The sequence below is a fragment of the Amycolatopsis minnesotensis genome, assembly GCF_039529815.1.
In the GTDB taxonomy this organism is placed as follows: Bacteria; Actinomycetota; Actinomycetes; order Mycobacteriales; family Pseudonocardiaceae; genus Amycolatopsis; species Amycolatopsis minnesotensis.
Genome location: NZ_BAAANN010000003.1, coordinates 170,662 through 224,891, shown reverse-complemented (window position 1 = coordinate 224,891; position 54,230 = coordinate 170,662). Strand labels below are relative to the sequence as shown.

Here is a 54,230-nt window from a genome sequence, read left to right as displayed (position 1 = left end):
TTCGCGCTCGTGCACCAGTGCCACCAGGTCGGCGTTGGTGAACAGGTACTTCAGCTCACCGTGCACGTAGCGGTAGTTGACGTTGACGGCGATCGCCCGCAGCTTGTACGCCGCGAACATCGCCTCCAGGGTTTCGATCGAGTTGCGCGAGTACACGCCAACGTGGGAGCCGGCCCGCACCCCCTGCGCGGCGAGGTGGTGCGCCAGCCGGTTGGCCCGCTCGTCGAGTTCGGCGAACGTGACGCCGCGATCGCCGCAGACGACCGCGATCCGGTCCGGCACGGCGTCGACGGCGTGCTCGAGGAGATCCGCGATGTTGAGTGCCACTCAGCCAAAGTAGAACATGTTATCGTTGTGGGCAATAGCGTTCACCGACCCTGGAGGTTCGCCCGATGGCGGAACCGCACGCGCTGGTCCGGCAGGACGGGCACACGCTCGTCGTCACGATGAACCGGCCCGAGGCCCGCAACGCGCTCACCGGCGAAATGCTCTCGATCATGGTCGAGGCGTGGGACCGCGTCGATGCGGACCCGGAGATCCGCGCCTGCGTGCTGACCGGCGCGGGCGGCGCGTTCTGCGCGGGCGCCGATCTGAAGTCGATGTCCCGCAACGCACCGGACAAAGCCTTCGAACGCGGCACGTTCGACCCGAGCCGCATCGAAGGTCTGCTGAAAGGGCGGCGGCTGACGAAACCGCTCATCGCCGCCGTCGAGGGGCCCGCGATCGCGGGCGGCACCGAGATCCTGCAGGGCACCGATATCAGGGTCGCGGGTGAGAGCGCCAAGTTCGGTGTCTCCGAGGCGCGCTGGGGCCTGTTCCCGATGGGCGGGTCCGCGGTGCGCCTGCCCCGGCAGATCCCGTACACCCTCGCCGCCGACCTCCTGCTGACCGGGCGGCACCTCGGGGCGGCCGAAGCCCGCGAAATCGGGCTCATCGGCCACGTCGTGCCGGACGGCACCGCACTGGACAAGGCGATGGAACTCGCCGGTCTCGTCGCGGCGAACGGGCCCTTGGCGGTGCAGGCGATCCTGCGCACGATGCGGGACACCGAAGGGATGCACGAGGAGGAAGCGTTCAAAGTGGACGCCCAGTACGGAATCGCGGTGTTCGCGAGCGAAGACGCGAAAGAGGGGCCGCGCGCGTTCACCGCGAAGCGGCGCCCGGAGTTCCGCGGGATCTGAACCTCCCTGGCACTGGCGGCGGAAGCCGCACGCCTGCCGCCGCCAGTACCTGCCGTGCCGCGGCCTCAGCCGAGGGTGAGGGTCACGTCGTGGGCCGCGTTCAGGTCCGGCGCGCCCGCCTTTTCCGCGTCGAGCGCCACCCCGACCGCGGCGGAGTCACCGGTGGTGAACTCCGTGGCGTCGTTGTCGTTCTCCACCGAGATGTCCGCGGTGTGGCTGGTGCCGTCGCAGGTGGCCGCCGTGTCGTCGCTCCCGCCGAAGGCCGACGCGGCGACATCGTTGACGTAGGCGTAGATCGTGCCGGTGTACCCGGAATCGCAGGCGTAGGTGACGACCACGTCGACCGAGTCGTCGTCCTCGCCCTCGTCGGACACGGCGGCGCTGACGATGGTCAGCGTCGCCGCCTGGGACGACGCGGCGACGGCGGGGGTGGCGGCGAGCAGGGCGAGCGCGGACGCGCTCACCGCGGCGGCCGCGGCGATCCCGGTCCTGGCACGGGCAGATTTCATGGCGATCACTCCTTGTCCCGTTCTCACGGGGTTTCGTGGACGGGCATGGCCCGGCGCACGGCAGCGGGTCGCGCTGTGCCGTGGGCGGCGTGGGGCCGTGGCCCGTGTGGGGGTGGTTCCGCCCGGCGTCGCGATCGCCGGGCGCGGCCGATTCCGCGCGGGAACCGCAGGCAAGCGGCCGGTCGTCCTCCGGTGCACCCGGCCGGTGGCACCGTTGCCACCGCGAGGCCGCCAGAGAAGCATCCAGCCTCACCGGCCCGCCCGACACCGCCGTTGCGACACCACGGGTTCCGCTGCGTGGCTCATACCTGGACAACACTTTTGCGCCGGGACCACTACAACACCTGTCGGCGCGACCGACGTCAGAGCGGACCGCCGCCGTTGTGCCTGAGCGCGGTCACGGTGCGCGCCGGCGGATGCATGCTCCACAGCCGCCCGCCGCGCCGCACGTCTTCGGCGCCGGCCTCCCGCAACGCCCCCGCGTAGGCCTCGGTGCCCTGGAAGTCGAGGATCACCAGCCTGCCCCCTGGCGCGAGCACGCGGTGCAGCTCGCGGATGGCGCCTTCGCGTTCCCCCGCGGGCAGGTTGTGCACGACGAGGCTCGCCAGCACGATGTCGAACCCGCCGTCCGGGAACGGGAGAGCCCGCACGTCACCGTCGACGACCTCGACCCGGTCCTCGACACCGGCGGCGGCCAGGTTCGCCCCCAGCGCCGCCCGCGAGTTGCCCGCCTGGTCCTTCGCGCGCCAGACGTCGGCGCCGACCACCCGTCCCATCGGCACCCGCCGCGCCACTTCGACGAGCACGGGCCCGGTTCCCGGACCGACTTCGAGCACCCGCTCGGTCCCCTTCAGCCGCAACGCGTCGAGCAGGCGCCGCCACTCGCGCCGCTTGCCGATCAGGCTCCCCAGCACGCCCCAGCCGAACTGCACCCACGAGGCAGCGGCCCACCCGGCCAGCACGATCACCACGACCGTCCACACCGGACCGTTCGCGGTCACGGCGGTCACTACCGCCGCGACCGTGCACACAACTCCCAGCGCCCCGAACGTCGCGAACACACCCGGCGCGTCGATCCCGTATCGCTCTCGCATCTTTACATCGTAAAGCCATCTGCTTTACGATGTAAAGATGCGGGGTGAGCTGAGCAGGGACGGCATCGTGCGCGCGGCGCTGCGCCTGGTGACCGAGGACGGGCTGGCCAGGCTGACGATGCGGCGGCTCGGCGCCGAGCTGGGCGTCGAAGGAATGGCCGTCTACCACCACTTCCGGAACAAGGACGAGTTGCTGCAGGCGCTCGCCGAGGCCGTGTTCGAGGATCCTCCCCCGCCGTCGGGCGACTGGCGCGCGGACTTCCGCGCGCTGAGCCACGCGGGCCGCGCCGCGCTGAACCGGTACCCCGAGGTTTTCCCGCTGCTCCTTTCCCGTCCGCTGACCGGGAAACCCGCGCTACGCCACCGGGAAGCCCAGTACGCGGTGCTGCACGCCGCCGGCCTGCGCGACGAACGCCTGCTCGACGCGAGCCGCACCTGGGGCTCGTACCTGCTCGGCTACGCGGTGGTCGAGCACGAGGCGCGCACCGGGACGCGATCCGGCCGGGACTGGAGCCCGCCTCCCGCGGCGGAGTTCCCGCTCATCAGCGCACTCGACCGGTTCCAGGCCACGCGCACCTTCGACGAACAGTTCGACATCGGCCTCGGCCACGTCCTCGCCGCGATCGAACAGCTCGCTCGCGGCTAGATCGCGGCGCGGCCCGCCCAGTAGGGATCGCGCAGCTTTCGCTTGTACAGCTTGCCGTTCGGGTCGCGGGGCAGCTCGTCGACGTAGTCGATGCTCTTGGGCAGCTTGAACTTGGCGAGCCTGCCCTTCGCGTATTCGAGGAGTTCCCCGGTCAGCTCGGCTCCCGCGACGGCGTCCGGCGCGGGCTGCACGACGGCCTTGATCTCCTCGCCCCAGTCGTCGTGGGGCACCCCGAACACGGCGACGTCGGCGACCTTCGGGTGCATCACCAGTTCGCCCTCGATCTCGGCGGGGTAGATGTTCACCCCGCCGGAGATGATCAGGTCCGCCTTGCGGTCGTGCAGGAACAGGTACCCGTCCTCGTCGAGGTGCCCGACGTCGCCGAGGGTGAACAGGTCGCCGACGCGCGCCTTTTCCGTCTTCGCGCGGTCCTTGTGGTACTCGAACGTGGACCCGCCCATCTTCAGGTAGACGGTGCCGATCTGGCCCGCGGGCGCCTCGGCCCCCTCGTCGTCGAGGACCTTGACCGTCGAGCCGGGCCACGGCCTGCCCACCGAACCCGGTTTGCGGAGCCATTCCGCGCCGGTGATCGTGGTGCCGCCGCCTTCGGTCGCCGCGTAGTACTCGGTGACGACCGGGCCCCACCAGTCGAGCATCCGGCGCTTCACCTCCAGCGGGCACGGTGCGGCGCCGTGGATCATCGACCGCAGCGACGAGACGTCGTAGGCGTCGCGGACCTCGGGCGGGAGTGCGAGCAGGCGGCGGAACTGGGTCGGCACCATGTGGCTGTGCGTCACGCGGTACCGCTGGATGAGCCGCAGCATCTCCTCGGCGTCCCACCGGTCCATCAGCACCGCGGGGTGGCCGAGCTGGATCGAGATGGCGACGAAGTTGAGCACCGCGGTGTGGTACAGCGGCGACCCGCACAGGTGCACGTGATCGTCACCCGGCGCGAGCCCGAAGATCCCGAAGAACCAGGTCGACGCGGCGGGCACCTCGTCGGGATCGGCGCCGGTGAGCGGGCGGCGCACGCCCTTCGGGCGGCCGGTGGTGCCCGAGGTGTAGAGCATCGGCGACCCCGCGGTCCGCTCGGCCGGCCTGCCGTCACCCTCCCCCGCGCCGAGTTCCTCGATGCGCCGGAAGCCTTCGACCCGCCCGACGGCGAACCGGGCGCTCGCGGGCAGCCCGGCTTCCTCCGCCGCGGCCACGGCGACGCCGGCGAACCGCTCGTGCGCGAGGAACGCCTTCGCGCCGCTGTCGGAGAGGATGTAGGCGACCTCCGGTCCGACGAGGTGCCAGTTGACCACCACGACGTACAGGCCGGACTGGATCGCGGCGAAGTACGCGGCGAGGAGTTCGTCCCCGTTGGGCTGCAGCACGACGATCGAGTCGCCCGCTTCCAGGCCCAGCGCCCGCAGCCCGCGCGCGTAGGCGTTCGCCTTCGCGGCCAGGCCCCCGTAGCTCACCTCGGTGCCGTCCGGCGTCACCACGGCGACTCGCTCCGGGGACTCCCCCGCGATGTTCCACAGGCCGATCGTCTCGGCCCCAGCGCTGCTCACGGTAGTCGACATGCCCCCAAATCTAGAACGCGTTCCACGTCAAGACAAGGGTCCAAGGCAGACGCTTGCCGAGATATCGAGAACGTGTTTCACTTCATTCGTGACTGTCGCCGACAAACCCCTTTCCGCACCGCTGAACGTGGGATTCGACTACACCCGCTCGGTGGGGCCGGTGCTGGGCACCTTCGTCAACGGCCTGCGCGAGCGCCGGATCCACGGTGTGCGCGGCACCGACGGCAGGGTGCACGTGCCACCCGTCGAGTACGACCCGGTGACCGCGGCCCCGCTGAGCGAGTTCGTCGAAGTGGGCACCGAGGGCACCGTGCTGTCCTGGTCGTGGGTCGCCGAGCCGCTGGACGGCCAGCCGCTGGCGCGCCCGTTCGCCTGGGCACTGGTCCGGCTCGACGGCGCGGACACCGCGATGCTGCACGCCGTGGACGCGGGCGCGCCGGAGCACGTCCGCACCGGCATGCGGGTCCGGGTCCGGTGGGCGGCCGAAACCGTGGGCCACATCAGGGACATCGCCTGCTTCGTCCCGATGGGCCAGAAGACCGACGGAGCCGTCCCCGATCCCCCGCCGGTCGCGAAGCGCGAGGACGGCGACCCGGTGTCCATTGTGATCACTCCCGTGCACCTGAAGTACCAGCATTCGGTGTCACCAGGGGAAAGTCGTTACCTGCGCGCACTCGGCGAGGGCAGGATGCTCGGCCAGCGCTGCCCGTCGTGCGAGAAGGTCTACATCCCGCCGCGCGGATCGTGCCCGACCGACGGTGTGCCGACCACGGACGAGGTGGACCTGCCCGACACCGGGATCATCACCACGTTCTGCATCGTCAACGTGCCCTTCCTCGGCCAGCGGATCAAGCCGCCCTACGTCGCGGCCTACGTCCTGCTCGACGGCGCCGACATCGCGTTCCTGCACCTCGTGCTCGGCTGCGCCGCCGACGAGGTGCGGATGGGGATGCGGGTGCGCGCGTCGTGGAAGCCCCGCGAGGAATGGGGAACCACGCTGGAGAACATCGACCACTTCGAGCCGACCGGCGAGCCGGACGCGCCGTACGAGTCGTTCGCCCACCATCTCTGAAAGGGGACCGGGATGGAAGACGTAGCGATAGCCGGGTTCGCACAGGCGCCGAACGTCCGCGAGACACCGGGGACGACGAACGGCGTGGAAATGCTCGTGCCGATCTTCGCCGAGGTCTTCGCGGCCACCGGACTGTCCAAAAAGGATATCGGCTTCTGGTGCTCCGGCTCGTCGGACTACCTCGCCGGGCGCGCGTTCTCGTTCATCGCGGCGGTGGACGCGATCGGCGCCTTCCCCCCGATCCACGAGTCGCACGTGGAGATGGACGCGGCGTGGGCGCTGTACGAGGCGTGGCTGAAGATCAGGATGGGCGAGGTGGACACCGCGCTCGTGTACGGGTTCGGCAAGTCCTCCGCGGGTCAGCTGCGCCGGGTGCTCTCCCTCCAGCTCGACCCGTACGTCGTCGCTCCACTGTGGCCGGACTCGGTGAGCATCGCCGGGTTGCAGGCCAGGCTCGGGCTCGAATCAGGGCGGTGGAGCGAAAAGGACCTCGCCGAGGTCGCGGCACGGAGCCTCACCGACGCGACCAGCAACCCGCACGCGCAGCGCACCCGCGCGGTGGACGCCGCCGAGCTGCTCGGCATGCCCTGCGTCGCGGATCCGCTGCGGGCGCACGACATCGCACCGGTCACCGACGGCGCCGCGGTGATCGTGCTCGCCTCCGCCGGCCGCGCCGCCGATCTGGTCGACCGCCCCGCCATCATCCGCGGGATCGAGCACCGGGTCGACTCCCCCGTGCTCGGCGCGCGTGATCTCACGCGCTCGCCGTCGGCAGGGGCCGCCGGGCGCGCGCTCGACCTCGACGGTGTCGAAGTCGCCGAGCTGCACACGCCGTTCTCCCACCAGGAACTCATCCTGCGCGCCGAACTGGGGCTCGGCGACGACGTGCGGATCACCCCGTCCGGCGGCGCGCTCGCCGGCAATCCGATGTTCTCGGCCGGGCTGGCGCGGATCGGGGAGGCGGCGAGGCGCATCCACGACGGCAGCGCGCGCAAGGCGCTCGCGCACGCCACCAGCGGGCCCGTCCTGCAGCAGAACCTCGTCGCCGTCATGGAGGGCGTGAACTGATGGGCAAGCAGCTCGCCGCGGTGCTCGGCACCGGTCAGACCCACCACCGCGCGAAGCGGACCGACGTGTCCATGCCGGGCCTGGTGCGCGAAGCGGTCGACCGGGCGATGGCCGACGCGGGCACCGGCTGGGCCGATATCGACGCGGTGGTGCTCGGCAAGGCACCGGACCTGTTCGAGGGCGTGATGATGCCCGAGCTCTTCCTGGCCGACGCGCTGGGCGCGACCGGGAAGCCGCTGCTGCGCGTGCACACCGCCGGCTCGGTCGGCGGGTCGACCGCGCTGGTCGCGACGAGCCTCGTGCAGGCCGGCATCCACCGCAGGGTGCTGACCGTGGCGTTCGAAAAGCAGTCGGAGTCCAACGCGATGTGGGGGCTGTCGATCCTGCCGCCGTTCCAGATGCCGGTCGGGGCCGGCGCGGGCGGCTACTTCGCCCCGCACGTGCGCTCCTACATCCGGCGGACCGGGGCACCGGAGCACATCGGCGCGATCGTCGCCGCCAAGGACCGCCGCAACGGCGCGCTCAACCCCTTCGCGCACCTTCGGCAGGCCGACATCACGGTGGAATCGGTGCGGGCTTCGCAGATGCTGTGGGATCCGATCCGCTACGACGAAACGTGCCCGTCCTCGGACGGCGCCTGCGCGATGGTCCTCGGCGACGAGCGGTCCGGTGACGCGGTGCCCGGCGGCGCCGCGTGGGTGCACGCCACCGCGATGCGCACCGAGCCGACCACCTTCGCCGGGCGCGACCAGGTGAACCCGCAGGCTGGCCGCGACGCGGCGGCGGCGCTGTGGGCCGAGGCCGGGATCACCGACCCGTTGTCCGAAGTGGACACCGCGGAGATCTACGTGCCGTTCTCCTGGTTCGAGCCGATGTGGCTGGAAAACCTCGGGTTCGCCGCCGAGGGCGATGGCTGGAAGGTGACCGAGGCGGGGGAAACCGCGCTCGGCGGCCGGATGCCGGTGAACCCCTCCGGCGGCGTGCTGTCGTCGAACCCGATCGGCGCGTCGGGCATGCTCCGCTTCTCCGAGGCGGCCAAGCAGGTCATGGGCCGCGCGGGCGACTACCAGGTCGACGGCGCGCGCACCGCGCTCGGCCACGCCTACGGCGGCGGCTCGCAGTACTTCTCGATGTGGGTCGTGGGGTCCGCGAAACCGGGTTCGTGATCATCCGGCCGGTGATCGTTTCCCCCTTCACTGCCCCATCGGGAATGGTTTCCCCGTACCGCTCGGAATGGTGAATTCCCTGCGGTACAACGGAATTCCGCCGCCAGGAAGCGGTGGAAACCGAGGGGAAGGAACCACCCATGCGCACACTGCTGCGATCCGCGCTCATCACCGGAGCGGCCGCGCTCGCGATGCTCGGCGTCGGGGCCACCGCTGACGCCGCCACCGCCGCGCCCGCGAGCGGCTCGGCCGCCGCGTCCGCGCGGAGCTGGCTCATCATGGGCAACTGGACGCTCTACGGCGACTGCCAGGCCGCCGGGTACCAGGGCGTGCTCAGCGGCCAGTGGACGAACTTCACCTGCGACAACCGGTACTACCCCGGCTGGTTCACGCTGGTCGTCTACGTGCCGTGACACGAAAACGCGGTGGCGGGGAAACCCGCCACCGCGTTCCCGCATCCGTCACTCGTAGCGGACCGGGTAGTGCTTGATCCCGTTGAGCCAGCTCGAACGCAGCCGCACCGGCGGCGCCACCTCGGCGATGTCCGGCATCTCGTCGGCGATCGCGTTGAACATCAGGTCGATCTCCAGCCGGGCCAGGTTCGCGCCGATGCAGTAGTGCGAGCCGGTGCCGCCGAACCCGACGTGCGGGTTGTCCGCGCGCATGATGTCGAACCGCTCCGGGGAGTCGAACACCTCGGGGTCGAAGTTCGCGGAGCTGTAGAACATGCCGACGCGGTCGCCCTTGCGGATGTGCTGCCCGCCGAGCTCGGTGTCCGCGGTCGCGGTGCGCTGGAACGCGACCACCGGCGTGGCCCAGCGGACGATCTCGTCCGGCGCGGTCTTCGGCCGCTCGCGCCGGTAGAGCTCCCACTGGTCGGGGTGGTCGAGGAACGCCTTCATCCCGTGCGTGATCGCGTTGCGCGTGGTTTCGTTGCCTGCCACGGCGAGCAGGATGACGAAGAACCCGAACTCGTCCGAGGCCAGCGACTCACCGTCGACGTCGGCCTGCACCAGCTTCGTGACGATGTCGTCCATCGGGCACTTGCGGCGCTCCTCCGCCATGTTCCACGCGTAGCCCACCAGCTCGGCGGACGCGGCAACCGGCTCGACCTCGTACTCGGGGTCGTCGTAGGAGATCATCTGGTTGGACCAGTCGAAGATCTTCATCCGGTCTTCCTGCGGGATGCCGAGCAGCTCGGCGATCGCCTGCAGCGGCAGCTCGCACGCGACGTCGGTGACGAAGTCGCCCGTCCCCTTCTTCTTCGCCTCCGAGACGATGCGCGCCGCCCGGTCGCGCAGCGCGTCTTCGAGGCGGCCGATCGCCCTCGGCGTGAACCCCTTCGAGACGATCCGGCGCAGCTTCGTGTGCTGTGGCGCGTCCTTGTTGAGCAGCACCAGGCGGTTCGCGTCGAGCCCTTCCTCGGTCATCGACTCGTCGAACCGGATGATCGCGGTCTTCTCGTGCGAGGAGAACAGCTCGCTGTCGCGGGACACCGCCTTCACGTCCTCGAGCCGGGTGACCACCCAGTAGCCCTCGTCGCCGAACCCGGCGAGGTTGTGCGGCTGGGGGTTCCACCACACCGGCGCGGTCCGGCGCAGCGCGGCGAATTCCTCCAGCGGCATTCTGGTGGCGTAGAGATCGGGATCGGTGAAGTCGAACCCGGCGGGGATGAGCGGTGTGGCCACGGCCACCTCCTGCGATCTTCTGGCGGGCTTACAACGGTGGAGTCCTGCCTGGAACGCGTTCTACCCCTGATTAGAGCATACGGCGTTAACTCAGTAAACGGCTTTCAGTGAAACCTGTTTACTTGCTCGATCAGGATCTGGAAACTCCTGGTAGGGCACGCCCGAGTGGACGGTCACCGAATGGCGGTTGACCTCGGCGATCCTTGCAGTAAACAGAAACATGTTCTAGTTTTGGGTCACAGGGCGTACCGGGCGACCGTGGAGAAAAGGAGACGCGCGTGGGCAATCCCGTCATCGTCGAGGCGGTCCGCACCCCGATCGGCAAGCGGGGCGGCTGGCTCTCCGGCCTGCACGCCGCCGAGATCCTCGGCGCGGCCTACCGCGCGCTCCTCGACCGCGCGGCACTCGACCCGGCCGAGGTCGAGCAGGTGATCGGCGGCAGCGTCACGCAGGCGGGCGAGCAGGCAGGCAACATCAGCCGGACCGCGTGGCTGCACGCCGGGCTGCCCGAAGGCACCGGCGCCACCACGATCGACGCGCAGTGCGGCTCGGCCCAGCAGGCCACCCATCTCGTCGCGGGGCTGATCGCCGCCGGCGCGATCGACTGCGGGATCGCCTGCGGGATCGAGGCGATGAGCAGGGTCCCGCTCGGCGCGAACCGCGGCACCGGCGCGGGCGCCCCGCGGCCGGGCACCTGGGCCATCGACATGCCGAACCAGTACGGCGCCGCCGAACGGATCGCCGAACGCCGCGGGATCACCCGTGCCGACGTCGACGCGTTCGGGGTGGCCTCCCAGCGCAAGGCCGCCGCCGCGTGGGCGGACGGGCACTTCGAGCGCGAAGTGGCGCCGGTGAAGGCACCCGTGCTCGCCGAAGACGGCACCCCGACCGGCGAAACCCGGCTGGTGGCCAAGGACCAGGGCCTGCGGGAGACCACGGTGGACGGCCTGGCCCGGCTGAAGCCGGTGCTCGAAGGCGGCGTGCACACGGCGGGCACGTCCTCGCAGATCTCCGACGGCGCCGCCGCCGTGCTCGTGATGGACTCCGACCGGGCGCGCGAGCTCGGGCTGCGGCCGCGGGCGCGCATCGTCGCGCAGGCGCTCGTCGGCGCCGAGCCCTACTACCACCTCGACGGGCCGGTGCAGGCCACCGAGCGCGTGCTCGCCCGCAGCGGCCTGCGGATGGGCGATCTCGACCTGTTCGAGGTGAACGAGGCGTTCGCGTCGGTCGTGCTGTCCTGGCACCGGGTGCACGAGCCCGACCCGGACCTGGTCAACGTCAACGGCGGCGCCATCGCGCTCGGGCACCCGGTGGGCAGCACCGGAGCGCGCCTGCTCACCACCGCCCTGCACGAACTCGAACGCCGCGACGCGAGCACCGCGCTCGTCACGATGTGCGCCGGTGGCGCGCTGTCCACCGGCACCATCCTCGAACGGCTGTGATCCCAGCCCTTCCTCAGCTCTCCGTGCGCACCACTTCCCCGGTGTTCTTCCGTTCGAACCGGACCCGGGGCAGCCCTTCGCGCCACGAGTCGATCACGATCGTCTCGCCCGCCACCGAGGTGTGCACGGCCTCGGTCATCCGCAGCAGGAACACGTGGCACGGGTCCGAATTCCCTTGCAGCCGCGCCACTTCCGCCGGGTCGGTGACCTCGACCGCGACCCCGGCCACTTTCACGTCCCCGTCACCCAGCTCCGCACCCGGGTTCGCGTGCACCGCGAACCTGCCGTCCCCCCGCAGATCCCTCGCCTTCACCGCGCCGGGCATCGATCCCAGTGCCAGCTCGGCTCCGACGAAGTCCACCTCCGTGCCGCTGACCCGCGGCGAACCGTCACGCCGCAGCGTGGCCAGCACGTGCGTCTCCGCCGCGGCGAAGCACGCCCGCACCGCGCGCGCCAGATCCGGCGCCGCTGTTTCGAACTTCTCCCAGGTGACCGCCATGCCCGCAGTTTTCCACCGGGCACCGACAGTTCCGGGTCCTCAGCCCAGGATGCGCCGGACGAGTTCGGGGGTCCACTCGACGTATTCCGCCTCCGCGCCGCCCGCGTGGCGGGCGTAGAGGAAACGCCCCGTCGGTCCCGCGGTCTTGGCCGTCGTGATCGTCGCGCCGGCGGCTTCCAGGGTCGCTTCGGCCGCGTCGAGATCATCGACGAGGACGGTCGCGGACGCGTGCGCGTACTTCGCGCGCTCCCCGGCCGGGCCCGCGATCACGAGGAAGTCGCCGACGGCGCCCAGTTCGACGCCCTCGAACGCCAGGCGCAGGTGCGGCTCCTGCCCGGTCAGGTCGCGCAGGAGGGGCAGTGCCCCGTCGAGGTCGTCCGCCCACAGCCGCGCGTAGGTCTTCAGGATGGTCATCCGTGCTCCCGTGCTCTCTTCCAGTTACCCGGGAACCGTAAGGAACTATGCTGCGGGCTGGAAGAACGCACTTCCCGGTGAGAGAGGAACCCCGTGGTAACCGAGCAGCTCAGGCACACGGCCGACGACGGCGATGTGACGCGCGCCGACTCGCTCGCCCGCGAGATCTTCTCGGGCGTGGCCACCAAGTGGGCGCTGCTGATCATCAACGTGCTCGCCGACGACACCCTGCGGTTCACCGAGCTGCGGGCCGCCGTCGACGGCATCAGCCACAAGATGCTCACCCAGACGCTGCGCGGGCTCGAACGCGACGGGCTGGTGCACCGGACCGTGTACCCCACGGTGCCGCCCCGAGTCGACTACTACCTCACCGAACCGGGCCAGGAACTGCGCGCGACGGTCAACGGCATGTGCGCGTGGACGCGCAAGCACCTCCGCGCGATCGAAGCCGCGCGGCGCCGGTTCGACGGTCAGGCACCGTAAACGGGTTCGGGGGACGGCGCCTCGCCGATGAGCCCCGCCACCACCGGCCCGAGTTCGCCCGGCCTCCAGCGAGCGCCCTTGTCCACCTCTGGCCCGTGGCGCCATGCCTGGGCGAGCGAAACCCTGCCACCGTCCACTTCGAACACCCGGCCGGTGACCGCGGCGGACTCCTCGCTGCCGAGCCAGACCACCAGCGGTGACACGTTTTCCGGTGCCATCGCGTCGAATCCGCTCTCCGGTGCGGCCATGTCCTCGGCGAACGCGCCCTCGGTCATCCTGGTCCGCGCGGCGGGCGCGATGGCGTTGACCGTCACCCCGTATCGTGCGAACTCGGCCGCCGCCACCAGGGTGAGCCCGGCGATCCCCGCCTTGGCCGCCGAATAGTTCCCCTGCCCGATGCTGCCGAGCAGGCCGGCGCCGGAACTCGTGTTGACCACGCGCGCCGCCCGCGGCCTGCCTGCCTTGTGCTCGGCGCGCCAGTACGCGGCCGCGTGCCGCATCGGCGCGAAGTGCCCCTTGAGGTGCACGCGGACCACCGCGTCCCATTCGTCCTCGCTGAGGTTGACCAGCATCCGGTCGCGCAGGAAACCCGCGTTGTTCACCAGCACGTCGAGTCCCCCGAAGTGGTCGAGCGCGGTCCGCACGAGCCTGCCCGCGCCGTCCCAGTCGGCGACGTCGTCGGTGTTCGCCACCGCGCGCCCGCCCTCGGCCTCGATCTCGGCGGCCACGTCCGAGGCGGGACCGCCGGAACCGCCGTCACCGTCGATCCCGGCGCCGATGTCGTTCACCACGACCAGCGCGCCTTCGCGTGCGAACGCCAGCGCGTGCGCCCGCCCGATGCCCCGGCCCGCGCCGGTCACCACGACAACCCGTCCGTCCACGATCCCGTTCCGCATGATGGAGCGCTTCCTCCCTTCGGTCGTCACCGCTCGTCTCCCCCTTTCCACACCGCCGTGCTCTCCCGCAGGAACGCCGGCACCTCGCCGCCGCCGTGCACCGCCATCGTCGCGCCGCTGACGTAGGAAGCCAGCGGCGAAGCCAGGAACACCGCGCACGTGCCGATCTCGTCCGGTTCCGCCAGCCGTCCCAGCGGGACGGTCGAGCCGACCGCGGCGACCCCGGCCTCGTCGCCGTAGTGCAGTTCGGCCAGCTCGGTCCGCACCATGCCGACCTCGAGTGCGTTGACGCGGACCTTCGGCGCCCATTCGACGGCGAGGCTGCCGGTGAGGCTCACCAGCCCCGCTTTCGCCGCGCCGTAGGACGCCGTTCCCGGTGACGGTCTCGCACCGCTGACACTGCCCACGTTCACGATCGCGCCGCCGGAATCCTGGCGCTGCATCACGGAGTTCGCGTAGCGCGCGAGCGTGAGCGGCGCCAGGAGGTTGAGGGCGACGACCCGGTCGTGGAACCGCGGCGACGCGGTCGCGGCCTCCGCGAACGGCGCGCCGCCCGCGTTGTTCACGAGCACGTCGAGCCTGCCGTGGCGATCGGACACCTCGTCGACGAGCTTCGACACCTGGTCGGGCTCCCGGACGTCGCACGGCAGGAACTCTGCGGATTTTCCTTCCACCGCAACGAGTTCTTCCGGTTCGTTCCGCGCACAGACGACGACCGACGCCCCGGCGGCGAGGAACGCCCGCGCAATCCCGGCGCCGACGCCGCGAACTCCGCCGGTGACCAACACGACCGAGCCGCCGAGCCGGAGATCGAGAGCCACCCTCGCGCACCTCCTCGCGAACCTGTACCCGGTGCCGGGCACCCTGCTAACGTACCAAGCAAGTGCTAGGTTTGGAAGCGGAAGGGGTGCCGCATGCCGGTCACCACGAAGTACCCCGAGCCGGGGGTCGCCGTGATCACCGTCGACGAGCCACCGGTCAACGCGCTTCCGGTGCGCGGCTGGTTCGACATCGCGCACGAGGTGACCGCGGCGGGCCAGGACACCGCGTGCCACGTCGTGGTCCTGCGCGCGGAAGGCCGCGGCTTCAACGCGGGCGTGGACATCAAGGAGATCCAGCGCGACAGCGGGTACGACAAGCTCGTCGGCGCGAACCGGGGTTGCGCGGCCGCCTTTTCGGCCGTGTACGACTGCCCGGTGCCGGTGATCGCGGCGGTGCGGGGGTTCTGCCTCGGCGGCGGGATCGGGCTCGTCGGCAACGCGGACGTGGTGGTCGCCGCCGACGACGCGACCTTCGGCCTGCCGGAGGTCGACCGGGGCGCGCTCGGCGCCGCGACCCATCTCGCGCGGCTCGTCCCGCAGCACCTGATGCGCGCGCTGTACTACACGGCCAGCACGATCGACGCGCACCAGCTGCACCACCACGGCTCGGTGTACCAGGTGGTGCCGCCGGACCGGCTCGACGAGGCCGCGCTCGCGCTCGCGCACCGGATCGCGGCCAAGGACACGCGCGTGATCAGGGCGGCGAAGCACGCGATCAACGGGATCGACCCGCAGCAGGTGCACCGGAGCTACCGGTACGAACAGGGGTTCACCTTCGAGCTGAACCTCACCGGTGCCTCCGACGAGGCACGGCGGCGTTTCGTGGACGAGGGCAAGGGAGCGTGATGGCGGACAAGCGGACCACCCCGGACGAGATCGCGGCGGAGCTGCGCGACGGGATGACCGTCGGGATCGGCGGCTGGGGCTCGCGGCGCAAGCCGATGGCACTGGTCAGGGCGATCCTGCGCAGCGGCGTCCGCGACCTGACCGTGGTCTCCTACGGCGGGCCGGACGTCGGGCTGCTCGTCTCGGCAGGCCGGATCCGCAGGCTCGTGTTCGGGTTCGTCACCCTCGATTCGATCCCGTACGACCCGTGGTTCTCCCGCGCCCGCGAAGCCGGTGAGATCGCCGTGACGGAGTACGACGAAGGCGTGCTCGGCACCGGCCTTTCCGCTGCGGCGCAACGGCTTCCGTTCCTGCCGACGCGAGCGGGCCTCGGCTCGGACGTGCTGACCTTCAACCCCGGCCTGAAGACCGTGCGCTCCCCCTACGGCGACCCGGGCGACGGCGAGGAGCTGCTCGCCGTCCCCGCGCTGAACCTCGACGTCGCACTGGTGCACCTCAACCGGGCGGACGCGCGCGGCAACGCGCAGTACCTCGGTCCCGACCCGTACTTCGACGACCTGTTCGCGCTCGCCGCGGACCGGTGCTTCGTGTCGGTGGAGCGGATCGTGGAGACCGCGGAGCTGACCGGGACCGCGCCCGTGCAGAGCCTGCTGCTGAACCGGGCGAGCGTGCACGGCGTCGCGGAAACGCCGCGCGGCGCGCATTTCACCACCGCCGCACCGGACTACGGCCGGGACGAACGGTTCCAGCGCCACTACGCCGAAGCCGCCAAGGATCCCGGCGCCTGGCCGGGGTTCGTGGACCGGTTCCTCAGCGGCTCCGAAGCGGACTACCAAGCGGCCGTGAGCAAGTTCCACGAGGAGGCAGCATGAGTGTCACGCGCATGGAGATCGCGATCGCGGCGTGCGCCGACCTCTTCCGCGACGACGGGGAGATCGTGGCGAGCCCGATGGGGCTCATCCCGTCGCTGGGCGCGAAATTGGCGCGGTTGACGTTCGCCCCGGAGCTGCTGCTCTCCGACGGCGAGGCGTACCTGCTGGACGAGAACGGCGTGGTCGAGGGCTGGCAGCCGTTCCGCAAGGTGCTCGACACCGTGGTGCCGGGCGGCAAGCGGCACGTGGTGATGGGCGCGAACCAGATCGACCGGCACGGCAACCAGAACATCTCCGCGATCGGCCCCCACGAAAAGCCGCGCAAGCAGCTGCTCGGAGTGCGGGGCGGGCCGGGGAACACGGTGAACCACCGCACCAGCTACTGGGTGCCGCGCCACAGCACGAGGGTGTTCGTCGACGAGGTGGACGTGGTGTCCGGCGTCGGCCGTGCCCGCGCACTGGCCGCGGGGGCCGGCCGGTTCCACGAGGGGCACCGCGTGGTGACGAACCTCGGCGTGCTCGCCTTCGGCGACCGGCCGAGCCTGGTCTCGGTGCATCCCGGCGTCACCGTCGACGAGGTGCGCGCCGCCACCTCGTTCGAACTCGACACCGGCGGGACCGTCGAAACCCGCGTTCCCGACGACGAGGAGCTGCGCCTCATCCGGACCGTGCTCGACCCGGAATCCTTGCGGGACAAGGGATGAGGACCGCACTCACCGAGCTGACCGGCGTGGCGCACCCGATCGTGCAGACCGGGATGGGCTGGGTCGCCGGGCCCCGGCTCGTCGCCGCGACGGCCGAAGCGGGCGCACTCGGCATCCTCGCGTCGGCCACCATGACCTACGACGAACTGGCCCGCGCGATCGCGGAGACGAAGGCGCGCACGTCCCAGCCGTTCGGGGTGAACCTGCGCGCCGACGCCGACGACGCGGCGGACCGGGTCGCGCTGCTGATCCGCGAAGGCGTGCGGGTGGCCTCGTTCGCGCTGGCCCCGCGCAAGGAGATGATCGCGCGCCTGAAGGACGCCGGGGTCGTGGTGATCCCGTCGATCGGTGCCGCGCGGCACGCCGAGAAGGTCGCGGGCTGGGGCGCGGACGCCGTCATCGTGCAGGGCGGCGAAGGCGGCGGGCACACCGGCGGCGTCGCGACCACGCTGCTGCTGCCCTCGGTGCTGGACGCGGTGGACATCCCGGTGGTCGCCGCGGGCGGCTTCTTCGACGGACGCGGCCTCGCCGCCGCGCTCGCCTACGGCGCGGCCGGGATCGCGATGGGCACGCGGTTCCTGCTCACCGCGGAGAGCACCGTGCCCGACGCGGTGAAACGCGCCTACCTCGCCCGCGGGCTCACCGACACCGTGGTGACGCGGAAGGTCGACGGCATGCCGCACCGGGTGCTGCGCACCGAGCTGGTGGACTCGCTCGAACGGTCGGGTCCGGCCACCGGGCTGCTCCGCGCGGTGCGCAACGCGGTCCGGTTCCGGGCGCTGACCGGGGTTTCGTGGCGCGCGATGGTGCGCGAGGGCCTCGCGATGCGCCGCGGCGGGGAGCGGTCGCTGGCGCAGGTGGTGATGGCGGCGAACACCCCGATGCTGCTGCGCGCCGGGCTCGTCGACGGTGACACCGGCGCGGGCGTGCTCGCGTCCGGGCAGGTCGTCGGCCTGCTCGACGACCTGCCCACGGTGCGCGAAGTGGTCGAAAGCGTTGCCGGGGACGCGAACGCGATCATCCGGCGGCTTGGCGGTGCGCACGGCTGTGCTTGACTTTGCCCATGAACTCCGACGTGTCGACGGGTGCCTGCGTTGTCGAGGACGCGGAGCTGCACGTTCGCCAGGAGGGTGACGGCGCGCCGCTGCTGCTGGTCCCCGGTGGCCTCGGCGCGGCCGATTCGTACCGCGCGCTCGCGAAGCGGCTGAGCACCGACCACACCGTGCTGACCTACGACCGCCGCGGCCACTTCCGCAGCACCGACGACTCGACGGGCCCGATCCCGGTGGCGCGGCACGCCGCCGACGCCCGCGCGGTGATCGACTACTTCGGGTTCGGCGAGGTCACCGTGTTCGGCAGCAGCGCGGGCGCGGTGATCGCGCTCGACCTCGCCGCGCGCTACCCGGAAACGGTGTCCGCCCTGATCGCCCACGAACCGCCCGTGGTGGGCCTGCTGCCCGACGCCGAGGACTGGTTCGCCGACGCCGACGCGCAGGTGGAACTGGCGCGCTCCGGCGACGTGCTCGGCGCGTTCACCCGGTTCGTCAGCACCATCGCCGGAGCCGCGCTGCCGGACCTCCGCGCCGTCCGGCTGCCGAACGAAACCGAATGGGCGCGGCTGTTCGACCGCGAGATCCTGGAGTTCTACCACTACCTGCCGGACATTCCGGCGCTGCGGAAGTCCTGGGTGGACGTCACGCTCGCCGCGGGCGAGGGCAGCAGGGGCCACTTCCACTACGCCCCCGCCCGCGCGCTCGCGCTCGAACTGGGCCTGCCGTTCGCGGAGCTGCCCGGCGCGCATCTCGCGCCGCAGCGGAACCCGGCCCAGTTCTCCGACGCGCTACGCCGCCTGCTGCCCTGAAACCGCGCCGACGTCGCGAAGGTAGCCGAGCACGCCATCCGCGTCACTAGCCTCGGTGATCATCGCGACGTGGTTGTCGGGGCGGACGAGGACGAGCGCGTCCCCGTCGATCCCGTACGCGCGCCGGGCGTGGCGATCGCTGTCGATGAGATCTACCTCCACCACGCGGCCGACGACGTCTTCTCCGGCAAGTCGCCGCACCGCGGCGGCGGTTCCCGCACCGAACCCGAGAAGGGTGAAGTGCGGCCCGGCGAACACCTCGAAGAACCGGACGGCCCGGCCGTCGCGGTCGTGGCACGGGGCGTCGGGTGCGCGGTCTCCCGGTTCGAGGCAGTGCGTGCCGCGGCCCCGCGCCAGCGAGCTCCACCGGTATCCGATCCGCAGCCCCCTGCCCTCGTCGGTGACCACCTTTTCCAGTCCCACACCGGGTTTCTCCAATGCTTCCCCGACCGCGTCCAGCAGGGTGCCGGTGAAGTCGAGGGTCCACGCCGCGATCGGCAGCCGCTCCTCCTGGTAAGTGTCGAGCAGTTCGGCACCGGCGCGCCCGCCCGCCGCGAGCGCGAGCTTCCAGCCGAGGTTCCAAGCGTCCTGGATCCCGGTGTTCATGCCGAGCCCGCCCGCGATCGGGTGCACATGAGCGGCGTCGCCAGCCAGGAAGACGTTTCCGGCGCGGTACCGGTCCACCATGCGGACGTTCACCCGCCAGGTCGACGACCAGGTGAGGTTCCGCAGCCGGACGCCGGTCTCGCCGGCGCGGAGATCGAGCCGCCGCTGGAAGCCAGCCAAGGACGGCTCCAGCACAGTGCCGTCCGCGTCCCGCTCGACATCGGCCTGGATCTGCCACGACCGCGAATCGCGGAACGGCGACAGCAGCACCGCGCCCTCGCGGTCGAACCACTGGTGCCACACGCCGGGATCGAGGCCGTCGGCTTCCACGTCGCCGCAGATCATCGACTGCTCGCTCGCCGTCTTCCCCTCGAACGAGACGCCGAGGAGCTTGCGAACCGTGCTGCGGCCGCCGTCGCACCCCACCAGGTACCGGCTTTCGGCCCGGCCGCCGCCGGCGAAGGCCGCGGCCACCTTCCCGTCCGCCTGCCGGAGCCCGGTCAGTTCGGTGCCCAGTTCCACCTTCACCCCGAAGGCGGCCAGCCGGTCGCGGAGGATCTCTTCGAGCCGCCACTGCGGGAGGAACAGCATGCCGTCGTACGGCGCGTCCGCGGTCGGCCCCGGCTCGGCGAACGGGTCCAGTTCGGAGACCCGCACGCCGTCGTAGTACTTGCGGTACCGCAGATGCGTGAGGCCCACGGCGGCGACCACCTCCCCGACCCCGAGATCGGCCAGCACCTCCAGGCTGCGCGGGTTGAGCGTCTTGCCCCGCGAACCGTGCCCGTGCGCCACCGAGCGGTCGACCACCCGAACGTCCAGCCCCCGTCTCGCCAGCTCGCACGCCAGGGTCAGCCCGGTCGGGCCCGCTCCCACGATCACCACATCGCTCATCTCGTCCTCCTCGTCTCCGTGCACCCGGCCAGCAGAACACAACTCGGACACAAATACAACTGAGTTAAATATTTATCTTGGTCTCAATCATGCTAGGGTCACGGCCATGGCGGAAGGACTGCGCGAGCGCAAGAAGGAACGGACGAGGCAGGCGATCTCCGACACCGCGATCGCGATGTTCCTGGAGCGGGGCTTCGACGAGGTCGCGGTGTCCGACGTGGCCGCCGCCGCCGAGGTGTCCAAGCCCACCGTGTTCCGCTACTTCCCGGCGAAGGAGGACCTCGTGCTGCACCGGTTCGCCGACCACCGCGGTGAAACGGCACGGGTCGTCCGCGCGCGCGAAACCGGCGCGACCCCGCTGGCCGCGGTGCGGCGGCACTTCCTCGACGGGCTCGACCGGCGCGACCCGGTGACCGGGCTGTGCGATTCCGCGGACGTGCTCGCCTTCCACCGCCTGGTGTTCACCACGCCTGCCGTGACCGCGCGGCTGGCCGAGCTGGAAACCTCGAACCTCGACGAGCTCGCGGACGTCCTCCGCGAGGCCGCCGGTGACCGGGACGGCTCCCCGCGGCCGCGGCTGGTGGCCGCCCAGATCCTGGCCGTCCACCAGGTTCTGGCGCGGGAGAACTGGCGCAGGCTCACCACCGGCGGCACCGCGGACGACACCTGCGCCCAGGCCGTCGCCGACGCCGAAACCGCCTTCGCGCTGCTGGCGCGGGGCGCGGCCGAGGACGGCTACTGAGCGGCTCACCCCGGCGTGCGGTAACGCCGAACGGGCGATCGCCGACTAGCAGGTGCCGGACGGACAGCCCCCGGCCGTTCACCATGGGGAGAATCCGTGTCAGAGTCGTCGGCGTTCCCTGCCTTCCCGCCGCCACCCGTGCCGTCGCCGAACCCGCCACCGGCCGGGGCCGGCCGCGACCTGATCGGGCTGGCGGTCACCGCGCTCGTGCTCGGCATCATCTCCGCCTCCGGCAGCCCGATCCCGATCCTGAACAACGTGACCGTCGTGGCCGGGTTCATCGGGATCGTCTTCGGGGTGGCCGGGCTCTTCGGCGCGCACCGCGTGATGTCGGCGGCCGGGCTCGTGCTGGCGATCGCGGGCGTGGTGGTCGGGCTCGTGCTGCAGGCGCAGTGGAACGAGCGGGTCGACAAGCTCAAGGACGACCTCGACCGGCTGATGTCCCCGCGCGCGCCCGCGACGTCCACCTTGCCGCGGCTGTCCACGGCGCCGGGCGCGCCGGCCGTCCCGGTCACACCGAGCCTGCCCTCGATCCCGGCGACACCGAGGAACCCGGACGCGAACGAACGCGGGAACGTGCCGAAGAAGCCCGGTGAAGAGGTGACGATCGGCGCCGGGAAGTTCGTCGTGGACAAGATCGACGTCGACCCGAAGTGCGGCAAGTACATGCCGAAACGCGCGGCGGGCAAGCATTCCGTCGTGTTGCACGTCCGCGTGACGACCGGGCCCGACGCCGCGGCGAACCGCGACCTCGAGGCGGTGCTGAGCCCCTACGGGGCCAAGGTGATCGGCTCCGACGGCGTCACCGTGAACGCGATGGGCGGCTCCTGCGCCGACATCTCCGGCGTGCTCCCGCCAGGGCTCGGCGCCAACCAGCGCGCGCAGGGCACGGTCGACGTGGAAACCTCGACGCCGCACGGGGTCCTGCTCCTCGAAGGCTACAGCGGTGCCGGTGGCTGGGAGTACGCCTTCTAGCCCGGTCCGATGTAGACACCCATCGGGCGGAACCGCAGGCGCGGCTCGGCGTACTCCTCCAGCGCGTGTGCGATCCATCCGGCGGTGCGGGCGATCGCGAAGATCGCCTCGCCCGTTTCGGGCGCCATGCCGTTGGCGTGCATCAGCGCGGCCAGCGCGAGGTCGACGTTCGGGAACGCCCCGCCCCGTTTCGCCAGCTCGCGCGAGACGATCTCGACGGTGTCGAGCACCGGCGCGCCATCGAGCAGTCCGAAGAGGATCTCGGCGCGCGGGTCGCGCCGCCGGTACACGCGGTGGCCGTACCCGGGGACCCCGCCCGCGCGCAGGTGCTCCGACAGCGCGCCGATCGGATCGCGCATCGCCTCGGCCAGAAACCGGTACGCGAGCGTGCTCGCCGCGCCGTGGTAGGGCCCGTCCACGGCACCGAGTCCCGCCGACACCACCGCGTACAGGTTCGCACGGGCGCTCGCCGCCACGCGGGCGGCCACAGTGGACACCGCGAGCCCGTGGTCGGCGAGCAGCACCAGCACCGCGTCGAGCAGCTCCGGCCGCGGTGGCAACGCGGAAACCTTGGGCCACAGGCGTTCCGCGAGCGTGCCGGACGCCGTTCGGCCGGGCGCGAGGCCGGGAAGCGCGTCCACGAGGACCCCGAGCAGTGGTTCGCCCGCCGCCACCACCGCGTCGGCCGACACGTCGAACCGCAGCGGGTCCGCGGACCCGAGCGCGGCCACCGCGACCCGGAGCCGGTCGGTCAGCGACGCCGTCTCCGGCAGCGCCTCGCCCACCGCGGCCGCCAGCGCGACCTGGTCCGGCGGCGCGGGGAACGGCCGCCCGGCCAGTTCGCCCGTCCACAACAGACTCGCCACGGCCTCGAACCCGTTCGTGCCCACCAGATCCCGCACGCGATGCCCGCGATAGGCCAGCTCGTCGTCGTCGATCCTGGTGAGCCGCGTGCGGATGCGCTCGACCGATCCGGACGGCTGCTGCCCCTCGCTCCCCCGCTGGGCGAGCCGGTCGACCTCGCCCAGCGGGAACAGGCTCCCCCGCCGTCCCTTCGCGCGGACGCTCGTGAGGAGACCGCGGCTGACGTAGGTGTAGACGGTTTCCGCCTTGACGCCGAGGCGGCGGGCGACCTCGGCGGTGGTCAGGTAACGCTCGTCACCGGAGGAGGTCATGACCTGCGCTTTCCTGGTTAACATCGACTCGATCGACATTGACAATACTCGATCGATGGTTCGAGGCTGGAGCCACATTCGAGGAGGTACCGATGTCAGTCACCGTGGACGGACCGGTCGAGGTCCCACCAGGACTCCGCAACGTCGTCGTCACGACCACCGAACTGGGGGACGTGCGCGGGCGCGAAGGCTTTTACCACTACCGCCAGTACTCCGCGATCGAACTCGCGGAGACGAAGACCTTCGAGGACGTCTGGTTCTTCTTCCTCGAAGGAAGGCTGCCGGACGAGACCGAACGCGCGCGTTTCGCGGACGAGGTCGCGCCGCTGCGGCACCTGCCAGCGGAAGTGCGCGCGGCGCTGCCGGGCATCGCGCTCGCCGGGGACTCGTTCCTCCCGCTCGCGGGCCTGCGCACCGCGCTGTCGCTGCTCACCGCCGCGCGCGGGCTCCCGCCGCTGTGGGACGCCGATCCGGCCCGGCGCAAGGCGGACGCCATGCTGGTGTGCGCCGTGACGCCGACGATACTGGCCGCGCTGCACCGGCTCCGCCACGGCGAGGAACCGCTCGAACCGCGCGCCGACCTGTCGGCCGCGGCGAACTGGCTGTACCTGGTGACCGGCGAGGAACCGGACCCGGCGAAGGCGAGCGCGCTGGAGCGCTACCTGGTGGCCACGATCGACCACGGGTTCAACGCGTCGACGTTCACCGCGCGCGTGGTGGCCTCCACCGGTGCCGACGTGGTGTCCGCGGTCGCGGCCGCGATCGGCGCGTTTTCGGGGCCCCTGCACGGCGGCGCGCCCGATCGCGCGCTGGCGAGCATCGACGAGATCGGCACCCCGGACCGGATCGACGGCTGGGTCCGCGAAAAGGTGCGCTCTGGCGAGCGCATCATGGGGTTCGGGCACGCCGTCTACCGCACCGAGGACCCGCGGTCGCTGATGCTGCGCGACATCGCGCTCGGGCTCGGCGGCGATCTCGCCGAGTTCGCGGCGACCGTGGAGCGGCGCGTCGTGGAAATACTGGCCGAGGAGAAGCCCGGCCGCGAACTGCACGCGAACGTCGAGTTCTATGCGGGCGTGGTGATGGAGCGCTGCGGGATCCCGCGGAGCATGTTCACCCCGACGTTCGCGGTGAGCAGGGTGATCGGCTGGTGCGCGAACATCCTCGAACAGGCGGCGGACCCGAAGATGATCCGGCCCGCCGCGCGGTACGTCGGCCCGCCCGCGCCGGAGCCGCTTCCTCGCTGAGCCCTATGATCCGGGGCCATGAGCGGCGAATCGCGGAACCCCGTCATCGACGACTGGCTCTCCGATCAGCACGGTGCCGCCGTGCTGATGGAGACCGCCCCGCTGACCGGGCTGGCGATGGCCTCCTACCGGGCAGGCGAGGTGCCCGACGGCGTGCTCGGCGCGTGGGCACTGGAAATCGTGCGCGCGCGGCGGATCGTGAACCAGTCCGAGCCGACCTTCATCCGCCAGGCGCGCGAGCAGGGCTGGTCGTGGCAGCGGATCGCGGACCGGCTGGGACTGCCGACCGCCGAAGCGGCCGAAGCGCGCTGCGACGAACTGGATGCCGAGCTGGCCAGGACCGACCCCGCCACCGACACCCGCCCGTGGCAGGGCTGAGCGTCACAGCCGTTCGATGATCGTGACGTTGGCGGTGCCGCCGCCTTCGCACATGGTCTGCAGGCCGTACCGCCCGCCTCGGCGCTCCAGTTCGTGCAGCAGGGTCGCGAACAGTTTCGTGCCGGTGGCGCCGATCGGGTGCCCGAGCGCGATCCCGCCACCGTTGACGTTCACCCGCGCGGGATCGGCACCGGTCTCGTCCAGCCAGGCCAGCACCACGCTCGCGAACGCTTCGTTGACCTCGAACAGGTCGATGTCGCCGATCGCGAGCCCGGTGCGGCGCAACGCGTGCGCGGTCGCCGGGATCGGGCCGGTGAGCATCCACACCGGATCGGCGGCGCGCACCGAAAGGTGGTGGATCCGTGCCTTCGGGGTCAGCCCGTGCTCGGCGACGAACGATTCGGAGGCGATGAGGGTCGCGCTCGCGCCGTCGGAGATCTGGCTCGCCACGGCCGCGGTGAGCGGGGAGCCCTCGGCGAGCGGTTTCAGCGCCGCCATGCGCTCGGCACTGGTGTCCCGCCTCGGCCCCTCGTCGTGGCGGAAGTCCCCGAACGGCACGGTTTCCGCGTCGAAGCGGCCCTCGTCGATCGCCGCGATCGCGCGCTGGTGGCTCGCGAGCGCGTACTCCTCCATCTGCTGGCGCGTGAGGCCCCAGTGGTTCGCGATCATCTCGGCGGCGCGGAACTGCGAGATTTCGGCCGCGCCGTAGCGCTCCTGCCAGCCCGATGAACCGGTGAACGGGTCGTCGAAACCGTATTCGCGCCCGGCGAGCATGGCCGCGCTGATCGGGACCATGCTCATGTTCTGCACGCCACCGGCCAGCACCGCGTCCATCGTGCCGGACAGCACCGCCTGCGCGGCGAAGTGCACCGCCTGCTGGCTCGACCCGCACTGCCGGTCGACGGTCACCCCCGGCACGTGGTGCGGGAAACCCGCCGCGAGCCACGCCGTCCTGGCGATGTTCCCCGCCTGCGGGCCGAGGGTGTCGGTGCAGCCGAGGATCACGTCGTCGACCAGTGCCGGGTCCAGCCCGGCGCGAGTGACCACCTCGGCGAGCACGTGCGCGCCGAGGTCCGCGGGGTGCACCGCGCTGAGCGCGCCGCCCCGCCTGCCGACGGGCGTGCGCACCGCGTCCACCACATACGCTTCGGCCATCAAGGATCCTTCCTGACCCGCTTGCGTTTCGCCGCGATTCCCTCCAGCAGGATGCCGAGGTACTGCTCGGCCACGGCGTCCGCGGAGAGCGCGCCGTCGGGGTTGTACCAGCGCACCGCGACCCACACCGTGTCGCGGATGAACCGGTAGGTCAGCTCGACGTCGAGATCGGCGCGGAACGCGCCTTCGGCGACGCCGTCGGTCAGTATCGCGTTCCACAGCCCGCGGAACTCCGCGTTGCGCTCGGTGAGGTAGGCGAACCGCGGCAGCTGCATCAGGTGCTTCGCCTCGGTCTGGTAGATCGCCACCTCGGCGGGCCTGCGGTCGATGGCCTCGAAGGACGCCGTCACCACGGCTTCGAGCGTCTTCCTCGGGCCGAGCCCGGCGGCCATGATCTCCTGGTAGCTGCCGAACAGCTCGTCGAGGAACCCGGTGAGGAGCTCGTCCGCCATCGACTCCTTCGAGTCGAAGTGGTGGTAGAGGCTGCCGGAAAGAATGCCCGCCGCGTCCGCGATGTCCCGCACGGTCGTCGAAACGTATCCGCGTTCGGCGAACAGCTTCGCCGCCAGCGAAAGCAGTTCCGCCCGCCGTGACGAGCCCCGCCCCTTGGTGTTCACGCCTTCCTCACGCATGCTGGGAGCTTACGGAGAGCACCTCACCGGTGAGGTACGAGGCGTAGTCACTGGCGAGGAAGACCATCACGTTGGCCACCTCCCACGGTTCGGCCGCGCGGCCGGACACCTCGCGCGCGGTGAGCTCGTCGAGCAGTTCGTCGGTGGTCACCTTGGCCAGGAACGGGTGCATCGCCAGGCTCGGCGCGACCGCGTTGACCCGGATCCCGTGTTCGGCGACGTCGACCGCGGCGGACCTGGTCAACGCCATCACCCCGGCCTTCGCGGCCGCGTAGTGCGCCTGCTCGCCCTGCGCGCGCCAGCCGATCACCGAAGCGTTGTTGACCACCGCTCCCCCGCCGCCCTGGGCGATGAACCGCCGCAGCGCCGCGCGGGTGGCGCGGAAGGTGCCGGTGAGGGTCACGTCGAGCACGCGGAACCACTCCTCGTCCGTCATGTCCACAAGGGACTTGGATCCGCCGAGGCCCGCGTTGTTGACCACCACGTCGATCCGGCCGAACCGCGCCGCGGCACCGTCGAACAGCGCCTGTACCTGCCCCTCGTCGGTGACGTCGCAGCGGATCGCGTGCACGGGGCCGAGTTCGCCCAGTTCCGCGGCCTTCTCGGCGAGCCTGCGCTCGTGCCAGTCGCTGAGCACGACACTGGCGCCCTCTTCGAGCGCGCGCTTCGCGACCGCGGAACCGATCCCGGTTCCCGCCGCCGCGGTGACCACCACGACCTTGTCCCGCAACAGGTTCGCACCTTCGGGGTACTTCGGCACCGCGATCACGGACGGACCTCCCTCGGCAGGCCGAGCACCCGCTCGGCGAGCACGTTTCGCTGGATTTCGTTGGAGCCGCCGTAGATCGTGTCCGCGCGGCTGAACAGGTAGAGCCGTTGCAGGTCGTCGAGCCCGGCTTCGCCGTTGCTGGTGACCAGCGAGCGCGCCCCGCGGACCCGCATCGCCAGCTCGCCGAGCGCGCGGTGCCAGTTGGCCCAGACCAGTTTGGACACCTCCGCCACGCCGGGCGAGGAGTCCCCGAGCGTGCGCACGGCGTGCGCGCGCATCACTTCGAGCCCCATCCTGGCCCGCGCCAGCGCGTTCGCCAGCACCGGATCGCCCAGCGCGCCGTTCTCCCGCGCGAGCGCCACCAGTTCGTCCAGTTCGCGGCGGAAACCGACCTGCTGGCCCAGTGTGGCGACCCCGCGTTCGAAGGCGAGCGTGCCCATCGCGACGCGCCAGCCCTCTCCCGGTTCGCCGACCACGAGATCGCGCGCCGTGCGGGCGCCGTCGAAGAACACCTCGTTGAACTCGGCGGTGCCGGTGAGCTGCCGGATCGGGCGCACCTCGACACCGGGCTGGTCGAGCGGCACCAGCAGGTAGGACAGGCCGTGGTGGCGCTTCGACCCCGGTTCGGTCCTGGCCAGCACGAAGCACCAGTCGGCGACGTGCGCGAGCGAGGTCCACACCTTCTGCCCGCGCAGGACCCATTCCCCGCCGTCGAGCCTCGCCGTGGTGGAGACGGCCGCGAGATCGGACCCCGCGCCCGGCTCCGAATAGCCCTGGCACCACAGTTCGTCGACGCGCAGGATCGCCGGGAGGAACCGGCGCCGCTGCTCCGGCGTGCCGAACGCGATGAGCGTCGGACCGAGCAGTTCCTGGCCGAGGTGGCTCACCCGCGCCGGCGCGCGGGACCGCGCGTACTCCTCGTGGAAGATCACCTGCCGGGCGAGGCTCGCGCCGCGGCCGCCGTGCTCGACCGGCCAGCCGACGCCGTTCCAGCCGCCCTCGGCGAGCCGTCGTTCCCACGCGAGCCTGCGATCGAACTCCTCGTGCTCCCGGCCGGGGCCGCCGAGCCCGCGCACGGACGCGAACTCACCGGAGAGGTTTTCCTCGAGCCACGACCGGAACTCGGCCCGGAACTCGGTGTCGGTCACGCTGGTACCTCCGTCCGGGCTGTCGACAGCGGGCGCCGTCCTGCGTAGGCTACCCTACCAAGCACTTGCTAGGGAGATTTGATGACCGAGCAAACCACGCCCGGCGCGCTCGCCGCCGCCGCACGGCGCTTCGGCGCGCGAGAGGCGCTCGTCGACGGCACGGTCCGCCTCACCTACGAACAGCTCCTCGACCAAGTCCGCCGCTGTGCCGGCTTCTTCGCCGCGCGGGGCGTCCGGCCCGGCGACCGGGTGGCGGTGAACGCGCCCAACACCTGGCACTGGGTGGTCGCCGCGCTCGGCGCGCACTACGCGGGCGCCGCGCTGGTCCCGGTCAACACCCGGTTCACCGCCGCGGAAACGGCCGACATCCTCACCAGGAGCGGAGCGGTCGCGCTGGTCGTCACCGGCGAGTTCCTCGGCACCGACCGGCTGGCGGCGTTGCAGGGCACCGGGACCGTTCCCGGCGTCGTGCTGCGCATCCCGGTCGAGGGCGAGGAACCCCCGCGCGAAGGCGTCACCGAATGGTCCGCATTGGACGGTTTCGACGCGGCACCCGCACCGCTGGTGTCCCCGGACGACGTCAGCGACATCCTCTTCACCTCGGGCACCACCGGCCGCAGCAAGGGCGCGATGAGCAGCCACCGGCAGGCGCTCGGCGTGGCGGCGGCGTGGGCGGACCACGTGGCCCTCACCCCGGAGGACCGCTATCTGGTGGTCAACCCGTTCTTCCACAGCTTCGGCTACAAGGCGGGCATCCTCGCGGCTCTCCTGCGCGGTGCGGCGCTCGTCCCGCAGGCCACCTTCGACGTCGCCGCGGCACTGTGGATCATCGAGCGCGAGCGGATCACCGTGCTGCCCGGCGCGCCGACCGTCCACCAGTCCCTTGTGGACCATCCACGACGGAGCGAGCACGACCTGTCCAGCCTCCGCGTCGCGATCACCGGCGCGGCGACCGTGCCGGTCAGCCTCGTCGAGCGGCTGGGCGGGGAACTGGGATTCGGCACCGTGCTCACCGCGTACGGGCTCACCGAGGCCGTCGTGGTGACGATGTGCGACGCGGGCGACGACCCGCACACCGTCGCCACCACCTCGGGGCGGCCCACCGCGGGCTTCGAGGTCGAGATCGCGGACTCCGGCGAGATTCTGGTGCGCGGCCCCAACGTGATGCTCGGCTACCTCGACGATCCCGAGGCCACCGCCGCCGCGATCGACACCGAAGGCTGGCTGCACACCGGTGACGTCGGCGCCCTCGACGAGCGCGGCTACCTGCGGATCACCGACCGGATCAAGGACCTCTACATCTGCGGCGGGTTCAACGTCTACCCGGCCGAGGTGGAGCAGGTGATCTCCCGGCTCGGCGGCGTGTCCGAAGTGGCCGTCGTCGGGATGCCGGACCAGCGCCTCGGCGAGGTCGGGCTCGCGCACGTCGTGCCGTCGCCCGGTCACGAACTGGACGAGGACACCGTGCTCGGGCACTGCCGCGAGCTGCTGGCCAACTACAAGGTTCCCCGGCGCGTCCGGTTCGTCACGGAGCTGCCGAGGAACGCGTCGGGAAAGGTGCTGAAACGAGTGCTGCGGGAGCGAACCGATGGCTGATGAAGTGCGCTACGAGGTGCGGGGGCCGGTCGCGGTCGTCACGATGAACCGCCCGGACTACCGCAATGCACAGAACTCCGCGATGACCTACGCGCTCGACGCCGCGTTCACCCGCGCCGTCGACGCTGACGCGGTGAAGGTGATCGTGCTGGCCGGGGCGGGAAAGCACTTCTCGGCAGGCCACGACATCGGCTCCCCCGGCCGCGACGCCGACGTGTCGTTCGAGCGCAAGGCGGTGCTGTGGTGGGACCACGTCGGCAAGTCCGGCGGGGACCAGCGGTTCGCGCGCGAGGCCGAGGTGTACCTCGGGATGTGCCGCCGCTGGCGCGAGATCCCGAAGCCGACGATCGCGAGCGTGCAGGGCGCGTGCGTGGCGGGCGCGCTGATGCTCGCCTGGGTGTGCGATCTGATCGTCGCCTCCGACGACGCGTTCTTCTCCGATCCCGTGGTGCGCATGGGAATTCCCGGTGTCGAGTACTTCGCGCACCCGTGGGTGCTCGGGCCGAGGGCGGCGAAGGAGGTGCTGTTCACCGGCCGCCGGTTCAGCGCCGCCGAAGCGAAGGACTGGGGCATGCTCAACCGGGTCGTGCCGAGGGCGGACCTCGCCGACGAGACGTTCGCGCTGGCGGAAAGCGTCGCGGCGATGCCGTCCTTCGGGCTCGCGCTGGCGAAGAAGGCGGTCAACCAGGCCGAGGACCTGATGGGCATGCGGTCCGGAATGGACTCCGTGTTCGGGCTGCACCACTTCGCGCACGCGCACAACGCCGAGGTGTCCGGCGGGGACTCGCTCGGCGGCCAGGACGCGCGCTCGATGCGGGACGGGGCGCGGTGATGGACCTCGATCTCGACGAGCGCACGACCGGGTTCCGCGACGAAGTGCGGGCGTGGCTGGCCGAACACGTGCCGAGGACCCCGCTCGCGTCCTTCGACACCGCCGCGGGCTTCGAGGAACACCGCGCGTGGGAAGCGAAACTGGCCGATGCCCGGCTTTCGGTGGTCTCGTGGCCGGAAGAATTCGGCGGCCGGGACCGGTCGCTGCTGGAGTGGGTGCTGTTCGAGGAGGAGTACTACGCGGCGCGCGCGCCGGGGCGGGTGAGCCAGAACGGCATCTTCATGCTCGCGCCCACCCTGTTCTCGCACGGCACGGACGAGCAGCGGCACCGGATCCTGCCCGCGATGGCGCGCGGCGAGCAGATCTGGGCGCAGGCGTGGTCCGAACCGGAGGCGGGCAGCGATATCGCGGCACTGCGCTCGACCGCGCGCCGGACCGGCGGTGGCTGGCTCCTCAATGGACAGAAGACGTGGAGCTCGCGGGCGTCGTTCGCGGACCGGGCGTTCGGGCTGTTCCGCTCGGATCCCGAAGCGCGGCGGCACCACGGGCTGACCTACGTCATGGTGGACCTGCGCGCCGATGGCGTCACGGTGCGGCCGATCCCGCAGCTCGACGGTGAGCCGGGGTTCGCGGAGCTGTTCTTCGACAACGTGTTCGTGCCCGACCGCGACGTCATCGGCGAGCCCGGCGAAGGCTGGCGGGTGGCGATGACCACGGCCAACAACGAACGCGGGCTTTCCCTGCGCAGCCCCGGCCGCTTCCTGGCCGCCGCGAACGCGCTGGTGCGCGAGTGGCGGGGAGCGGGCGAACCGGCCGGGACGGCCGAGCGCGTCGCGGACGCGTGGATCGGCGCGCGGGCCTACCAGCTCTACACCTTCGGCACCGTGTCCCGCCTCGAAGCGGGTGGGAAGCTGGGGCCGGAATCCAGCGTGAACAAGCTCTTCTGGTCCCGGCTCGACGTGGACCTGCACGAAACCGCGCTGGACCTGCTCGGCCCCGAGGCCGAGGTCAGTCCCGAGTGGACGGACGGCTGGCTGTTCTCGCTCGCCGGGCCGATCTACGGCGGCACCGACCAGATCCAGCGCTCCACCGTAGCCGAACGCCTACTGGGGCTGCCGCGATGAAATTCCTCCTGTCCGAAGAGCAGGACCGGTTCGCCGCGAGCGTCGACGACCTGCTGGCGAATCGGGAAGTCGACTCGGCGACGCGGGCGTGGGCGCGCGGCGAGCACGACGAGGGCCGCAAGCTGTGGCGTGCGCTCGCCGAGATCGGCGTCACCGCGCTGGGCGTCCCCGAGCGGTACGACGGGCTCGGCGCGAGCGATCTCGATCTCGTGGTGGCCTTCGACCGGCTCGGGTACCACGCGGTGCCCGGACCGTGGACGGACACCGTCGCCGTCTTGCCCGCGCTGCTGGACGATGAACTGCTCGCGGGGGTCGCGGCGGGCGACACACTGGCTTCGGTCGCGTTCGGACCGCACGTGCCATACGCGCTGGACGCCGATATCGCGGACACCCGGGTCGCGGTGGACGGCACGGCGCTCCACATCTTCCGCCCCGCGTCTCGACTGTCCTCAGTGGACGGAGCGCGGCGGCTCTTTCGCATCGAACCCGGTGAGCGGATCGGCGAAGCGGATCCGGGGCGCGCCTTCGAACTCGGCGCGCTGACGACCGCGGCGTACCTCCTTGGCGCCGGGCAATGGCTGCTCGACGCTTCGGTCGGGCACGCGAAGCAGCGGCGCCAGTACGGCAAGCCGATCGGGGGCTTCCAAGCGGTCAAGCACCTGCTCGCCGACGTCGTCACGGGGCTCGAACTGGCCAAGCCGCTCGTGCACGCCGCCGCACTGACCCTGGCGCCGCGCGACGTGTCCGCGGCGAAGGTCGCGGCGGGGCGGGCCGCGCACCTGGCCGCGCGGACGGGGCTGCAGGTGCACGGCGCGATCGGCTACACCGGCGAGCACCCGCTCGGGCTGCGCCTGACCAAGGTCCGCGCGCTCCGTTCCGCATGGGGCACCCCGGCCTTCCACCGCGCGCGCGTGCTGGAGTCGGTGTGAACGAACTGGACGCGCTGGCCGAAACGGTCCGCGAGATCGTCGAGAAGGAGCCGGATCCGTGGCCGGTGCTGTGCGAGGTCGGCGTCGCCGCACTCGCGATCCCGGAACGGTACGGCGGCGCGGACGCGGGGTTGCCCGAACTCCAGGCCGTGGCGGCGGAACTCGGGCTCGCCGCGGTCCCGTTCCTGGGCTCGTCCGTGCTCGCGACGAGCGTCCTGCTCGAATCGGGTGACGAGGACGCGTGTGCCAGGCTGCTGCCCCCGCTCGCCGGAGGCGCGATCGGCAGTGTCGCGTGGACGGGACCGGACGGCGGCTGGACCGCCGACGTCGCCTGCCGCACTGGTGGATCCACAGTGGACGGTCACGCGCACTACGTGCTGGACGGCGACCTCGCGGACGTGCTGCTCGTACTGGCCCGCGAAGACGGCGGCATCGGGCTGTACGAAGTGGACACCGCGAACGCGCACCGCGTGCACACGCCGGGCATGGACGAAACGCGGCGGCTGGCCGAGATCCGGTTCACCGGCGCCCCGGCGAGCCGGATCGGCGCCGGCGACTTCTCCCCCGCGCTGGCACGGGCTCGCGACACCGCCTGCGCGGTGCTCGCCGCCGAACAGGCCGGTGCGGCCGCGAAAGCGCTGGCGATGACCGTCGACTACACCAAGCACCGGCACCAGTTCGGCAGGCCGATCGGGTCGTTCCAGGCGCTCAAGCACCGGATGGCGGATCTGCACGTGCTGGTCGAGACCGCGCGCTCGGCCGCGAACGCGGCGGGCGAGTCGGAGCTGCTCGCGCACGTGGCCAAGGCCTACTGCGCGGAGGCGTTCTCCGCGGTCGCGGCGGAGATGATCCAGCTGCACGGCGGGATCGCGATCACCTGGGAGCACGACGCGCACCGCTACTTCAAGCGGGCCCATTCCAGCGCCGCCCTGTTCGGCTCGCCCGACGAACACCTCGCCTGGCTGACCGGTCACCTCTGAGCGGCCGCGAGCCTGGCACCGGGATGCGGCAGCAGTTCGGGCCTGCTCGCCCGGTATTCGAAGTGCCACCACTCGTTGCGGTAGGTGCGGTACAGGCCGTACCGCGCGCCGTGCTCTTCCAGCCAGCGCGCGCCCTCGACCGGCCGCACGTCCAGCGCGATTCCCTTGACGTGCGCGGACTCGTCCGCCGGCAGCACGCGCAGGCGCGCCGCGTGCGGGGAGCCCGCCCTGCCGACCTCGTCGGCGAACATCCCGCGCTGCTCCGCGTGGTCGCGGTGTCCCGAAGTGAGGCCGATGAGCTGGCGGTCCCGCCAGAACGCGACGGCCCGTGCCGCCGTCAGCGCGTCCCGCGTGTGCGCGGTGAGACCGGTCAGGTCCTCCGCGGGGAACCGCATGCCCAGAGCCCATTGGCAGGCGAGGAACCGGGCGCGGCCCGGTGCGGCGCAGTACGCGATCGGCACGAGCACGAGGGCGAGCAACCGGGCCAAGACCGCGAAGACCCTGGCGCGAGCGGAGTCGGAAAGCGTCATGACAGCCAGCGTCGATGGCGAATGTGCGGCCACGACGCGTGTTCCGCGACGGGGCCGCCACGGCCGTGTCACAGTTCCGCACGGCCCGCTCGCCGGCGGGGACTGTGACACAACCATGACATGCCGCGGACGGGCCCGGTACGCCGCGCCGTCATGCTCGAAGCATGACTGGCACCACCCTCGCCCCCGAAAGCCCGCCGCGGCCGCAGCCACCGCGGCAGGCCCCGGCCAGGCGCGCACCGCTCGTCGCCGCGCTGGGCTTCGCCGCCGCGGCGGCCGTGGTGTGCGCCGTGTTCGTGTGGACGCGCGGCGGTCAGGCGCTCGACAGCGCTCTCCTGCCCGCGGCCGAGCACCGCGGGTACGCGCTGCGCACCTCGCTGTCCCGCCCCGCGGCGGTCGTGCTGGAGCTGTTGAGGGACAAGGCGACACTCGTGACGCTCGCGTCGCTGTTCGCCGTGGTGCTCATGGCAGGGGTGGTGACCGGGCGTGCGGCGGCAGGCGTCGCCGGGCTGCTCGTGGCGGGCTGCTCGGCGGTGCTGACCAGCGGGCTCAAGGAAGTGGTCCTGCGGCCCGATTTCGACGGGGCCGGATCCACCTCGCACAACAGCTTTCCCAGCGGGCACACCGGTGCCGCGGCCGGGTTGTTGTTCGGGCTGCTCATCGCCGTGCCGCCGCGGGCGCGGTGGTGGATCGCCGCGCCGGGCGCCGCGGGGGTTTCGGTGGTCGCCGCCGCCACGATGGCGGCCGGGTGGCACCGGCTCAGCGACGTCCTCGCGGCCGTGCTGCTGGCCTGCGCGCTGTGCTGCGTCGCGGTCGCCCTGCTGCCGGGGACCGGCCGGTCTCATGTGGACACCGGTGGCATGCCGTGGCCCGGCGCCGGGCTGGTGCCGCCGCTGGCGCTGCTGCCGGTGTTCTACTCGGCCACGACCACGCCGGGGCCGCCACCGCTGCTGGCCGTGCTGACGGTCACGGGCGTCGTCGTCGCGGGGTCGGTGCTGGCGGTCACGGCACTGCTGCGGGGCGTCGACCTTCGCCGGTCCGCCCCGCTCGCGGCATGACGGACGGGCGAAACCCGCCGGATTTTGGAATGCTTCGGGGCGTGTCCCGAGTACTCCTGATCGAAGACGACCCCGCGGTGCGCGACGGCCTCCAGCTCGCGCTCGGCAGACAGGGCCACGCGGTGGAGGCCGCGGAATCCGGCGAGCGGGGCCTGGCGCTGCTGGCGGCCACCCCCGTCGACGTGGTGGTGCTCGACCTGATGCTGCCCGGCATCGACGGGTTCGAGGTGTGCCGCCGGATCAGGGCGGGCGGCGACCTGCCGATCATCATGCTCACCGCGCGCAACGACGACATGGACGTGGTGGCCGGCCTGGAAGCGGGCGCCGACGACTACGTGGTCAAACCGGTCCGGCCGAGGGTGCTGGAGGCGAGGATCCGCGCGGTGCTGCGCCGGACCACCGCCGAGCGGCCTGCCGAGGACCACCCGGCGCTCGAACGGCACGGCGACCTCGTCATCGACCGGGACGCGCTGGTGGTGCGCAAGGGCGGTGAGCCGGTGAGCCTCGCGCCGACGGAACTGCGCCTGCTGCTCGAACTCTCCGGCACGCCGGGGCGCGTGCTGAGCAGGCGCCAGCTCCTGTCCTCGGTGTGGGACCACGACTACCTCGGCGATTCGCGGCTCGTCGACGCGTGCGTGCAGCGGCTGCGCGCGAAGGTCGAGGACGATTCGGCGGCCCCGGTCTACGTGCAGACGGTGCGCGGCTTCGGGTACCGGTTCGGACCGGTGTGAGCGCTTGCGGAAGCTGACGGAACTCCTGCGGACGCCGTGGGGCCTGCGGAACCGGCTGCTGGCCGCGTTCGCGGTGCTCGTCGTGGTCACCACGGGCGGTGTCGCGGGCGCGATGTACGTGCAGGCCCGGTCGGTGATCCTGCAGAAGGCACAGGACACCGCGGTGCTGGCGCTGGTCGACCGGGTCAAGAAGCTGCCGCCGATCGTCGGGCTGCCGCCGAGCCAGAACCAGCTCAACGCGATCTCGTCCGCGTTGTCCCAGGGGGCCGAACACGCGAGCGCGGTCTACGGCTCGCTGCGATCGTGGTCGAGCGGCGATGTCCGCGCGGCCAGCCCGGAACTGCGGGACACGGTGGCGGCCGGCTCGATCGCGTGGCAGCGCATGGCCAGTTCCGGCCGCGCGGCACTGGCGATCGGCGTCCCGGTGTTCGTCGACGGATCGTCGTACCCGTCCGGGATCGAGGTCTACACCGTGCACGAACTCGACGCGGAGCAGGACGCCATCGGCCAGCTCTCACTGCTGGCGTGGCTGACCGGCGGCGCCGCGATGGTGCTCGCGGTCGGGCTGGCGCTGTTCGCCGCGCGCGGCGTGCTGCGGCCGGTGCGCGAGCTGGGCACCGCGGCGCAGCGGCTGGGCGAAGGCGATCTCGCGACCAGGCTGGAAGTTCGCGGCACCGACGAGCTGGCCGGCGTGGCGAGCACGTTCAACGACACCGCGGGTGCGCTGGAGCGGCACGTCGAAGAACTGCGCCGGATGGAATCCGACGCGCGGCGGTTCGTCGCCGACGTCTCGCACGAGCTGCGCACGCCACTGGCCGCGATGACCGCGGTCGCCGACGTGCTCGAAGAGGACGCCGCGCACCTGCCGGGTGACGCGGGCCGCGCGGCGAGGCTGGTCAGCCAGGAGGCGCACAACCTGACGCGGCTGGTGAACGACCTGATCGAGGTCAGCAGGTTCGACTCGGGCGCGGCGGCGCTCGCGCTCGAAGAGATCGACCTCGCCGAGGCGGTGCGGGCCACCCTGCACGCCCGCGGCTGGGACGACGAGGTGGGGACCGACCTTCCCGGCGGGGTGACCGCGCGGCTCGACCCGCGGCGGCTGGACGTGATCGTGGCGAACCTGGCAGGCAACGCGCTCAAGCACGGCGAGCCGCCGGTGCTGCTCACCCTCCGCGCCGAAACGGGCGAAGTGGTGATCGAGGTCGGCGACCACGGCCCCGGACTCGGCCAGGAGGTGCTCCCGCACGTGTTCGACCGCTTCTACAAGGCCGACGTCGCCAGGGCGCGGTCGGAGGGCAGCGGGCTCGGGCTCGCCATCGCCTGGGAAAACGCCCGCCTGCACGGAGGAAGCCTCGTCGCCGGAAACCGCGCGGAGGGTGGCGCGCTGTTCACCCTTCGCCTGCCGGACCACCGGGAAGGGCCGTCATGATCCGCAGGCCGCTGGCCGCCGTGCTGCTGCTGGCCCTGTTGTGCGCGGGCTGCGGCGTCCGGGCGAGCAGGGTCATCTCCGGTGTCTCCGGCCCGACCGTGCCCGCCATCGGCGCCGCGTTCTATTTGGTGCGCGACGGAAAGCTCACGATGGTGACGCGCTCGCAGTCGTCGAACGACATCGCCACGGCACTCACCCTCCTCGCGAGCGACGTGAGCGCGGAAGAGGCAGCGCAGGGCTTCACCACCGAAGTGCCCCGCTCGGCCGCACCGATCGGGTTCGCGATGGGCGCGGGTGGCGTGGCCACGGTTTCGCTCGCGATCCCGCCGACGGCGCTTTCCGCCATGGCGACGAACCAGATCGCGTGCACCGCGCGGACGGGGGTGTCGCTGACCGGCGGTGGCGTCACCACCCGCCCGGTGTACTGCCCCGGCCGGTGAACGCGTCCGCGCCGCGCGGTAGGGCCAGCCCCCCGAACGACCCGGGTGCGCGCGGGATGGGACGGCGGGGCCCCTGCCACCAGGCTTGGCGGCGTGAGCATCGACGACGACATCGCCAAACCCGCCACCGGCAGCGACTTCGCGCGCCTGTCCCGACGGATCACCGAGGCAGGCCTGATGGCCAGGCGGCCCGGTTACTACACCGCCCGCGTCGCCATCGTCGCCGGGCTCTACCTCGGCGGTATCGCCGCCTTCTTCGCGCTCGGCGACTCGTGGGCCCAGCTCGGGCTCGCCGCGTTCTTCGCCGTCCTGTTCGGACAGGTCGCGCTGCTTTCGCACGATCTCGCGCATCGCCAGGTGTTCCGCACCCGGCGGCCGGCCGAGATCGCGGGGATGCTCGCGGGCAATCTCGGCGTCGGCATGAGCTACGGCTGGTGGATGGACAAGCACACCCGCCACCACGCCAACCCGAACCACGAGGACCTCGACCCCGACGTCGACCCGGACATCCTGGTGTGGTCCCAGAAGCAGGCGAAGGCCAGCAAGGGCCTGCCGCGGTTCATCGGCCGCTGGCAGGCGTTCCTGTTCTTCCCGCTGCTCACCCTGGAGGGCCTGAACCTGCACTTCTCGGGCGTGCGCGCGGTGGTCAAGGGGAACCTGCGCCACCGCGGCCTCGAAGCGGCACTGCTGTGCACCCACTTCGCCGCCTACCTCGCCGTGCTCTTCCTCGTGCTGCCACCGGAAAAGGCACTGCTGTTCCTGATCGTCCACCAGGGACTGTGGGGTGTCTACATGGGATCGATCTTCGCGCCGAACCACAAGGGCATGCCGATCCTCACCGGCGACGACCGGCCGGACTTCCTCCGCAAGCAGGTGCTGACCTCCCGCAACGTGCTCGGCGGCCCGGTCGTCGACGTGGCGCTCGGCGGGCTGAACTACCAGATCGAGCACCACCTGTTCCCGAGCATGCCCAGCCCGCACCTGCGCCGGGCGCAGCCGATCGTGCGCGACTACTGCGCGGAGATCGGGGTGCCGTACTGCGAAACCGGGCTCATCGACTCCTACGCGCAGGCACTGCGCAGCCTGCACCACGCGGGCGCGCCCATCAGGGAAGGCTGAGCACACCCAGTGTCGAAGGCGGCCGGGCGCCGGCCCGGCCGCCACTTCCGCTTCCCGTGCCGCCCTGATCGACGGCACCTTCGTCGACCCCGCGCCCGGCGGTCGTATGCTCACGCCCAGATCTCGAACGACATTTCCCAGACCCTGGGAGGCGGGAGGTGGGCCGGGTGGCCGACACGACGATGGTGGCGGCGCGGCTGGACCGCCTGCCGGTGACGCGGCTGCACCGCTACCTGATCGCGGTGGTCGGCGTGGCCACCTTCTTCGACCTCTACGACCTGTTCCTGGCCAGCTCGATCAGCACGGTGCTGTCCAAGGAGTTCGGCGTCAGCAGCGCCGAGCTGAAGCCGTTGCTGGCGTCGGCGTTCGTCGGCGCGTTCGTGGGCGCGCTGACGCTGGGCAGGCTCGCCGACCGCATCGGCCGCAGGCGCGCGTTCCTGGTCACCCTCGGCCTCTACTCGGTGTTCACGCTGCTCGGCGCGTTCAGCACGGACGTGTGGATGCTGGTGGCCTGCCGGTTCATCGCCGGGATCGGGATCGGCGCCGAACTCCCGCTCGCCGACGCCTACCTCGCCGACCTCCTGCCCGCGAAGTCGCGCGGCCGTGCGACCGCGTGGGCCTACACGGTGGGCTTCTGCGGCGTGCCCGTCGCGGGCTTCCTCGCGAAGGGACTCGTCGGCGAAACCCCGCTCGGCATCGACGGCTGGCGCTGGCTGTTCGTGATCGGCGCGCTCGGCGCGGCGATCGTCTGGGTGCTGCGGGCGGGACTTCCCGAGTCACCGCGCTGGCTCGCCGCGCAAGGCCGCGGCGAAGAGGCCGAAGCGGTGCTCGCGCGGCTGGAAAACGCCGCCGGGCAAGAACTTCCCGAGCCGAAGCCGGTCGACGCGCCACCGGAGCGCGCGGCCCGGTTCACCGATCTGCTCCGCCCGCCGTGGCGCCGCCGCGCCGGGATGCTCTACGTGTTCCAGGTCCTGCAGGCCTTCGGCTACTACGGGTTCGGCTCGCTGGTGCCGATCGTGCTGGCCGCCAAGGGATTCGACCTGACGCATTCGCTGACCTTCAGCGCACTGACCTTCCTCGGCTACCCGATCGGCTCGGCACTGTCCATTCCGGTCATCGAACGCGTGCAGCGCAAAACCCTCATCATCGCCAGCGCGATCGGCATGGCCGTGTTCGGCCTCGCGTTCGGGTATTCGTCCTCGGGTGCGCTCATCGCGGTGTTCGGGTTCGCCTACACCGCGGCGAGCAACGTGTTCTCGAACGCCTTCCACACCTACCAGGGCGAGCTGTTCCCGACGACGCTGCGCGCGACCGCCGCGGGCTCGGCGTACTCGCTCTCACGCCTGGCGACGGCGGCGATGCCGTACCTGCTCATCCCGGTGCTCGACCACGCGGGCGCCGGCACCATGTTCGCGGTGGTCGCGGGCGCGATGGTGCTGCTCGTCGCCAACGTGGCCGCGTTCGGGCCGCGCACCACCGGCCGCTCGGTGGAGGACATCGCGGCCGAAGCCGGTCACCGCAGCGCTTCGGCGAGCTGACGCAGCTCGTCCAGCGCCAGTTCGGCTTCGGGGGCACCGGTCATGACCCCGATGCAGACGTGATCGGCCCCGGCGTCGAACTGGCGCCGGATCCGCTCGGCCACGGCGGCGACGTCACCGGCCGCGACCATCGCGTCGACGAGGCGATCGCTGCCGCCACCGTCGAGATCGGACTCGTCGAAACCGGTCAGCTCCTTGACAAGGTTCCACCTGGACGGCACGACCTCGGCCTGCGCGATCCAGCCCGACACACCGGCGCGCGCGATTTCCTTGGCGCGCACGGGATCCGGGTGCACGGCGACCGCCTGGTGCACGGCCAGCACCGCGCCGGGGCCGGCGATTTCGCGCGCGTAGGCGGTGTGCTCGGCCGGGAGCAGGAAGGGGTGCGCGCCCCAGGTCCGCTCCGCGGCCAGCCGCAGCATCTTCGGCCCCAGCGCGGCCAGCACGCGTGGTGACGGTTCGGCCGGGCCAGGAGCGGTGAGCCGCGCGGCGTCCATCGCGTCGAGGTAGTCGCGCATGGTGGACAACGGCGGGCCCCAGTGGCGCCCGTGCGCTTCGGTGATGCGCCGCCCGCCCACGCCGAGCCCCAGCACGAACCTGCCGGGGAACGCCTCGGCGAGCGCGCGTTCCGCCTGCGCCAGCGTTTCCGGGTAGTGGCGGTAGATGTTGGCGATCCCCGGCGCGACCACGATCCGCTTCGTCGCCGAGAGCAGCAGCGCGGCCTGCGTGGTCGCGTCACGACCGGCCCCCTCGCCGAACCACACGGTGCCGTAGCCGAGTTCTTCCATCTCGGCCACGGCCTCGGCGGCCTTCGTCCACGGCTGCTGGTCGAACGCCCACGTCCACACGCCGAGCCGACCCAGTTCAGGACGCATTTTCCCTCCACAAGTCCAGGTTCTGGTTGCATTCCGGATAAACTGAGGGCCCCTCCGGTTAATATACGGAGGCCCCCTCCGATTTGGCAACCCCGGGAGTGGCATGAGCACCACGGAGAGCGGGCGCAAGCCCCGGCGCGCCGACGCGCGCCGCAACTACGAACAGCTCCTGGCCACGGCGCACGAACTGTTCGCCGAGCACGGCACCGACGCCTCGCTCGAAGAGGTCGCACGCCGGGCCGGGGTCGGCATCGGCACGCTGTACCGGCACTTCCCCACCCGCGACGCGCTGCTCGAAGCACTCGTCGGCGACCGCTTCGACAAGCTGCACGCCGAGGCCGGACGGCTGCTGGCGGCGCACCCGCCCGCCGAGGCGCTGGAGGAATGGCTACGGCGGTTCATCGCGGGCACTTCGACCTACCGCGGGCTCGTCACCACGGTCATGGCCGACGCGCACGGCACCGGGTCCGAACTGGACCACTCTTGCGCACGCCTGCAGAAAGCCGGATCGGATCTGGTGTTCCGCGCCCAGCACGCCGGCGCGATCCGCCGTGACGTCGCGGCGGGTGACGTGCTCGCGATGGCCGCCGGGATCTCGTGGGTTTCCGGCCAGGCCCCCGACGGGGACGACCGGACACGGCGCCTGCTCGACCTGCTCATGAGCGGGATCCGGCTGTGATGAGATGGGACCATGCAGCGCTGGGTCGTCCACCTCGACCTCGACGCGTTCTACGCCTCGGTCGAACAGCACACGCGCCCGACCCTGCGCGGGCGCCCGGTGCTGGTCGGCGGTTCCGGCCCGCGCGCGGTCGTCGCGGGTGCCAGCTACGAAGCCCGCGAGTACGGCGCGCGGTCGGCGATGCCGATGTCGCAGGCGCGACGGCTCGTGCCCGCGGGCGCGGTGACCCTGCCCGCCCGTTTTTCGCTCTACGAAGCCATGAGCAGGCGCGTGTTCGCGATCGTCGGCGAGTACGCGACGGTGCTCGAACGGGTTTCGCTCGACGAGGCGTTCGCCGAACCGCCCGAACTCGTCGGCGCGGCGGCTGAGGACGTCGAGGCGTTCGGCGCGCGGCTGCGGGCCAGGATCTCCGAGGAGACCGGGCTGACCGCGTCGATCGGGGCAGGCAGCGGCAAGCAGGTCGCCAAGATCGCCTCGGACTACGCGAAACCGGACGGGCTGGTCGTCGTCCGGCGCGCGGACGAGCGGGGCTTCCTCGCCGGGCTGCCGGTGCGCGCGCTGTGGGGCGTCGGCCCGATCGCGGAAGGCAAGCTGCGCACCATCGGCGTGCTGACCATCGGCCAGTTCGCCGCGCTCGACGAGCGGGAGGCCGCGTCACTGCTCGGCGGCGCGGTCGGCCGCGAGCTGCACCGGCTGGCCAACGGCCACGACGACCGCCCGGTGAGCGGGCGGGCCGAGGCGAAGCAGGTGAGCGCGGAGACCACGTTCGACATCGACATCGTGGACCTGCCGACGCTGCGCGCGGAAGCGCGGCGCGTGGCCCGTGGCGCGCACCTCAGGCTGGTCAAGTCCGGCCGCGCGGCGCGCACGGTCGGCATCAAGGTCCGGCACACCGATATGAGCACCATCAACCGGTCCGAGACCGCGACGCACGGTTCGACCGACCCGGACCGGCTCGCCGCGGTCGCCGAGCGGCTGCTGCCCGATCCGGCCGAGTTCGGCCCGGTCCGCCTCGTCGGCGTCTCCTTCAGCGGGCTCGTCGAACTACGCCAGGAGCCCCTCTTCGAACTCGAACTCCCGGAAGAACCCGTTCCCGGCGGCGAAACCGCGGTCGCCAGGCCGATGCCCGTCCGGTCCGGCTGGCGCCCCGGCGACGACGTGCGCCACCCCGGGTTCGGCACCGGCTGGGTGCAGGGGGCCGGGCACGGCAGGGTCACCGTGCGGTTCGAGACCGCGCTTTCCGGTCCCGGCAGGGCGCACACCTTCGCCCAGGACGACCCGGCGCTCACCAGGGGTGACGCGCTGGATTCGCTCGGTCCACCACCCCCCGGCGAGCCGGAGGCAGACCCTGAGTAGCCTCGGGCGCACACCGTGCCCGTGGCGAACGGAGAGCGTGGATGCGTGACGACGACAGCGTTCCGGCCGACGGCAGCACGCCGCTCTACGCCCAGATCATGGGACAGGCGACGGCCGTGCGGGTTTCCGGCGACCTGCGGGCCGCCACCCGGATCGAGTCCGCGGCCGAGCGGCTGCGCGACACCTTCGCCGACACCACGGACCTGTGCTCCGCACTCGAACTGCTGCACGAGTGCAGCGGCGACCTGCTCACCACCATGCGCCGCCACTACGTCCCCGATTTCCACGGACACACCAGCTAGCACCCAGTCCGAAGTAGACGGTCGCGCCACGCCGGTGACGGCGCGGCGGCACCGCGGGTCACGCTCGGTACGCTGACCGCGACCGAACGACCGTGACCGGACGAGGGACGCTCGATGGCCGAGGGCTCAGCACGGCCCACCGTGAGCAGGCGACGCGAGGTGAGCCACGCGAGCGCCCGCTCGCTGCTGATGACCGTGCTCGGCGAGTTCGTCCTCCCGCGCGGCGAACCGGTCTGGACCGCAACGCTGGTCACCGCGCTGGGCCTGTTCGGCGTCGAGGAGAAGTCGGCGCGCCAGGCGCTGGCACGTGCCGCCGCGGAGGGCTGGGTCACCTCCGAGCGGTTCGGCCGCCGCGTGCGGTGGTCGCTCACCCCGCCGGGACGGCGGCTGCTGACCGAAGGCGCGCAGCGGATCTACGAGTTCGGCAGCGACACCCCGGACTGGGACGGCACCTGGCTGACGCTCATCGTGTCGGTGCCGGAGCCGAGGCGCGATCTGCGGCACCGCCTGCGCACCCGGCTGACCTGGGCCGGGTTCGGCTCACCGGTCGCGGGCGTGTGGGTCAGCCCGCTCGCGAGCCGTCAGGACGAGGCCCGTCAGATCGTGCGCGAGCTGGCACTGGAGCCGCAGGCGATGTCGTTCCTGTCGCGCTACGGCGAGATCGGCGACGAGGAAGGCATGGTCGCGCGGGCGTGGGACCTCACCGACCTGGAAAGCCGGTACGAGAGCTTCCTCGACCACTTCGGCGGGCCGCGGCCGGCCGACGAAACGGTGCTGGGCGCGCAAGCCAGGCTCGTGCACGAATGGCGCCGGTTCCCGTTCCTCGACCCGAGGCTGCCGCGGCGCCTGCTCCCGGAGGGCTGGAACGGGCTCGAGGCGGCGGAGCTGTTCCACCTCAAGCACGGCGAATGGCGCCCCGGCGCCCAGCGGGAATGGGACGACCTCGTGGCCGAAGGGACCGACTGAACCGTGCACGGGCTCGACTACTACGAGCTGCTCGGGGTGCCGAAGCAGGCTTCGGCCGCCGAGATCAAGTCGGCGTACCGGTCGCTGGCCAAGACCATGCACCCCGACGCCGGGGGCACCACGGGCACCTTCCGGCTGCTCCAGGACGCCTACGAGACGCTGATCGACCCGGCGAAGCGCGCGGGCTACGACGACGAGCACCCGTCCTACGCGCCGGTGACGCTCCCGCCGAAGCCGAGGCGGCCGCAGCGCACCGGCGCCCCGTTCCGGCCGGGCCTGCCGGAGATCGACGTCGACGCGCTTTCCTGGTGGCACCGCGGCGAAGTGGCCGAGGACGGACCCGGCCACGCGCCGGCGGGCCTGGTCGCGGGCGCCGTGCTCGTGCTGCTGCTGATGCTGCTCCTGCCCGGCGGGCTCTCGGGCGCGGTGCTCGCGCTGTGGCTCGCGCTGCTGGCCGCCGCGCTGGGCACGACGGTCTGGCTGATCAGGGGGCGGCTGGCGCTGGCGAGGGCGCGGCGCGAACTCGTCGCCGAGTTCGGTGACGAGGTGGTGTTCGGCCGGTTCGGCGCGGACGCCGACCAGCAGGCCGAACGGTTCACCGCGCGGCTGCTGGAGCGCTACCTGGTGAAGGTGCCCGGCGCCAGGGTCTTCCACAGCCTCGCGTGGCCTGGCTCGGTGTTCGCCGACATCGACCACGCGGTGCTCGCCGGGCGCAGGCTCGTGCTCGTCGAATCGCGCCTGTGGCCGCCGGGGCACTACGAGATCGACGACGACGGATCGTTGTGGCGCGACGGGAACCGGTTCCGCGGTGGTGAGAGCAGGCTGCTCGGCGCGATCGAGCAGTACCGCGAGCTGCTGCCCGGTGTCGAGGTGCGCGGCGCGGTGCTGGTGTACCCGCACCGGGCGGGCGAGGTCACCACCGAGGACGACGCGCCGGACGACCTTCCCGCGCCGATGACCCCGGCCCGGTTCGCCGAGGAGATCGGGTCGTGGCTCGCCGCCGGATCGTCCACAGTGGACCCGTTCGTGTTCAGGACGGTGCTCGGCCGCGTCGTCGGCCGGTGATCACGGGGCAGGCACGCCGACCGGGTTCGGGACCGGGACGGCGGCGGGCACCAGTGCGCGCGCGAGCGGGGTCAGAACCGAGTCCAGCAAAGCGAATTCGTCGTCGGTGACGCCGCGGTACGGGATCGCGGCGAGTTCGTCCGTGCGGCGTTCGACGTGCCCGCGCAGTTTCGCCCCGGCTTCGGTCAGCCCGTCGCCGAGCAGGCCGCGCGCGGTGAGCCCGTCGGCCGCTCGCGCCCACTCCGCTTCGGTCCAGCCCCGGCTGGCCGTGATCATCGCGCGGCTGCCGTCTTCGGCGTCCCTCAGCACGTGCGCCTCGAGCCCGCCGATCCCCTCCGCGGTCAGCACGGCGACATGACCGTCGCCGCGGTGCTCGCGCAGCACCGTCGCGGCGTGCCAGAGCGCGGCGAGCGGGTCTTCCGGCATTTCGAGTGCCGCGTTGGCGGCCCCGAGCGCCCCGGTCCACGGCACGTCGGCGAGCACGCGGCGCAGCACCGGAAGCACGCCTCCGAGGCCGTCGCGCGCGCCGGGCAGGTGCGTCTCCAGTGCCGCGACCGCGCCTGCCTCGCGGGCCCGCAGCGCGGCGGCGGGACTCGCCATCTCCCACACCGAGGGCACCGACCTGGCCAGGAAACGGGGCGCGAAGTTGAAGAACGCCGCCGTGACAAGACCGAGGCCCGCCGCGCCGAGCGGTGCCGCCCGCATCGCCACGTAGCCGCGCCAGAACCCCCGCAGCCCGACTTCCTCGTGCGCGGCACGGGCCTGCGGCGTGAAGTAGGTGACGCCGTGGAGGGGTTCGAGCGCGATCCACAGCGCTCGCGCGCGTTCCGGGGTCATCCGCCCATGATGAGGCAGGTGCTCGACGCCGTCGCGAGGAGCTTGCCGCCGGCGTCCCGGATGTCGCCTTCGGCGAAGGCCACCCGCGAACCGCCCTTGACGACCCAGCCGTGCGCCCGGATCTCACCGGTGGACCCGTGGATCGCCCGCACGAAGCTGATCTTCAGCTCGACCGAGGTGTAGCCGACGCCCGCGGGCAGCGTGGAGTGCACCGCGCAGGCGACCGCCGAGTCCAGCATGGTCGCCGCGACCCCGCCGTGCACGCTGCCGATCGGGTTGTACAGCGACTCGTCCGGCGTCACCGCGAGCACCACGTCGCCTTCGGACACGCTCACCCACCGCATGCCGAGGTGGCTCGCGATGGGCGGCGCCGGGATGCGGCCCTCCAGCACCCCGGTCAGGTACTCCAGACCGGGCAGGGTCGCGCCGAGTTTCGCCGTGGGCAAGGGGTCCTGCCACGTGATGGTCTTTTCGCGCGTGCCGGCGGCGACGCTTTCGATCGTCATGGGTCCCCCCGCGAATAGGACGACTGTCTTAGTGCGTCAGCTTCGCCAGGACGGTCGTCATAGTCAAGCGGTAGACTGCCCGGCGTGACCCAGCCCACCACCCGCGACCGGATGATCTCCACGGCGATGCGGCTCTTCCGCCGCGAGGGCTACACGGCCACGTCGTGGCGGCGCCTCGTCGAAGAGGCGGGCACGCCGTGGGGTTCGGCGTACCACCACTTCCCCGGCGGCAAGGAGGAACTGGGCGTCGCGGCGATCGCGCTCGGGACGGAACTGGTGACCGGGACGATCCGGCGCGCGTTCGAGCGGCACTCCGACCCCGCCGACGCGATCCGCTGGTGGTTCGGGAAAGCCGCCGCCGCGTTGGAGCGGGAGGACTTCCGCGGCGGCTGCCCGGTCGCCACCGTCGCGCTCGAAATGGCGCACGGGTCGGACGCGCTCACCACCGCCTGCCAGGAAGCGTTCGAAGCGTGGCGGGTCGTGCTCACCGGTTTCCTCCGCGAACGCGGTTTCGAAGCCGCGCGGGCGAACCGGCTGGCGATGTCGGTGATGAACAACCTCGAAGGCGGCCTGCTGGCCTGCCGCGTGCGACGCGGCACCACGCCACTGGAACGCGCGGCCGAGGACGTCGCTGTTCTTCTCGGCGCGTGAGACGATCGCCGGGTGAGTGGCGATTCCCCTCGACGGGATCACGAGCGGCGGCTGATCGACGCGGCCAGGGTGGAGGACGCGGTGCGCGGCCTCGGCGACCGCGAAACCGTGCGGGACTGGGCCGAACGGTTCTCGGTACTCGCCGACCCGTCCCGGCTCACGCTGCTGGTGTGCATCCACTACGCCAAGGAAATCTGCGTGTCGGACCTCGCCGCCGCCGCGGAGATGACGGACACGGCCGTGTCGCAGGCGCTGCGCCTGCTGCGCGCGCACGGGCTGGTGACCACGCAGCGAACCGGCCGCGTGGTGCGCTACCGGCTCGCCGACGACACGGTGCACGAGCTGATCCACCACGTCCGCCCGCACAGTCCGCTGTAGACACTTCGTCGCCGCGTCTTTTCCCGCCGCACAACAGGAATTTGCCGCAAGAGTGGCGCCGTATAGGACGTTATACACGCCCCGGCGCGTGCTCCTCAGCGGTCCTGCGAGCCGAGCCGGGATGCTCTCGCGTGCCCCGATGGACGCCTTCGGGGACGACCACGCGGCGAGCCTCCGAAGGGGAGCAGGTCAGCTGAGCTGGACGCCCCACGGGAGTTCGAGGCGGTGACCGGCGAGCAGGCCGGTGTCGGCGAGCAGATCCCGCGTCGGCCGGTCCGCGACCACCACGCCGTCGTCGACGAGCACGCTGCGCGGGCAGAGCTGCAGCGCGTAGAGCAGATCATGCGTCACCATCAGCATGGTGCGCCCCAGCCCGAGCAGGACGTCGGCGAGTTCGCGGCGCGCCACCGGTTCCAGGTTCGCCGACGGCTCGTCCAGCACGAGCAGCAGCGGGTCGCAGGCGAGCACGGTCGCGAGCGCTACGCGGCGGCGCTGCCCCTCGGAAAGGTGCGATGGCGGCCGCCCGGCGTGCTCGGCCATGCCGACGGCGTCGAGCGCGGCACGCACCCGCTCGGCCAGTTCGCCGCCGCGCACGCCGAAGTTCGCCGGCCCGAACGCGACGTCCTCGCCGACGGTGGGCATGAAGAGCTGGTCGTCCGGATCCTGGAACACCAGCCCCACCCGGCGGCGCACCTCCCGCAGCGTGCGCGGCCCCAGCCGCAGCCCGTCGACTTCGACCGTCCCCGCCGAGGGCGTGAGCACCCCGTTGAGGTGCAACGCGAGCGTGGTCTTGCCCGCACCGTTGGGGCCGAGCACCGCGACCCGCTCCCCCGCCGCGATCTCGAGGTCGATACCGCGCAGCGCGGGCCGCGAGTCCGGGTAGGCGAAGGTCAGCCCGGACACCCGCAGCGCGGCGGGCGCGGTGCCCTGCCTGCCGACGGCTTCACCCGGCGTCACCTGAGACACAGGCCCACCCCCAGCGCGACCGCGGCGGTCACCGCGGGACTCAGCCCGGCTGCCCACGCCTTCGCCCCGGCCGGTTCGCGCGCCGGTTCGGGCATCGTCCCGGTCCATCCGCGCGCGAGCATCGCCCGGTGCACCCGCTCGCCCCGCTCGTAACTGCGCAGGAACAGCATCCCGACGCCGCGCGCGGTCGCACCCGCCTGCCACAGGAACCGCGGATCGTGGCCGCGGCACAGCCTCGCCACCCGCATGCGATGCGCCTCGGCCGCGATGACCTCGGCGTAGCGCAGCATGAGCGACGCGATCGTGGTGACCAGTTTCGGCGCGCGCAGGCGGTGAAAACCGCGCACGAGATCGCCGGAGTGGGTGGTGGCGGCCAGCGTCAGCGACACCAGGACGCCGAGCGTGCCCTTGGCGAGGATGTTCCAGCCCGCGAGCGAGCCTTCGACGGACACGGACAGCCCGAGCACGTCGACGCGCCGCCCGCCGCCGGTGAACGGCATGACCGCGGCCAGCACGACGAAGGGCAGTTCGATCAGCGCGCGCCGCGCGAACCAGCCCGGCCCGATCCCGGCCGCCCGCCACACCACGCCGAGCGCCGCGGCGTGGACGCCGAAGCCCCAGAACGCGTCACGGGGTGTCGCGACGACGCACAGCACGGCCACGCCCGCGCAGACGATCTTGACCTGCGGCGGCAGCCGGTGCACTGGTGAGGCACCCGGCCGGTAGAGCGCGGGCCCCACGGCTCAATCCGCCCGGGAACGGCGGCGCAGCAACCAGAACAGCCCGCCCGAGACGCCGAGCGTGGCCACCACGCCGAGCACGCCCGCGACGCCGGTGAGCCCGCTGTCGCCGCCGACCGCGTACCCCGCGAGCGGGCCGTTCTCCAGCGGGTGCGGTTTCGCGTGCTGCGCGGGGCACGAGCCGTCGAGGCGTTCGCCCTGCGGCGTTTCGACGGCGGTGCAGCCCTGCCGGGTGACGGAGTCGAGCCCGTCGGGGCTGGAATCGGCGAAGTACGACACGACCCCGGCCAGCACGAGCGCCACCAGTGCGGACGAGACGAAGAACCAGCGCGCCCTCACGCGGCCACCTCCGAACCCTTGCGCAGCAGGTGCACCAGATCGGGGCGCGCGGAGGCGACCGCGGCCACGGTCAGCGCGGTGAGCACGCCCTCGCCGAGCCCGATCAGGCAGTGCACCCCGACCATCGCGGCCGCGACGCCGCCGAGCGAAACCGCGCCCTGCCCGCCGATCGCGTATTCGAGCACGAAACCCAGTGACGCCACGACGGTGTTGACGAACGCCGCGGCGAACGCGACCCCGGTCAGCCCCGCACGGGACCGGCGGGCGAGCGGGCGCAGCGCCACCGCCACCAGGTACCCGGCCGCGGTGCCGATGAGCGCCATGTTCGTGATGTTCGCGCCGAGCGCGGTGATCCCGCCGTCGGCGAACAGCAGCGCCTGCAGCACGAGCACGATGCTCACGCACAGCGCGCCGACCCACGGCCCGGCGAGGATCGCCGCGAGCGCGCCGCCGAGCAGGTGCCCGCTGACCCCGGGCAGCACCGGGAAGTTGAGCATCTGGGTGGCGAACACGAAGGCGGCCACGAGACCCGCCATCGGGGCGGTCCGGTCGTCGAGGTCGCGGCGCGCGAACACCACCGCGAACGAGAGCCCGATCACCGCGACGGCGCCGAAGAGCACCGCGGTCGGCGCGTCGATCAGCCCGTCGCTCATGTGCATCGCCAGTGAGCCGGTCACCGTGGCCCCCTCCCGAAAACAGGTCGTTCGAGGCTAGGCCGGGCGGGGACGCGGCCGGAAGGTCCGTGCGGGTCTATTTCACCAGCTTTTCAAGCGGACAGGTATCCGGGCGCGGCCGTCGGCGGGAATCCGCGGACGGCGGTAGCGTGCGGGGCATGATCGGCCTGCCTGACGGGATCACCGCATGCCTCTTCGATCTGGACGGGGTGCTGACCGGTACCGCCGCCCTGCATCGCGAGGCGTGGAAGAAGACCTTCGACGCGTTCCTGGAGCAACGGGACGGCGCCGGGTTCTCCCCCTTCACCGACCACGACTACGCGAACCACGTGGACGGCAGGCCGCGGGCCGACGGCGTCCGCGAGTTCCTGTCCTCGCGCGGCATCGAACTGCCGGAGGGCGATCCGGACGACCCGACCGGCGCCGCGACCGTGCACGGGGTCGGGAACCGCAAGAACGAACTCGTGCTGCGGATCATCGAAGACCGCGGCGTCGACCCGTATCCGGGCTCGCGCCGCTACCTCGAAGCCGCACGGGACGCCGGGCTCCGGATCGCCGTGGTGACTTCGTCGGCCAACGGCGCGAAGGTGCTCGACGCGGCGGGCCTGACCGAGTTCGTCGAAGCCCGCATCGACGGGCTGGTGCTCTCCGAACGGGGCCTGCGCGGCAAACCGGCGCCGGACTCCTTCCTCGCCGGGGCGGAAGCGCTGGGCGTCGCGAAGGAGCACGCCGCCGTGTTCGAGGACGCGCAGTCCGGGGTGCAGGCCGGGCGCGACGGCGGTTTCGGGTACGTCGTCGGGGTGAACCGCGCGGACCAGGCCGACGAGCTGCGCGAGCACGGCGCCGACGTGGTGGTGGCCGATCTCGCCGACCTACTGGAGGACGACCGCAGGTGACCGGGCACGGCTATCTGATCGCACCGTGGGAGCTGCGCTGGCGCGGGCTCGACATCGAAGCGCTGCAACGGACCGAATCCACGTTCGCGCTGTCCAACGGGCACATCGGGCTGCGCGGCACGCTCGACGAGGCCGAGCCGCGCGGCCTGCCGGGCACCTACCTCAACGGCTTCTACGAGGAGCACGAGCTCCCCTACGCCGAAGGCGGGTACGGCTATCCCGAGGAAGGCCAAACCGTCGTCAACGTGACCGACGGCAAGATCATCCGGCTGCTGGTCGAGGACGAGCCGCTCGACATGCGGTACGGCGAGGCGCTCGAACACGAGCGCGTGCTCGACTTCCGCGCGGGCACGCTGACCAGGACGACGCTGTGGTCGTCGCCGACCGGCCGGCGGGTGCGGGTGCGCTCGACGCGGCTGGTGTCGTTCACCCAGCGCGCGGTCGTCGCGATCCGCTACGAGGTCGAGCCGATCGACGAAGACCTGCAGCTCGTGGTGCAGTCCGATCTGCTGGCGAACGAGCCGATCGAGTCCGAGACGAAGGACCCGAGGGTCGCCGCCGCGCTGGACGCACCGCTGGTGGCGGAGTTTTCCGAGGCACAGGGCTACCACGCGGTGCTCGTGCACCGCACCCGCGCGTCCGAGCTGCGGATGGCGGCCGCGATGGACCACCAGTTCGACGTGGACGACGGGCTCCGCACCCGGATCGCCGCCGAGGACGATCTCGCGCGGCTGACCGCGGCCGCGGACGTGCCCGCCGGCGGGAAGCTGGTCGTCACCAAGTACCTCGGCTACGGCTGGTCGGCGCAGCGGTCGATCCCGGCGCTGCGCGCGCAGGTCGAAGCGGCGCTCGCGGGCGCGCGCAAGACCGGCTGGCAGGGCCTGCTCGACGAGCAGCGCGCGTTCCTCGACGAGTTCTGGGACACCGCCGACATCACCCTGGACGGGGACGACGAGCTCCAGCAGGCCGTGCGGTTCGCGCTGTTCCACGTGCTCCAGGCAGGCGCGCGCGGGGAAAGCAGGGCGATCGCGGGCAAGGGGCTGACCGGGCCAGGCTACGACGGCCACGCGTTCTGGGACACCGAGCAGTTCGTGCTCCCGGTGCTGACCTACACCATGCCCGACGCGGCGCGCGACGCGCTGCGCTGGCGGCACGGCACGATCGGCAAGGCGAAGGACCGCGCCGATCAGCTCGGCCTGCGCGGCGCCGCGTTCCCGTGGCGGTCGATCAACGGCGCGGAGTGCTCGGCGTACTGGCCCGCCGGCACCGCCGCGTTCCACGTGAGCGCCGACATCGCGGACGCCGTGACGCGCTACGTCAACGCGACCGGCGACGCCCGGTTCGACGCCGAGCACGGCAGCGAACTGCAGATCGAAACCGCGCGGCTGTGGGTTTCGCTCGGCCACCACGACCGCCGCGGCGGTTTCCGCATCGACGGCGTGACGGGCCCCGACGAGTACTCGGCGGTGGCGGACAACAACGTCTACACGAACCTCGTGGCGCAGCGGAACCTCGTCGACGGCGCGGCCGCGGCGGAACGCAATCCCGAAGTGGCCGCGCGGCTCCAGGTTCGTCCCGAGGAAGTCCGGGCGTGGCGCAAAGCCGCGGAGAACATGGTCGTCCCCTACGACGAAGAACTCGGCGTGCACCCGCAGTCCGAGGGCTTCACCGAGCACCCCGACTGGGACTTCGCGGGCACCCCGGCGAAGAACTACCCGCTGCTGCTCAACTACCCGTACTTCGACCTGTACCGCAAGCAGGTGGTCAAGCAGGCGGACCTGGTGCTCGCGATGCACCTGCGCGGCGACGCGTTCACGCCGGAGCAGAAGGCGAGGAACTTCGCCTACTACGAGGAGCGGACCGTCCGTGACTCGTCGCTTTCCGCGTGCACGCAAGCGGTGCTGGCCGCCGAGGTCGGGCAGCTCGACCTCGCCTACGACTACTTCGGCGAAGCCGCGCTCACCGATCTGCACGACGTGCACAACAACGTCCGCAACGGGCTGCACATGGCCTCGCTCGCCGGGGCGTGGAGCGCCGTGGTCGCGGGCTTCGGCGGGATGCGCGACCACGGCGGGGTGCTCACGTTCGCGCCGCGGCTCCCCGGCGCCCTGCGGGCGCTGACCTTCCGGATGTGCTTCCGCGG

At 71.9% G+C, this 54,230-nt stretch carries 60 protein-coding genes (2 of these 60 only partly in view); 37 read left to right on the top strand and 23 right to left on the bottom strand.

Annotated elements, in window-relative coordinates; translation table 11 throughout:
* Positions 1 to 327: the beginning of an acyl-CoA synthetase gene (locus tag ABD256_RS05080; protein ID WP_344413939.1), read on the bottom strand. It extends 1,284 nt beyond the left edge of the window; only the first 327 of its 1,611 coding nucleotides appear in the window; its start codon is at positions 325 to 327; its stop codon lies off the left edge, out of view.
* Positions 328 to 392: 65 nt separating this feature from the next.
* Here ABD256_RS05080 and ABD256_RS05075 point away from each other — a divergent pair, with 65 nt between their 5' ends.
* A complete protein-coding gene (locus ABD256_RS05075) occupies positions 393 to 1,181 on the top strand; it encodes a crotonase/enoyl-CoA hydratase family protein (protein WP_344413937.1) in 789 nt (262 codons plus the stop codon).
* A gap of 65 nt (positions 1,182 to 1,246) precedes the next feature.
* On the opposite strand, the gene ABD256_RS05070 is transcribed toward ABD256_RS05075, so the two are convergent.
* Both ABD256_RS05070 and ABD256_RS05065 read right to left on the bottom strand, forming a co-directional pair.
* Positions 1,247 to 1,690 (bottom strand): hypothetical protein, encoded by a 444-nt coding sequence (locus ABD256_RS05070; protein WP_344413935.1) that lies wholly within the window; start codon positions 1,688 to 1,690, stop codon positions 1,247 to 1,249.
* 362 nt (positions 1,691 to 2,052) lie between these two features.
* The gene (locus tag ABD256_RS05065; RefSeq protein WP_344413933.1) at positions 2,053 to 2,784 is read right to left on the bottom strand and encodes a class I SAM-dependent methyltransferase; all 732 of its coding nucleotides are present in this window, start codon (positions 2,782 to 2,784) and stop codon (positions 2,053 to 2,055) included.
* 37 nt (positions 2,785 to 2,821) lie between these two features.
* Between ABD256_RS05065 and ABD256_RS05060 the strand changes: the two genes are divergently transcribed.
* Complete coding sequence (locus ABD256_RS05060) at positions 2,822 to 3,430, top strand: TetR/AcrR family transcriptional regulator (RefSeq protein ID WP_344413931.1); 609 nt, start codon at positions 2,822 to 2,824, stop codon at positions 3,428 to 3,430.
* On the opposite strand, the gene ABD256_RS05055 is transcribed toward ABD256_RS05060, so the two are convergent.
* A complete protein-coding gene (locus ABD256_RS05055) occupies positions 3,427 to 5,001 on the bottom strand; it encodes an acyl-CoA synthetase (RefSeq protein ID WP_344413929.1) in 1,575 nt (524 codons plus the stop codon). The two genes, ABD256_RS05060 and ABD256_RS05055, sit on opposite strands and share 4 nt — an antisense overlap.
* Before the next feature lie 88 nt (positions 5,002 to 5,089).
* Here ABD256_RS05055 and ABD256_RS05050 point away from each other — a divergent pair, with 88 nt between their 5' ends.
* The 4 genes from ABD256_RS05050 to ABD256_RS05035 all read left to right on the top strand — a co-directional run bounded on the left by ABD256_RS05050 (position 5,090) and on the right by ABD256_RS05035 (position 8,720).
* Positions 5,090 to 6,073 carry a Zn-ribbon domain-containing OB-fold protein gene (locus ABD256_RS05050; RefSeq protein WP_344413927.1) on the top strand — a complete coding sequence of 328 codons (984 nt, stop codon included), beginning with the start codon at positions 5,090 to 5,092 and terminating at the stop codon, positions 6,071 to 6,073.
* A gap of 12 nt (positions 6,074 to 6,085) precedes the next feature.
* Positions 6,086 to 7,141: a thiolase domain-containing protein gene (locus tag ABD256_RS05045; RefSeq protein WP_344413925.1), complete on the top strand. Its 1,056-nt coding sequence runs from the start codon at positions 6,086 to 6,088 to the stop codon at positions 7,139 to 7,141.
* Positions 7,141 to 8,307, top strand: coding sequence for a thiolase domain-containing protein (locus tag ABD256_RS05040; protein WP_344413923.1), 1,167 nt, complete (start codon positions 7,141 to 7,143; stop codon positions 8,305 to 8,307). The genes ABD256_RS05045 and ABD256_RS05040 overlap by 1 nt, the downstream gene beginning before the upstream one ends.
* Positions 8,308 to 8,447: 140 nt before the next feature.
* Positions 8,448 to 8,720, top strand: a complete 273-nt coding sequence (locus ABD256_RS05035) for a hypothetical protein (RefSeq protein ID WP_344413921.1) — start codon at positions 8,448 to 8,450, stop codon at positions 8,718 to 8,720.
* A 48-nt stretch (positions 8,721 to 8,768) separates the two neighbouring features.
* Here ABD256_RS05035 and ABD256_RS05030 read toward each other — a convergent pair whose 3' ends face one another.
* A complete protein-coding gene (locus ABD256_RS05030; RefSeq protein ID WP_344413919.1) occupies positions 8,769 to 9,995 on the bottom strand; it encodes a cytochrome P450 in 1,227 nt (408 codons plus the stop codon).
* A gap of 278 nt (positions 9,996 to 10,273) precedes the next feature.
* Between ABD256_RS05030 and ABD256_RS05025 the strand changes: the two genes are divergently transcribed.
* Positions 10,274 to 11,437, top strand: coding sequence for a steroid 3-ketoacyl-CoA thiolase (locus ABD256_RS05025; protein ID WP_344413916.1), 1,164 nt, complete (start codon positions 10,274 to 10,276; stop codon positions 11,435 to 11,437).
* 13 nt (positions 11,438 to 11,450) lie between these two features.
* Here the strand turns inward: ABD256_RS05025 and ABD256_RS05020 are convergent, their stop codons facing one another.
* Complete coding sequence (locus ABD256_RS05020) at positions 11,451 to 11,936, bottom strand: pyridoxamine 5'-phosphate oxidase family protein (RefSeq protein WP_344413914.1); 486 nt, start codon at positions 11,934 to 11,936, stop codon at positions 11,451 to 11,453.
* A 39-nt stretch (positions 11,937 to 11,975) separates the two neighbouring features.
* A complete protein-coding gene (locus ABD256_RS05015; RefSeq protein WP_344413912.1) occupies positions 11,976 to 12,350 on the bottom strand; it encodes a VOC family protein in 375 nt (124 codons plus the stop codon).
* Positions 12,351 to 12,443: 93 nt separating this feature from the next.
* On the opposite strand from ABD256_RS05015, the gene ABD256_RS05010 reads away from it, so the two are divergent.
* Positions 12,444 to 12,833: a winged helix-turn-helix transcriptional regulator gene (locus ABD256_RS05010; RefSeq protein WP_344413910.1), complete on the top strand. Its 390-nt coding sequence runs from the start codon at positions 12,444 to 12,446 to the stop codon at positions 12,831 to 12,833.
* Here the strand turns inward: ABD256_RS05010 and ABD256_RS05005 are convergent.
* A complete protein-coding gene (locus ABD256_RS05005) occupies positions 12,821 to 13,729 on the bottom strand; it encodes an SDR family oxidoreductase (RefSeq protein WP_344414207.1) in 909 nt (302 codons plus the stop codon). The genes ABD256_RS05010 and ABD256_RS05005 overlap by 13 nt on opposite strands.
* Before the next feature lie 26 nt (positions 13,730 to 13,755).
* Positions 13,756 to 14,550: an SDR family oxidoreductase gene (locus ABD256_RS05000; protein WP_344413908.1), complete on the bottom strand. Its 795-nt coding sequence runs from the start codon at positions 14,548 to 14,550 to the stop codon at positions 13,756 to 13,758.
* Positions 14,551 to 14,643: 93 nt separating this feature from the next.
* Between ABD256_RS05000 and ABD256_RS04995 the strand changes: the two genes are divergently transcribed.
* From ABD256_RS04995 to ABD256_RS04975, 5 genes are read left to right on the top strand one after another with little or no spacing between them, the layout of a single operon-like run.
* Entirely contained in the window at positions 14,644 to 15,396 is a 753-nt protein-coding gene (locus ABD256_RS04995; protein ID WP_344413906.1) for an enoyl-CoA hydratase family protein, read from the top strand.
* Complete coding sequence (locus ABD256_RS04990) at positions 15,396 to 16,268, top strand: CoA transferase subunit A (protein ID WP_344413904.1); 873 nt, start codon at positions 15,396 to 15,398, stop codon at positions 16,266 to 16,268. The genes ABD256_RS04995 and ABD256_RS04990 overlap by 1 nt, the downstream gene beginning before the upstream one ends.
* Complete coding sequence (locus ABD256_RS04985; RefSeq protein WP_344413902.1) at positions 16,265 to 16,972, top strand: CoA-transferase subunit beta; 708 nt, start codon at positions 16,265 to 16,267, stop codon at positions 16,970 to 16,972. The genes ABD256_RS04990 and ABD256_RS04985 overlap by 4 nt, the downstream gene beginning before the upstream one ends.
* Entirely contained in the window at positions 16,969 to 18,027 is a 1,059-nt protein-coding gene (locus tag ABD256_RS04980) for an NAD(P)H-dependent flavin oxidoreductase (protein WP_344413900.1), read from the top strand. Before ABD256_RS04985 ends, ABD256_RS04980 begins: the two co-directional genes overlap by 4 nt.
* Before the next feature lie 8 nt (positions 18,028 to 18,035).
* A complete protein-coding gene (locus ABD256_RS04975) occupies positions 18,036 to 18,833 on the top strand; it encodes an alpha/beta fold hydrolase (protein WP_344413898.1) in 798 nt (265 codons plus the stop codon).
* Here ABD256_RS04975 and ABD256_RS04970 read toward each other — a convergent pair.
* Positions 18,813 to 20,330, bottom strand: coding sequence for an FAD-dependent oxidoreductase (locus ABD256_RS04970; RefSeq protein ID WP_344413896.1), 1,518 nt, complete (start codon positions 20,328 to 20,330; stop codon positions 18,813 to 18,815). The two genes, ABD256_RS04975 and ABD256_RS04970, sit on opposite strands and share 21 nt — an antisense overlap.
* A 106-nt stretch (positions 20,331 to 20,436) precedes the next feature.
* On the opposite strand from ABD256_RS04970, the gene ABD256_RS04965 reads away from it, so the two are divergent.
* Together ABD256_RS04965 and ABD256_RS04960 are read left to right on the top strand one after the other, a co-directional pair.
* On the top strand, positions 20,437 to 21,072 hold the full coding sequence (locus ABD256_RS04965; RefSeq protein ID WP_344413894.1) for a TetR/AcrR family transcriptional regulator: 636 nt from the start codon (positions 20,437 to 20,439) through the stop codon (positions 21,070 to 21,072).
* A 96-nt stretch (positions 21,073 to 21,168) separates the two neighbouring features.
* Positions 21,169 to 22,047 (top strand): hypothetical protein, encoded by an 879-nt coding sequence (locus ABD256_RS04960; RefSeq protein WP_344413892.1) that lies wholly within the window; start codon positions 21,169 to 21,171, stop codon positions 22,045 to 22,047.
* Here the strand turns inward: ABD256_RS04960 and ABD256_RS04955 are convergent.
* The gene (locus ABD256_RS04955) at positions 22,044 to 23,222 is read right to left on the bottom strand and encodes a citrate/2-methylcitrate synthase (RefSeq protein ID WP_344413890.1); all 1,179 of its coding nucleotides are present in this window, start codon (positions 23,220 to 23,222) and stop codon (positions 22,044 to 22,046) included. The two genes, ABD256_RS04960 and ABD256_RS04955, sit on opposite strands and share 4 nt — an antisense overlap.
* 92 nt (positions 23,223 to 23,314) lie before the next feature.
* On the opposite strand from ABD256_RS04955, the gene ABD256_RS04950 reads away from it, so the two are divergent.
* A complete protein-coding gene (locus ABD256_RS04950; RefSeq protein ID WP_344413888.1) occupies positions 23,315 to 24,469 on the top strand; it encodes a citrate/2-methylcitrate synthase in 1,155 nt (384 codons plus the stop codon).
* An 18-nt stretch (positions 24,470 to 24,487) separates the two neighbouring features.
* Complete coding sequence (locus ABD256_RS04945; RefSeq protein WP_344413886.1) at positions 24,488 to 24,847, top strand: hypothetical protein; 360 nt, start codon at positions 24,488 to 24,490, stop codon at positions 24,845 to 24,847.
* 3 nt (positions 24,848 to 24,850) lie between these two features.
* Here the strand turns inward: ABD256_RS04945 and ABD256_RS04940 are convergent, their stop codons facing one another.
* Genes ABD256_RS04940 through ABD256_RS04925 form a run of 4 tightly spaced genes read right to left on the bottom strand, consistent with a single transcriptional unit; the run spans position 24,851 to position 28,551 of the window.
* Positions 24,851 to 26,002 (bottom strand): acetyl-CoA C-acetyltransferase, encoded by a 1,152-nt coding sequence (locus ABD256_RS04940; RefSeq protein WP_344413883.1) that lies wholly within the window; start codon positions 26,000 to 26,002, stop codon positions 24,851 to 24,853.
* Positions 26,002 to 26,634 carry a TetR/AcrR family transcriptional regulator gene (locus ABD256_RS04935; protein WP_344413881.1) on the bottom strand — a complete coding sequence of 211 codons (633 nt, stop codon included), beginning with the start codon at positions 26,632 to 26,634 and terminating at the stop codon, positions 26,002 to 26,004. Before ABD256_RS04935 ends, ABD256_RS04940 begins: the two co-directional genes overlap by 1 nt.
* Positions 26,627 to 27,403 (bottom strand): SDR family oxidoreductase, encoded by a 777-nt coding sequence (locus ABD256_RS04930; RefSeq protein WP_344413879.1) that lies wholly within the window; start codon positions 27,401 to 27,403, stop codon positions 26,627 to 26,629. The genes ABD256_RS04935 and ABD256_RS04930 overlap by 8 nt, the downstream gene beginning before the upstream one ends.
* Positions 27,400 to 28,551, bottom strand: a complete 1,152-nt coding sequence (locus ABD256_RS04925; RefSeq protein ID WP_344413877.1) for an acyl-CoA dehydrogenase family protein — start codon at positions 28,549 to 28,551, stop codon at positions 27,400 to 27,402. Before ABD256_RS04925 ends, ABD256_RS04930 begins: the two co-directional genes overlap by 4 nt.
* Before the next feature lie 81 nt (positions 28,552 to 28,632).
* Here ABD256_RS04925 and ABD256_RS04920 point away from each other — a divergent pair, with 81 nt between their 5' ends.
* The 5 genes from ABD256_RS04920 to ABD256_RS04900 are packed head-to-tail and all read left to right on the top strand — an operon-like array spanning position 28,633 to position 34,012.
* Positions 28,633 to 30,147: a FadD3 family acyl-CoA ligase gene (locus ABD256_RS04920; RefSeq protein WP_344413874.1), complete on the top strand. Its 1,515-nt coding sequence runs from the start codon at positions 28,633 to 28,635 to the stop codon at positions 30,145 to 30,147.
* On the top strand, positions 30,140 to 30,979 hold the full coding sequence (locus tag ABD256_RS04915; RefSeq protein WP_344413872.1) for an enoyl-CoA hydratase: 840 nt from the start codon (positions 30,140 to 30,142) through the stop codon (positions 30,977 to 30,979). The genes ABD256_RS04920 and ABD256_RS04915 overlap by 8 nt, the downstream gene beginning before the upstream one ends.
* The gene (locus ABD256_RS04910; RefSeq protein ID WP_344413870.1) at positions 30,979 to 32,103 is read left to right on the top strand and encodes an acyl-CoA dehydrogenase family protein; all 1,125 of its coding nucleotides are present in this window, start codon (positions 30,979 to 30,981) and stop codon (positions 32,101 to 32,103) included. Before ABD256_RS04915 ends, ABD256_RS04910 begins: the two co-directional genes overlap by 1 nt.
* Positions 32,100 to 33,032, top strand: coding sequence for an acyl-CoA dehydrogenase family protein (locus tag ABD256_RS04905; RefSeq protein ID WP_344413868.1), 933 nt, complete (start codon positions 32,100 to 32,102; stop codon positions 33,030 to 33,032). The genes ABD256_RS04910 and ABD256_RS04905 overlap by 4 nt, the downstream gene beginning before the upstream one ends.
* Positions 32,984 to 34,012 (top strand): acyl-CoA dehydrogenase family protein, encoded by a 1,029-nt coding sequence (locus ABD256_RS04900; protein ID WP_425546378.1) that lies wholly within the window; start codon positions 32,984 to 32,986, stop codon positions 34,010 to 34,012. Before ABD256_RS04905 ends, ABD256_RS04900 begins: the two co-directional genes overlap by 49 nt.
* On the opposite strand, the gene ABD256_RS04895 is transcribed toward ABD256_RS04900, so the two are convergent.
* On the bottom strand, positions 34,003 to 34,542 hold the full coding sequence (locus tag ABD256_RS04895; protein WP_344413864.1) for a M15 family metallopeptidase domain-containing protein: 540 nt from the start codon (positions 34,540 to 34,542) through the stop codon (positions 34,003 to 34,005). The two genes, ABD256_RS04900 and ABD256_RS04895, sit on opposite strands and share 10 nt — an antisense overlap.
* Before the next feature lie 164 nt (positions 34,543 to 34,706).
* Between ABD256_RS04895 and ABD256_RS04890 the strand changes: the two genes are divergently transcribed.
* The 6 genes from ABD256_RS04890 (at position 34,707) to ABD256_RS04865 (ending at position 40,857) form a co-directional block, all read left to right on the top strand.
* A complete protein-coding gene (locus ABD256_RS04890; RefSeq protein WP_344413862.1) occupies positions 34,707 to 35,600 on the top strand; it encodes a phosphatase PAP2 family protein in 894 nt (297 codons plus the stop codon).
* A complete protein-coding gene (locus ABD256_RS04885) occupies positions 35,597 to 36,331 on the top strand; it encodes a response regulator (RefSeq protein WP_425546377.1) in 735 nt (244 codons plus the stop codon). Before ABD256_RS04890 ends, ABD256_RS04885 begins: the two co-directional genes overlap by 4 nt.
* A gap of 4 nt (positions 36,332 to 36,335) precedes the next feature.
* Positions 36,336 to 37,760: an ATP-binding protein gene (locus tag ABD256_RS04880; RefSeq protein ID WP_344413858.1), complete on the top strand. Its 1,425-nt coding sequence runs from the start codon at positions 36,336 to 36,338 to the stop codon at positions 37,758 to 37,760.
* The gene (locus ABD256_RS04875) at positions 37,757 to 38,200 is read left to right on the top strand and encodes a hypothetical protein (RefSeq protein WP_344413856.1); all 444 of its coding nucleotides are present in this window, start codon (positions 37,757 to 37,759) and stop codon (positions 38,198 to 38,200) included. The genes ABD256_RS04880 and ABD256_RS04875 overlap by 4 nt, the downstream gene beginning before the upstream one ends.
* A 93-nt stretch (positions 38,201 to 38,293) precedes the next feature.
* Positions 38,294 to 39,319, top strand: a complete 1,026-nt coding sequence (locus ABD256_RS04870) for a fatty acid desaturase family protein (RefSeq protein WP_344413854.1) — start codon at positions 38,294 to 38,296, stop codon at positions 39,317 to 39,319.
* Between the two features lie 182 nt (positions 39,320 to 39,501).
* Positions 39,502 to 40,857, top strand: a complete 1,356-nt coding sequence (locus tag ABD256_RS04865; RefSeq protein ID WP_344414205.1) for an MFS transporter — start codon at positions 39,502 to 39,504, stop codon at positions 40,855 to 40,857.
* On the opposite strand, the gene ABD256_RS04860 is transcribed toward ABD256_RS04865, so the two are convergent.
* Positions 40,833 to 41,732: a TIGR03620 family F420-dependent LLM class oxidoreductase gene (locus tag ABD256_RS04860; RefSeq protein WP_344413852.1), complete on the bottom strand. Its 900-nt coding sequence runs from the start codon at positions 41,730 to 41,732 to the stop codon at positions 40,833 to 40,835. The genes ABD256_RS04865 and ABD256_RS04860 overlap by 25 nt on opposite strands.
* Before the next feature lie 103 nt (positions 41,733 to 41,835).
* On the opposite strand from ABD256_RS04860, the gene ABD256_RS04855 reads away from it, so the two are divergent.
* From ABD256_RS04855 to ABD256_RS04835, 5 genes are all read left to right on the top strand, one after another.
* Positions 41,836 to 42,411, top strand: a complete 576-nt coding sequence (locus ABD256_RS04855; RefSeq protein ID WP_344413850.1) for a TetR/AcrR family transcriptional regulator — start codon at positions 41,836 to 41,838, stop codon at positions 42,409 to 42,411.
* Positions 42,412 to 42,423: 12 nt separating this feature from the next.
* Entirely contained in the window at positions 42,424 to 43,767 is a 1,344-nt protein-coding gene (locus ABD256_RS04850) for a DNA polymerase IV (RefSeq protein ID WP_344413848.1), read from the top strand.
* 41 nt (positions 43,768 to 43,808) lie between these two features.
* Positions 43,809 to 44,069, top strand: coding sequence for a hypothetical protein (locus tag ABD256_RS04845; RefSeq protein WP_344413846.1), 261 nt, complete (start codon positions 43,809 to 43,811; stop codon positions 44,067 to 44,069).
* 114 nt (positions 44,070 to 44,183) lie between these two features.
* Positions 44,184 to 45,035 (top strand): PaaX family transcriptional regulator, encoded by an 852-nt coding sequence (locus tag ABD256_RS04840; RefSeq protein WP_344413844.1) that lies wholly within the window; start codon positions 44,184 to 44,186, stop codon positions 45,033 to 45,035.
* A gap of 3 nt (positions 45,036 to 45,038) precedes the next feature.
* Positions 45,039 to 46,100, top strand: a complete 1,062-nt coding sequence (locus ABD256_RS04835; RefSeq protein ID WP_344413842.1) for a J domain-containing protein — start codon at positions 45,039 to 45,041, stop codon at positions 46,098 to 46,100.
* Here ABD256_RS04835 and ABD256_RS04830 read toward each other — a convergent pair whose 3' ends face one another.
* Both ABD256_RS04830 and ABD256_RS04825 read right to left on the bottom strand, forming a co-directional pair.
* Positions 46,101 to 46,937 (bottom strand): SCO6745 family protein, encoded by an 837-nt coding sequence (locus ABD256_RS04830; protein WP_344413840.1) that lies wholly within the window; start codon positions 46,935 to 46,937, stop codon positions 46,101 to 46,103.
* Positions 46,934 to 47,443, bottom strand: coding sequence for a PaaI family thioesterase (locus ABD256_RS04825; protein ID WP_344413838.1), 510 nt, complete (start codon positions 47,441 to 47,443; stop codon positions 46,934 to 46,936). Before ABD256_RS04825 ends, ABD256_RS04830 begins: the two co-directional genes overlap by 4 nt.
* An 84-nt stretch (positions 47,444 to 47,527) precedes the next feature.
* On the opposite strand from ABD256_RS04825, the gene ABD256_RS04820 reads away from it, so the two are divergent.
* Positions 47,528 to 48,094: a TetR/AcrR family transcriptional regulator gene (locus ABD256_RS04820; RefSeq protein ID WP_344413836.1), complete on the top strand. Its 567-nt coding sequence runs from the start codon at positions 47,528 to 47,530 to the stop codon at positions 48,092 to 48,094.
* A gap of 12 nt (positions 48,095 to 48,106) precedes the next feature.
* The gene (locus ABD256_RS04815) at positions 48,107 to 48,472 is read left to right on the top strand and encodes an ArsR/SmtB family transcription factor (RefSeq protein ID WP_344413834.1); all 366 of its coding nucleotides are present in this window, start codon (positions 48,107 to 48,109) and stop codon (positions 48,470 to 48,472) included.
* A 189-nt stretch (positions 48,473 to 48,661) separates the two neighbouring features.
* Here ABD256_RS04815 and ABD256_RS04810 read toward each other — a convergent pair whose 3' ends face one another.
* From ABD256_RS04810 to ABD256_RS04795, 4 genes are read right to left on the bottom strand one after another with little or no spacing between them, the layout of a single operon-like run.
* Positions 48,662 to 49,438, bottom strand: a complete 777-nt coding sequence (locus tag ABD256_RS04810; protein ID WP_344413832.1) for an energy-coupling factor ABC transporter ATP-binding protein — start codon at positions 49,436 to 49,438, stop codon at positions 48,662 to 48,664.
* A complete protein-coding gene (cbiQ, locus tag ABD256_RS04805) occupies positions 49,426 to 50,178 on the bottom strand; it encodes a cobalt ECF transporter T component CbiQ (RefSeq protein WP_344413830.1) in 753 nt (250 codons plus the stop codon). Before cbiQ ends, ABD256_RS04810 begins: the two co-directional genes overlap by 13 nt.
* 3 nt (positions 50,179 to 50,181) lie before the next feature.
* Positions 50,182 to 50,517, bottom strand: a complete 336-nt coding sequence (locus tag ABD256_RS04800) for a PDGLE domain-containing protein (protein ID WP_344413828.1) — start codon at positions 50,515 to 50,517, stop codon at positions 50,182 to 50,184.
* Complete coding sequence (locus tag ABD256_RS04795) at positions 50,514 to 51,176, bottom strand: energy-coupling factor ABC transporter permease (RefSeq protein ID WP_425546385.1); 663 nt, start codon at positions 51,174 to 51,176, stop codon at positions 50,514 to 50,516. Before ABD256_RS04795 ends, ABD256_RS04800 begins: the two co-directional genes overlap by 4 nt.
* Before the next feature lie 173 nt (positions 51,177 to 51,349).
* On the opposite strand from ABD256_RS04795, the gene ABD256_RS04790 reads away from it, so the two are divergent.
* Both ABD256_RS04790 and ABD256_RS04785 read left to right on the top strand, forming a co-directional pair.
* Positions 51,350 to 52,087 (top strand): HAD family hydrolase, encoded by a 738-nt coding sequence (locus ABD256_RS04790; RefSeq protein ID WP_344413824.1) that lies wholly within the window; start codon positions 51,350 to 51,352, stop codon positions 52,085 to 52,087.
* Positions 52,084 to 54,230, top strand: partial view of a glycoside hydrolase family 65 protein gene (locus tag ABD256_RS04785; RefSeq protein ID WP_344413822.1) — the 5' portion only. It continues 205 nt past the right edge of the window; the window shows 2,147 of its 2,352 coding nt (coding positions 1–2,147); its start codon is at positions 52,084 to 52,086; its stop codon lies off the right edge, out of view. Before ABD256_RS04790 ends, ABD256_RS04785 begins: the two co-directional genes overlap by 4 nt.

Coding starts and splice junctions, on each gene's coding strand:
- ABD256_RS04890 (WP_344413862.1), top strand. CDS start 34,707: ATGACTGGCACCACCCTCGCCCCCGAAAGCCCGCCGCGGCCGCAGCCA.
- ABD256_RS04895 (WP_344413864.1), bottom strand. CDS start 34,542: ATGACGCTTTCCGACTCCGCTCGCGCCAGGGTCTTCGCGGTCTTGGCC.
- ABD256_RS04920 (WP_344413874.1), top strand. CDS start 28,633: ATGACCGAGCAAACCACGCCCGGCGCGCTCGCCGCCGCCGCACGGCGC.
- ABD256_RS04885 (WP_425546377.1), top strand. CDS start 35,597: ATGACGGACGGGCGAAACCCGCCGGATTTTGGAATGCTTCGGGGCGTG.
- ABD256_RS04825 (WP_344413838.1), bottom strand. CDS start 47,443: ATGACGATCGAAAGCGTCGCCGCCGGCACGCGCGAAAAGACCATCACG.
- ABD256_RS04830 (WP_344413840.1), bottom strand. CDS start 46,937: ATGACCCCGGAACGCGCGCGAGCGCTGTGGATCGCGCTCGAACCCCTC.
- ABD256_RS04965 (WP_344413894.1), top strand. CDS start 20,437: ATGGCGGAAGGACTGCGCGAGCGCAAGAAGGAACGGACGAGGCAGGCG.
- ABD256_RS04790 (WP_344413824.1), top strand. CDS start 51,350: ATGATCGGCCTGCCTGACGGGATCACCGCATGCCTCTTCGATCTGGAC.
- ABD256_RS05070 (WP_344413935.1), bottom strand. CDS start 1,690: ATGAAATCTGCCCGTGCCAGGACCGGGATCGCCGCGGCCGCCGCGGTG.
- ABD256_RS04955 (WP_344413890.1), bottom strand. CDS start 23,222: ATGACCTCCTCCGGTGACGAGCGTTACCTGACCACCGCCGAGGTCGCC.
- ABD256_RS05060 (WP_344413931.1), top strand. CDS start 2,822: ATGCGGGGTGAGCTGAGCAGGGACGGCATCGTGCGCGCGGCGCTGCGC.
- ABD256_RS05015 (WP_344413912.1), bottom strand. CDS start 12,350: ATGACCATCCTGAAGACCTACGCGCGGCTGTGGGCGGACGACCTCGAC.
- ABD256_RS05040 (WP_344413923.1), top strand. CDS start 7,141: ATGGGCAAGCAGCTCGCCGCGGTGCTCGGCACCGGTCAGACCCACCAC.
- ABD256_RS04900 (WP_425546378.1), top strand. CDS start 32,984: ATGGGGCACCCCGGCCTTCCACCGCGCGCGCGTGCTGGAGTCGGTGTG.
- ABD256_RS05020 (WP_344413914.1), bottom strand. CDS start 11,936: ATGGCGGTCACCTGGGAGAAGTTCGAAACAGCGGCGCCGGATCTGGCG.
- ABD256_RS04860 (WP_344413852.1), bottom strand. CDS start 41,732: ATGCGTCCTGAACTGGGTCGGCTCGGCGTGTGGACGTGGGCGTTCGAC.
- ABD256_RS04855 (WP_344413850.1), top strand. CDS start 41,836: ATGAGCACCACGGAGAGCGGGCGCAAGCCCCGGCGCGCCGACGCGCGC.
- ABD256_RS04980 (WP_344413900.1), top strand. CDS start 16,969: ATGAGGACCGCACTCACCGAGCTGACCGGCGTGGCGCACCCGATCGTG.
- ABD256_RS04975 (WP_344413898.1), top strand. CDS start 18,036: ATGAACTCCGACGTGTCGACGGGTGCCTGCGTTGTCGAGGACGCGGAG.
- ABD256_RS04875 (WP_344413856.1), top strand. CDS start 37,757: ATGATCCGCAGGCCGCTGGCCGCCGTGCTGCTGCTGGCCCTGTTGTGC.
- ABD256_RS05035 (WP_344413921.1), top strand. CDS start 8,448: ATGCGCACACTGCTGCGATCCGCGCTCATCACCGGAGCGGCCGCGCTC.
- ABD256_RS04935 (WP_344413881.1), bottom strand. CDS start 26,634: ATGCGTGAGGAAGGCGTGAACACCAAGGGGCGGGGCTCGTCACGGCGG.
- ABD256_RS04915 (WP_344413872.1), top strand. CDS start 30,140: ATGGCTGATGAAGTGCGCTACGAGGTGCGGGGGCCGGTCGCGGTCGTC.
- ABD256_RS04910 (WP_344413870.1), top strand. CDS start 30,979: ATGGACCTCGATCTCGACGAGCGCACGACCGGGTTCCGCGACGAAGTG.
- ABD256_RS05045 (WP_344413925.1), top strand. CDS start 6,086: ATGGAAGACGTAGCGATAGCCGGGTTCGCACAGGCGCCGAACGTCCGC.
- ABD256_RS04950 (WP_344413888.1), top strand. CDS start 23,315: ATGTCAGTCACCGTGGACGGACCGGTCGAGGTCCCACCAGGACTCCGC.
- ABD256_RS04905 (WP_344413868.1), top strand. CDS start 32,100: ATGAAATTCCTCCTGTCCGAAGAGCAGGACCGGTTCGCCGCGAGCGTC.
- ABD256_RS05055 (WP_344413929.1), bottom strand. CDS start 5,001: ATGTCGACTACCGTGAGCAGCGCTGGGGCCGAGACGATCGGCCTGTGG.
- ABD256_RS04990 (WP_344413904.1), top strand. CDS start 15,396: ATGGCGGACAAGCGGACCACCCCGGACGAGATCGCGGCGGAGCTGCGC.
- ABD256_RS04865 (WP_344414205.1), top strand. CDS start 39,502: ATGGTGGCGGCGCGGCTGGACCGCCTGCCGGTGACGCGGCTGCACCGC.
- ABD256_RS04945 (WP_344413886.1), top strand. CDS start 24,488: ATGAGCGGCGAATCGCGGAACCCCGTCATCGACGACTGGCTCTCCGAT.
- ABD256_RS05065 (WP_344413933.1), bottom strand. CDS start 2,784: ATGCGAGAGCGATACGGGATCGACGCGCCGGGTGTGTTCGCGACGTTC.
- ABD256_RS04850 (WP_344413848.1), top strand. CDS start 42,424: ATGCAGCGCTGGGTCGTCCACCTCGACCTCGACGCGTTCTACGCCTCG.
- ABD256_RS05075 (WP_344413937.1), top strand. CDS start 393: ATGGCGGAACCGCACGCGCTGGTCCGGCAGGACGGGCACACGCTCGTC.
- ABD256_RS04795 (WP_425546385.1), bottom strand. CDS start 51,176: ATGCACATGAGCGACGGGCTGATCGACGCGCCGACCGCGGTGCTCTTC.
- ABD256_RS04840 (WP_344413844.1), top strand. CDS start 44,184: ATGGCCGAGGGCTCAGCACGGCCCACCGTGAGCAGGCGACGCGAGGTG.
- ABD256_RS04995 (WP_344413906.1), top strand. CDS start 14,644: ATGCCGGTCACCACGAAGTACCCCGAGCCGGGGGTCGCCGTGATCACC.
- ABD256_RS04985 (WP_344413902.1), top strand. CDS start 16,265: ATGAGTGTCACGCGCATGGAGATCGCGATCGCGGCGTGCGCCGACCTC.
- ABD256_RS05005 (WP_344414207.1), bottom strand. CDS start 13,729: ATGCGGAACGGGATCGTGGACGGACGGGTTGTCGTGGTGACCGGCGCG.
- ABD256_RS04845 (WP_344413846.1), top strand. CDS start 43,809: ATGCGTGACGACGACAGCGTTCCGGCCGACGGCAGCACGCCGCTCTAC.
- ABD256_RS04970 (WP_344413896.1), bottom strand. CDS start 20,330: ATGAGCGATGTGGTGATCGTGGGAGCGGGCCCGACCGGGCTGACCCTG.
- ABD256_RS04940 (WP_344413883.1), bottom strand. CDS start 26,002: ATGGCCGAAGCGTATGTGGTGGACGCGGTGCGCACGCCCGTCGGCAGG.